The organism is Cupriavidus sp. IDO, assembly GCF_000812465.1.
GTDB lineage: Bacteria > Pseudomonadota > Gammaproteobacteria > Burkholderiales > Burkholderiaceae > Cupriavidus.
The window spans coordinates 1-55,781 of record NZ_JWMA01000016.1 but is presented as its reverse complement, the minus strand read 5'-3'; the positions used below and the strand labels follow the sequence as shown (position 1 = coordinate 55,781).

Below are 55,781 nucleotides of genomic sequence, written 5' to 3'. Positions count from 1 at the left end.
CAGGCGGGCATTTGCTTCTAGATTTCAACGCGCCACGTCAGCATCGATGCATCGGATCGAGAGCCTCGCGGCCGTGTTCGTTGTCCACCCCAGTCCCAGGAGCCCCAACATGAGCCAACGCAGCAACTACCAACAGCAGTCGTCGGATGCTTTCAAGAACCATGACCACCGATGCGTTGCTCGCGCCACGCTTCGGTTGACGGCCGCGCTTGCGATGGCCGTTGCAAGCATCGCAACCGCCACGGCACATCCACATCCGGTACAACCGGCGCAGTACACCGATCCGACCGACCGCGCCATGCCCGTTCCCACGATGACACTCGATCTGGAACGCACCGCCCTGGTCGTGATCGATCCCCAGATCGACTTCATGAGCCCGAAGGGCGCCGCCTGGTCCGCTGTGGGTGAAGCCGTCACCGAGCAACGGCTCGTGCCGAACCTGCTGCGCCTGTTCGAGTCCTCGAAGAGGGCGGGCATCGTCGTCGCGATCTCGCCTCACTACTACTACCCGCACGACCACCAATGGAAGTTCCAGGCCCCCGTCGAGCTCTTCCAGCACAAGATCAAGATCTTCGACAGGCCGAGCGCACTGAGCCTGGATGGGTTCCGCGGTTCGGGCGCGGACTTCATGCCCGAGTTCAAGCCCTACATCGAGGACGGCAAGACCATCGTCGCTTCGCCCCACAAGCTCTACAGCCCGCAGACCAACGATCTCACGTTCCAGCTTCGCAAGCAGGGCGTCACCAAGATCGTCCTCGCCGGGATGCTGGCCAACCTGTGCGTGGAGTCCCACTTGCGCGAGTTTGCGGAGCAAGGCTTCGAGGTGGCCATCGTGCGTGATGCGGTCGCGGCCCCCAAGCTGCCTGAGGGCGACGGCAATCTCAGCGCGCTGATCAACTTCCGCTACATCGCCAACGCGCTGTGGACGACCGACGAGGTCGTCGCCCGGCTCGCGAAGCCCGCTGCGCGGTGACCTGTGATTGCCTCGCCCTCCTGGGATCACCGATGTGCCATGCAGGCCGCATCGGCGGGCGAATTCGGTGGGGGCGGCCCAGTCCAGCGAAGAGTGGGGTCGACTCTCGTTCGTCTTGCCAAGTCTATTGACCCCGCAGGGGCACCAATGGCGCCAAGGCGACCTGTCGATCATCAGGCGTTGGTGAGAAAGCACCCGCGCATTGAAGGTCCAGCGCCCGGATCGCTGCCGTCATGTGGTCGACGAACACGCGGATACGCGACGGCAGATGCTGACGGCTCAGGTAGCAGATGTAGTGGCCCTGGTCATCGGGTGCGTACTGTGGCATGGAGTGAACCAGTTTCCCCTCGCGCAGCAGATCGCAGATCAGGTACCCGCCCAACTGAGCGATGCCTTTTCCCTGGAGGACGGCCTCAAGCACTAGTCCGTCATCGTTGAACATGATGCGCGATGGCGGAGTCAGCTTGCGCGATCCCCCCTCCACCTTGAACTCCCATTCGTAGACGCGGCCCGACGGCAGACGGACGTTGATGCAGTCGTGCTGCATCAACGCGTCCGGCGACTCGGGCATACCGCGCCTTACCGCATACTCGGGCGAGGCGCACACCAAAGTCTGCATCGGGACGATCCGTTTCGCGACGATCCGGGAGTCGGCCAGGCGTCCGTTGAGAAACGAGACGTCGATGCGGTCCGACGTGAAGTCGCTCGCGACGCAGCCCAGGTGCAGCTCGATCTCGATGTCGGGGTACTTCTCCTGGAAGCCCCACAGCAGCGGCGCAACCACCTTGCGGCCGAAGCCCACGGGAGCGGAGACCCGCAGGCGTCCTCGGGGCGGACCGTCGCGCAGATCACGCAGGTCGTCCATCGCCTCTGTGATGAGAGCGACGCTGGGCTGGCAGCGGGCATGGAGGATCTCGCCTTCGCGCGTGAGCGAAATGCTGCGCGTCGTCCGACTCAACAGACGCAAGCCGACCTGCGCCTCCAGCTTCTGGATGCAGCGGCTGACCGCGGAACGAGTGATCCCGAGCCGGTCAGCGGCCTTGGAAAAGCCGCCTTCGGCCACGACGGTGATGAAGGCGACGACTCCGGGATAGCTCGTCGCGAAACTCGATGCAAGCGCCTCCGAGTTGTCCGCACCGGCAGTCGCCAAAAGAGGGGACTGCACGGCGAAGCAGGACTGAGCCTGGTAGCGACCGAGCCAGTCCTCGAACCGGATCGCGCCGATGCGGGGGTTCTCCCCGGGTGTGAGCGTCCGATCGGAGAGGAGGCCACCAAAGTAGCGCGCGTGGACGTCCGGCACGACCTTGCGCGTATCCTGCGTCGCCCGCAGGAAGCGCCTGACCAGTTCGTCCATCGGCATCGCCTCCGGACCGGCGACTTCGACCGTGCCGTTGACCGGCGGCGCGACTGCAACCTCGGCGAGCGCCGCTGCCACGTCCGCTGACGCGATCGGCTGGATCAGCGCCGGCGACAAGCGAATCTCCTTGCCTAAGGTGGCCAACGGGGCAGCCGACTGGGCAATGTCGCCGACAAACTCGTAGAACTGCGTCGCACGCACGATGGTGTAGGGAATGCCGGACGCCTTGATGAGGCTCTCCTGCGCGACCTTCGCCCGGAAATAGCCGCAGTCGGGAAGCCGTTCGCTACCAACGATCGACAGGGCTACATGGTGGCGTACGCCGGCGGCAGCGCCCGCAGCCAGCAGGTTGCGGCCCGATCTCTCGAGAAACTCGAGGGCCGCCTCGTCTTCCCATACTGGCGCATTCGCCACATCGACGACGACCTCGGCGCCGTCGAGCGCTTTGGCCAAACCCTCGCGGGCGATGGTGTTGACGCCGGTGTCAGGAGCGGGTGCGAGCACGTCATGGCCGCGCTTGCGAAGGTCCTCCACAAGCCTCGCTCCGATGAGGCCGGTGCACCCGATGACGACAATCTTCATGTTTTCTCTCCGTTTCTCGACCGCAAACCATTGCAGTCGATGTGCGTGGAGATTGCCCGCGCGCTCCGGGGAGGTCCTTGCCTTTACCTTGAATTTCTCTGCAGGAGAGCTTGATTCTTCGTCCAAGCGTTGCCCGATCGGGATGAGATGCTCTCACCACGGGTTGCAGTATCATCCATGGACGGAATTCGCCAGTTGCCCCCACCTGGGAGCCGAATCGGCCAGGGGATGTCAAGTGCAGTTCGTGTTTGGAGACTACGTGATCGACCCGGAACGCCGGGAGCTTTCGCATCGCGCGAAAGTCGTACCTGTCGGGCCGCAGGTCTTCGATCTGCTGCTGCATCTCGTCAGGAACCGCGACCGTGTCGTCAGCAAGGACGACCTGCTGCAGGCGGTATGGTGCGGCCGAATCGTCTCGGAATCGACGATCACCAGTCACATCAATGCGGTTCGCAAGGCCATTGGCGACACCGGCGGGGAACAGCGCTTGGTCAGGACTGTCGCCCGCAAGGGTTTCCGCTTCGTCGGCGAGATCGGCGAACACATCTCCAGAGAATCGAGGGAGCCGCCGTCGGGGCTCCTCCTTCCGGATAAACCCTCCATTACCGTATTGCCCTTCCAGAACTTGAGCGGCGATCCCGAGCAGGAGTATTTCGCCGACGGCGTGGTGGAGGACATCATCGCTGCGTTGTCGCGCATACGCTGGCTGTTCGTCATCGCGAGCGACTCAAGCTTCACCTACAAGGGCCGCGCAGTCGAGGTGAAGGACGTCGGCCGCGAGCTTGGCGTGCGCTACGTGCTGGAAGGCAGCATGCGCAAGACCGGCAACAAGGTGCGCATCACAGGGCAGCTCATCGATGCCAGGACCGGGACACATCTCTGGGCGGAGCGCTTCGAAGGCACGCTGGACGACATCTTCGAACTGCAGGACCAGGTTGCGGAAAGCGTGGTCGGCGCCATCGCGCCGCAGCTCGAGCGGGCGGAAATCGAGCGTGCCAAGCGCAAGCCGACGGAGAACCTGTGCGCCTACGACTATTACCTTCGCGGCACCGCGCAGGTGCACAGCGGAGCGCGCGAATCAATCGAGGCGGCGCTGCCCTTGTTCTACAAGGCCACCGAGCTCGATCCGGATTTCGCATCGGCCTATGGCATGGCGGCCTGGTGTTATATCTGGCGCAAGATGAATGGCTGGATGACCGATCAGCCCCGGGAGATTGCCGAGGGCACTCGCCTGGCGCGACTGGCGGTGGAGCTCGGCCGGGACGATGCTGTGGCGCTCACGAGAGGAGCTCATGCACTTGGGCATCTGACCGGCGACCTCGACGGCGGTATCGCGCTGTTCGATAGAGCTTTGCTGCTTAATCCGAACCACGCCCCTGCATGGTCCCTGTGTGGGTGCCTGCACGCTTGTCGCGGTGAAACAGACGCTGCGATTAAGTATTTGGCGCGTGCCGTTCGCTTGAGTCCATTGGATCCGGAAATGTTCAGGATGCAGGCTGGGATGGCGCTGGCACATTTCTTCGCAGGGCGCTTCGACGACGCTTCGGATTGGGCCGAAAGGGCCAAATGCAATCTACCGAGTTTCCTTGCCCCGGTCGGCGTTCTGGCGGCGAGTCATGCGCTCGCTGGACGCATGGACAAAGCGAAGGAGGCGATGCAGCGCCTGCGCACGCTCGATCCGTCACTCCGCGTCTCCAGTCTCAAGGACTGGCTTCCGATCCGTCGCCCAGAAGACCTGACCCAGTTTGCGGAGGGGCTGCGGCTGGCCGGATTGCCCGAGTGACTACGGCACGATTGCTCCTCGCCGATGGCGCATACCGGGCCGAGCGGAGCGTGCTCTCGAACAGCCGCATAGATTGCATGGATGAGACCGCGAAGGCCTTCCCTGGCGAGCAGCGTGCCGCCTGGTGCGGCCGGTGCTGCGATCATGCAGACCCATGGATGAGTCGCTTCTCAATCTCACGTCAGTCATTGAGCTGAGCGAAGGCGTCGCAATTGGGCAAGGTCGAGTCCGTCCATCGAGGCCACGCAAGAGCGCGGTTGCGCGCTGATGCTCGTCACCCATGATCCCGATAGGAACATTGCGATGGGTGGACCTGGCGAGGCTCGACTCCCATCCTCGCTTGAACGACAGTAGTCAGGCCAGCTTCGGTCATCATGAGTCTGGAGCCAGCTCACTCAAACTGGCCGGTTCCGGCCATCCCTTCCGCCGCGCATCTGGATCGGCTGCGCGGCGTCCAGGCAACTCCGAATTTCTAGTCCAGCAAAAGCGCGCGTAGTCCGGCTAATTCCGGTTTCCTACAAGGTCACGATCCGTGTTGCGCGCGAAGCCGCGGAAACGATGGACCAGCCGGTGGACATCATCAACGCCACCATCGATGCGCTGATCCTGCACCAAGTCGAGTTGCCAGCGTTCTCCACCCTGGACAACATTGCTGAGCAGATCCACACCCGCACGCAGACCGCGCTGTTCCGACGCGTCGCAAGGCGCTTGTCGGATGAGGAACGGCAGCGGCTGGACCGGCTTCTCACCCGGGAATTCACCAACCGCCTGACCGCCTACAACAACATCAAGCGCCACGCACGCCGTCCATCACGCAAGCATCTCAACCTACTCATAGAACACCTGACCTTACTCGATGGTCTTGGCGATTTCTCTCGGCGGCATCCTAGCGCCGGCGCCCGAAGGCCTGCTCGAGCTGCCGACTCCGCTGCACCTCGTCGTCGTGCAGATAGCGTGAGGTAGTCGTGATGGAGGCGTGTCGCAGGTTGTCGCGAACCGTCGTCAGCGTCGCACCCTGCGCCAGGGCTTGGGTCGCATGGGTATGCCGCATCCAGTGCGGCGTCGCGCGGCGCAGCTTGTCGGCCAGGGGCGGATGATCGGTCTCGGTGGCGTCGGCCGCCAACCAGAAAAAGCGGCGCAGCACGTCGCGCAGGCGCGGCGTCGTGATCGGTGCCGCGCCCTCCAGATTGGCCAGCAGAGGCGTGTCCGGCTTCCAGTGCGCGGGCGTCACTGGCAGGCCGCGCTGCGCCAGGTACTGATCGAGCGCGTGACGGGCCAGCGGCGGCAGCGCGACCTTGCCGGGCTTGGCGCCCTTGCCGACTAGGTGCAGCCAGCGTTCGCCGCGCGGACCCATCTCGATGCCGCCGAGCGTCGCCCCCACCAGTTCGCCGGCGCGCAAGCCCGTCGCGTAGCCGAAATCGAGCAGGAAACGCAGGCGCTGCGCGGCCGGCGCCGTCCACCCGTAGGACCACTCGAGTCCGTCGGCAATTGTACGGATCAGCTCCCACTCGCCCGCGGTGAACGCCCGGGAGGCATCCAGCCCGGCCGCCCGCTGGGCGCCGCGCACCTTCACCCCGGCGAACGGGTTCGCCAGCACGTAGCGCTGCTGGATCAGCCAGCGGAACATCGCGCCCAGCACCGACAGCGCGTAGGCGATCGAGCGCGGAGACAAGCCGCCGGTGAAGGGGCGCCATTCCGACGATGCGCGCGGCCGTGCCGGCGCGACCCAGCGCTGGTGCGGCGTGGGCCGGCGCAGGAACGCGCGGTAGGCGGTGGCGTCCTCGGTTGCCAGCGAGGACAGCGCCTTGCCGCGCTCGACGATAGCCCACAAGAGCAGGCGCTCGGCTTCCCGGCGGTACGCGCGCGTGGTTTCGGCCGATTCGTGCAAGGCCAGCCAGGCGCCGATGGCCTCGTAATCGGTGCCGGCATCGAGCGTGCACATCTGGCGCGGCGCCCGGAAGCTTCCGCGTGCTCCGTCGAATTCATTTGGCAAGCGGATCTGCTCCCACGGGACGATCCGGCCCGGCGGCGGCGCCGCGACCAGGGCGCGCGCCCGTTCGGTGAGCCCGGGGTGCGCGGCAAAGAAGGCCTCGACCCGGCGCGCGCTGCCGGTGCCCAGTCCGGCAATGGCGGCCCACCAGCGCCGCCGGCGCGGCACCCGCACCGTCAGGTCGGCCAGCGTGCCGATCCCGTGGGCATGCAGCGCGGCGGCCGCGCGAGCGGGCAGCCACCAGGCGATCGGATCGCTGATCTGCGGTTCTGGGATGGGCAGCGACTGCAACGATTCCAGCGCACGCGTCACCGCCGTGCTGTGCTTCTCTCGCTCCGCTTCGCCGCAGCGGAACAGCGTGGCCAGGTCCTCGCGCCGGCGCTGCCGCGCGAATTCGGCAAGCTGACGGCGAATCGCTCCCAACACGCCGCGCGCCGACCTGCCCGCCCCCAGCGCGTCGGGGCAATACCGCTCGACCGCCTGCCGCGACGACGCGCCGGCGTACCAGGCGCGCAGTGCGACCAGCGTGGCGGCGTCGGGAAAGTCAACTGTGGCCAAGGAGTTCCGCATGGGAGGGACGCACAGCAAGTGATGAAAAGTTGGCTCGCCGCCCCGGACCCGGCTCAATTTCGCGGATAGCAGTTTGGCAAGAAACGGCGCTATATCGCTAACATAGATTATCGGTATGGCTCTCCTTTGCGACCGCTGCGTCGACCCAATGCATCGGGGAAGGCGGTCAATCCTGGCCCCTGTTCACGCGTGGCACACCACTATCAACGGGCAGCCGTCAAGGAAAGCACGCAAGCCCTTGAAATCGTCCTGCTCAAATACTATTTTAGTTTCGCTCAGGCAGTCGCGTCGTTGCGCGCTGCGTGTTTCTGTTTGTTTGCCAGCAGCTTGGCGGGTGGATGGGAGCGCGTAGGCCCCTTCGCCTCCTTGCTGCGTCCAAGGAGGATACGACCATGAGTGACCTTTTCTTGGGAACCGACCTCTTCAGCGAACTCGATCGCATGCAAAGGCAGATGGCGAGTTTGTTTGGCGGCTTCCCGTCCAGCCTTCGCTCCGGACGCTTCGGGGCCTTTCCGCCCGTCAATATCGGCTCCACGGACGACTCCATCGAGATCGTTGCGTTCGCACCGGGCATCAAGCAAGACAAGCTCGAGGTGTCGATCGACAAGGGCTTGCTGACCATCAGCGGTGAGCGCGAAGCGGCGTATCCCGAGGATGATCCGGAGGCACGGCTATACGCGCAAGAGCGGTTTGTCGGCACATTCCGGCGAGTGGTCGAACTGCCGCAAAGCGCTGACCCCGACAAGGTGCAGGCGCGGTATGCCAACGGCTGCTTGTCCATCACTGTTGGCAAGCGTGAGTCCTCAAAGCCGCGGGCGATCACGATCCAGTAATGCCAGGAGAATGCCATGACCGATAGCACCCAAGTCGCCAAGCGCGACCCGAACGCGGTGGCACAACGCGAGGAAGACCGGTCGACGCCTACCATGACACTGCTCCCTGCGGTCGACATTGTCGAGAACAGCAGCGGCGTCACCCTCTGGGCCGATCTGCCAGGTGTGACCAAGGACAAGCTCGAGGTGAATGTCCACGACGGCAACCTCCATATCGAGGCAGAGGCGGTCGTGCCGACGCCGGCCGGCCTGCGTGTGCAGCACGCGGAGATTCGTCAGCCGCACTTTGCGCGCGCGTTTTCGCTCAGTCCCGACCTTGATGCGTCGAAGATCGAGGCGAACCTGCAGGACGGGGTGTTGAAGCTGACGATTCCGCGTCGCGACGAAGCCCGTCCGCGCCGGATTGACGTCACCGTGGCGTGACGTCTCCAAGCAGGGCGTCTACGGGGCCGACAACGGTGGCGTCCATACGGACGCCCCCGCCATGCGGCCGGGACGGGCGAACAGCATTGGCAAGTCCAATGTCACACCCCGCCGCGCCGGATTGCCGGAAGCGTCCCGACATGGCATGGCGGGGGCATCGAAACGCAGAGGCGTCGATAGGAGGACAACATGAAAACGGAACTGGGCAAGTGGAACCCCTTCAAGTTCTTGCGCAAAACGTCCGCCGACAAGCCATCGGGGACAGAGGCTTCCCACGCTCCGGCACCCCGGCACTGGGCGCCAGACTGGCCGGATGTGTCGCGGTTCTTTTCCAGCGACCCCTGGCGAGCGATGGGCGAGTTCCTGCACGAACCGCTTGCGAGCTTCGGCGGCTTGGATCGCTGGTTCGGCGACTTCAGTTCGTCGCGCTTCCAGCCGCGGATCGATGTGGTCGACGATGGCGCGGCGCTGAGGATCACCGCCGAGTTGCCGGGGATGGACCGCGAGGAGGTGCAGACGACCATCGAAGATGGCGCACTGGTGCTGCGCGGTGAGAAGAAGCAGGATATTCGGAGCGAGGAAAATGGCTGCTATCGCCTGGAGCGGGCGTATGGCGCGTTCATGCGCAGCATTCCGCTGCCGGACGGTCTCGATCTGGACCACATCGAGGCCCGATTCGAACGCGGCCTGCTGACCTTGCGCCTACCCAAGTCCGGCTCGCCGCCATCTTCAGTCCGGAAGATCGAAGTCAAGTGAGCCGGTCGGCAATCACATGGACGGCGGGTCCCGGCTGGTTTGGTCATGGCTGAGCGGGCAATTATGAGCAAAACGACGAATGAAGGTAAGCGCGGTGAACCTGCAGGTTCCGGACCGGCATTCGGCCTTCGGCGATTTGCGTTGCGGATGGAGACATCGATGGACTTTGATTCTGATTGGCTCACGTTAGGCAAGCATCGGGTGCGGCTCAGGTGCGCACGCGGATTCCCTACCGAGAGAACGCGCAGCGTGGCGGAACTGGCCAAGATTGCCATCGAGAACAACTTGAGTGCAGGAGCCCGGTTGGTCGAGGTTATCGGGCAAGGCGAGAAATCCTACACGATCACCGTTGGCACGACTTTCGCGAAAGACAGGGAAGTGGCACCCCATCTTGAGTTCGCGCTGGCCACGATGTTCGGGCTGTCGGCCGACCAACTCAACATGGAGGTCGTGGTGGTCAGCCAGGCGGAAGTGGATACGCATTTTGGCGTGTATGAGCGGATGCTGGCAGAAAAGCTTGGTATCGTGCCGCCCATCCAGTGACGCGCCATGACGAGGCCTTTGGGCCATGCCGCTAACGATGCAAGCTTGACCTCTACGAGGTTAAGCTCGCACGTGGCAGCGGCGATCCGATGAGGAGCATCGCAATGAACATCCGTCCCTTACACGATCGCGAGTTCTGGATGACAGGCTGCTAGCCGCACAAGCTCGGCGCAGTCTACGGAAAGTCTTCACGGCGCTCCGCCCATGTCAGGATCGCATCCAGTGCCGGGCACAACGCCTGGCCCCAATCAGTCAGGCGGTAGTCCACCTTCGGCGGCACCTGATGGTAGACCGTACGCGTCACGATGCCGTCCGCTTCGAGGCAGCGTAGCTGCTGGGCAAGCATCTTCTGTGTGATGCCGGGGATCAGTCTCTCGAGGTCCGAAAAGCGCTGTACCTGACCACCGAAGAGGTGAAACAGGATCACCAGCTTCCAGCGGCCTTCCAGCAGCTTGAATGCGGCTTCGACATCGATTGCGGCAGTCGCAGGGGTGTAGTTTTTTCGGTTAGCCAAAGGTTACTTACTTTTTTGTGCGTTCTTGCGATACGGTAACTGTAGCGCCATGATTGGGGCATGCAAACCTTCACGTTGAGGTGAACCCCAATGAACTTGATGCTGCCTCCGCCACTGGATGCCTATCTGCTCGCGGAAACCGTCACCGACACCGCCCCTCTCTCGAACTGCTTTACCGCCGATGCCGTCGTGCGGGACGAAGGCCGCACGATCAAGGGGCTGGAAGCAATCCAGGCCTGGAAGAAAGACAGCAAAACCAGGTACCAGTACAGCATTGAGCCGTTGGACGTATCCCAGGACGGCGCCACTGTGACGATGCACGCACGACTCACGGGCACGTTCCCCGGTAGCCCAGTCGAGCTGACCTACACGTTCGTCCTGGCCGGCGGCAGGATTGCGTCGCTGGAGATTCGCTAATGAGCTCCGCACCCGAACTTCTGGGGCTTCGGGCGCTCGTTACAGGCGGAACCAAAGGCGTCGGCAAAGCCGTCGTCGCACGCCTTCGCGAGGCAGGTGCGAACGTTCTGACGACGGCGCGTTCCCGTCCCGATGAACTTGCCGAAGAACGGTTCATCGGGGCGGACATCACGACGGCCGAGGGCTGTAAAGCTATTGTCGACGCCGTGCTCGAGCGGTTCGGTGGCGTCGATATAGTCGTGCACGTCGTGGGCGGCTCATCTGCACCGGCCGGTGGCTTCAGCGTGCTAGATGACGATGAATGGAACAAGGCATTGAGCCTGAACCTATTCCCGGCAGTGCGCATCGATCGCGCGCTGTTGCCCTCGATGGTCGAGCAGCGTTCGGGCGTCATTATCCACGTCACGTCGATCCAGCGGCAATTACCGTTGCCGGAGGCGACGATTGCCTATGCCGCCGCCAAGGCTGCCCTGTCAAACTACAGCAAAGCCTTGTCCAAGGAGGTCAGTCCCAAGGGCGTTCGCGTCGTGCGTGTCTCCCCGGGCTGGGTCGAGACGGATGCCGCCGCGGGTCTCGTTGCCGAGGTCGCCCGACAAAGCGGCATCGACACGGAAGGCGCCCGCAAGATCATCATGGATTCGCTCGGCGGCATTCCTCTTGGCCGGCCCTGCTCACCCCGGGAAGTGGCAGAACTCATTGGTTTCCTCGTCTCTGGCCGCGCCAGCGCCATCACCGGCACTGAGTACGTCATCGACGGAGGAACTGTTCCGACTGCGTGATCTGAGCCGCTTGCCCGGCCGCCCTGGTGTCGAACGTGTCTGCCTACGGACAGGCAGCCACGACCAAGCCTCTTCTGCGAAACAGGGCTTCTGTTCGCGACCGCCGCAACGGTCGACGAGCCGAAGGTCACAGCATCATTGACGACCGTCTCTTCTCGGTCCGGGAGCGGGCAGTCGTAAATCTTCCTTGAGCGACTCAAGCTGGCCGCCTGCCGACATCCCTTCTTCCTCCGGACCGGCAATGACCGGAATCGACGGTGCAGAAGCCCCATCACCTCTGCCTCACCCCATCCCCACCACACTGCAAAGCAACATCTTCACCAGCACCGCCTGCCGCGTGGCCCCGGTCTTGGCAAAGATCCCCCGCAGATGCGCCCGTGCCGTATTCTTCTTGACCCCCAGCCGCACCGCTGCCTCATCCAGCGTCAGCCCATCGACCATCAGCAACGCCAGTTCGATCTCGGTCGGCGTCAGGTGGAACAGCTTGCGCAGGCTGGCGTGCGTGTTGCGCGGCGAGCCTTCCGGGTCGCGGATGAACACGGCGACCGCGGGCCGGCGCGCCTTGTCTTCGGTGCGATAGCTGAGCGGGATCGGCCGCACCAGCACGCTCAACGGGGTGGGCGCGGCGGGCCGGCTCAGCGTGGTGACTTCGCTGCGCGACGCGGCCAGTGCGTGCGCCTGGGCCGCGCCTTCCAGGATCTTGCGGAACCGGCGGTTTTCCACCGGGCAGTGCGCGTGCAGGGCGCCGTCCGACAAGTAGAGGCCGTCACGCGCCTGCAGCAGGCGGCCGGCCACGTCATTGGCGCGGATGGTCTTGCCGTGTTCGTCCAGGATGATGGTGCCGACCAGGAGGCGGTCGACTGCCTCTGCGTACAGGGAGCGCTCAGACGCCAGCACGTCGAGCGCGGCATGCAGGTCCACCGCGCGCTTCAGGTGCGGCAGCAGGCCATGCAGCAGCGCCTTCTCGGCCTCGCCGAAGTCCTGTCCCGCGTGGCCGCGGCTGATGAACAGCGCGCACTCCACCCCGTCCGGCGTGACCAGGTTGGCCGCCAGGATATAGCGCAGGCCAAGCGGCGCCAGGTACTGCGTATAGAACGGGTGCGCCAGCCAGCCGGCTTCGCCGAACAGTTCGTCGGCGCTGAAGAGGCGATCCGGGTGCAGGTCCAGGAAGGGGCACAGCGCGTAGTACTGCTCGCTGTAGGACGGCTCGCCGGGCAGGTGCGGGCCGAAGTCGGAGGCATTGACGATCAGCCCCGGCCGGTCGGTAGCCGGATGGCGCAGCACCAGGGTGGCGAACACGGCATCCAGGCGCTGGCGTGCGCTCTCCAGGAAAGCCGCCCACGGCACGGGTTCGGTCGGGCCCTGGTAGAGCTGGGCGAGCAGGGCGCTGAGTTCGGCGGCTGGTAAGGGGTCTGGCGGCATGATGGCGATCCCTCGGGTCGGGGCAACAGGAAAGGCGGGCAACCCGCCTTTCCCATCGTACCGGTCGAGGCGACAGCCTCATCGTCCGTTCGGCTTAGGCGCTTTCGCGCAGCCACGCCACGATCCGCTCCGCCGCCTGCTCCGCGGTATCGGCCGTGGTGTCGATGCGCAGCTCAGGCCGCTCGGGCGCCTCGTATGGCGAATCGATGCCGGTGAAGTTCTTCAGCTCCCCGCGGCGCGCCTTGCGGTACAGGCCCTTGGGGTCGCGTTCCTCGGCGACCGACAGCGGCGTATCGATGAAGACCTCGACGAATTCACCGTCGCCGGCCAGCGTACGGGCCATCTCGCGTTCCGAGCGGAAGGGCGAGATAAACGACACCAGCACGATCAGCCCGGCATCCAGCATCAGCCTTGCCACCTCCGCCACGCGCCGGATGTTCTCGACGCGGTCGGCTTCGGAGAAGCCCAGGTCCTTGTTCAGGCCGTGGCGCACGTTGTCGCCGTCGAGCAGGTAGGTGTGGTGGCCGAGCGCGTGCAGGCGCTTTTCCACCAGGTTGGCGATGGTGGACTTGCCCGCGCCCGAGAGCCCGGTGAACCAGACGATGCGCGGCGACTGGTGCTTGAGCGCGGCGTGGGCATGGCGGTCCACGTCGATGGCCTGCCAGTGCACGTTCTGCGCCCGGCGCAGGGCAAAGTGCAGCATGCCGGCGCCGACCGTGTTGTTGCTGAGGCGGTCGATGATGATGAAACCGCCCAGTTCGCGGTTGCGCGCGTAGGGATCGAATGCTACCGGCTGGTCCAGGTGCAGGTTGCAGACGCCGATTTCGTTCAGCTCCAAGGTGCGTGCGGCCAGGTGCTCGAGCGTGTTGACGTTGACCTTGTACTTGGGCTGCGCCAGGGTCACGCCCACCGTGCGCGTGCCGAGCTTGAGCAGGTAAGGGCGCCCGGGCAGCATGGCATCTTCGTTCATCCATACCAGCGTGGCTTCGAACTGGTCGGCCACGGCCGGCGGGTCTTCCGTGCACGCCAGCACGTCGCCGCGGCTGACGTCGATCTCGTCCTCCAGCGTCAGCGTCACCGCCTGGCCGCGCATGGCGTGCTCGCATGCGCCGGCGGCGCCGACGATATCGGCCACCCGGCTCTCCCGGCCGGAAGGCAGAGCGCGCACGCGGTCGCCGCGGCGGATCTCGCCCGCGCTGACGGTGCCGGCAAAGCCGCGAAAGTCCAGGTTGGGCCGGTTGACCCACTGCACCGGCAGCCGGAACGATTCGGCCTGCGCGGGCGTGCTGGCGATCGGTACGTTCTCCAGGTGGGCCATCAGGGTCGGGCCCTGGTACCACGGTGTATTGGCGCTGGGCTCGGTGATGTTGTCGCCGCGCAGCGCCGACATCGGGATGCAGACGATATCGGTCAGGCCGATCTGCCGGGCGAATTCGCGGTACTCGTTCTCGATGCGGGTATGGACCTCGCGCGAGTAATCCACCATGTCCAGCTTGTTGACGGCCAGCACCACGCGCCGGATGCCCAGCGTCGCCACCAGGTAGCTGTGCCGGCGCGTCTGCGTCTGTACGCCGCGGCGCGCATCCACCAGCAGGATGGCGAGGTCGGCGGTGGAGGCGCCGGTGACCATGTTGCGCGTGTATTGTTCATGCCCCGGCGTGTCGGCCACGATGAACTTGCGCTTGTCGGTGGCGAAGAAGCGGTAGGCCACATCGATGGTGATGCCCTGTTCGCGCTCGGCGGCCAGGCCGTCCACCAGCAGCGCGAAGTCGAGGTTATCGCCCTGCGTGCCCATCTTCTTCGAGTCGGCTTCAAGCTGGGCGAGCTGGTCTTCGAACAGCATCTTCGACTCATACAGCAGCCGGCCGATCAGCGTGCTCTTGCCGTCGTCGACGCTGCCGCAGGTGATGAAGCGGAGCAGGCTCTTGCTTTCCTGGGCACGCAGGTAATGCGCGATATCGTGCTGCGTGCCGGCGGGTTGCGCCATGGATGGCGCGGTTTCGATCAACGTTTCCATCAGAAGTATCCCTCCTGCTTCTTCTTCTCCATCGAACCGGCCGAGTCGCTGTCGATCAGCCGTCCCTGGCGCTCCGACGTGGTGGCCAGCAGCATTTCCTGGATGATGCCGCCGAGCGTGTCGGCCTCGCTATCGATCGCGCCGGTGAGCGGATAGCACCCCAGCGTGCGGAAGCGCACCTTGCGCATCTGTGGCGTTTCGCCCGGGCGCAGCGGCAGGCGTTCGTCGTCGACCATGATCAGCGCGCCATCGCGCTCGACCACGGGACGCTCCCTGGCGTAGTAGAGCGGAACGATGGGAATGTCGTTGAGGTAGATGTATTGCCAGATGTCCAGCTCGGTCCAGTTGGACAGCGGGAACACGCGCAGGCTTTCGCCCTTGCGCTTGCGGGTGTTGTACTGGCGCCAGAGTTCGGGGCGCTGCATCTTCGGGTCCCAGCGGTGCTGGGCGGTGCGTACCGAGAACATGCGCTCCTTGGCGCGCGACTTTTCCTCGTCGCGGCGCGCGCCACCGAAGGCGGCGTCAAAGCTATAGTGGTCCAGCGCCTGCTTCAGGCCCTGGGTTTTCCACACGTCGGTGTGGACGGCAGAGCCGTGCTCGTGCGGGCTGATGCGGCGCTCGAGCCCTTCGGGGTTGATATGCACGCGCAGGTCCAGGCCGAGCCGGTCGATGGTCTGGTCGCGGAACGCGATCATCTCGCGGAATTTCCATGTGGTATCGACGTGCAGCAGCGGGAACGGCGGCCGCGCGGGATGGAAGGCCTTCATCGCAAGGTGCAGCATCACGGAGCTGTCCTTGCCGATGGAATAGAGCATGACGGGGTTTTCGCATTCCGCCACCACCTCCCGCATGATGTGGATGCTCTCCGCCTCCAGTTGCTCCAGGTGGGTCAACATCGGGATCTCCTCTTGGTTTGCCGGCCCCGTTCAGGGATATCGCGGTGGCCTGGCATGGGCAAAAGGTAGCGAGCCGGGGCCCTGCGCCACTTCGTCCGGGCGGACTAAGAAATGACGGGCCGCGACACGCATTTCCTAGTCCGACCGGACGAGGAGGCGGTTGCCCTGCGCTGGGTATCGTTGCTCCGCAGACAAACAACGGGAGCAGGCAGATGGCGACCCCCGCCGAAGAACAGTTGCTGAGCGGCCAGACCTGGGCCGGGTTTTGCGAGGTACTCAAGCGCAGCGGGCAGCAGATCCTGCGCCCGGAGGCGCCGTCGGACGCGCTCACGCGTGCCGAGGGCTTCCGCTACCTGAGCCGCTTGCTGCGCATTGCGCTGGAGATGCACGTGGAATTCGCCGACCCGGCGTTTCCCGGCTTCTTCTCGCCGTCGCACGAAACCGCCAAGATCGGCGCGGATAACCCGGACAACCTCTATCGCTATGCGCGCCTGGATGGCAACGCTGCATACCGCATCCGCGGCCGGCGCGGCACGGTCGCGTACCTGAGCTTCGGCACGCAGAAGGGTGGCTACGAAACGGACGGGCGCATGATCCAGACCGGCTTTATCGACAGTAACAAGCTGGAGGTGGAGGCGGACGGCAGCTTCGAGATCATCCTCAGCGCGCGCCGGCACGACGGCAACTGGCTGCGCATGGAGCCGGACACCAATGCGCTGGTGGTGCGGCAGACCTTTATGGACCGCAAGGCGGAGACCCCTGCCGAGCTGCAGATCGAGCGCATCCACGGCGGCGACAAGCCGCCCGCGCTTGCCGCGGAACGCCTGCATGTCGGCCTGCAGCGCGCCGCGAACTTCGTCGAGAGCACCGCGCGCATCTTCGCCGACTGGGCCCAGGGCTATGGCGGCCATGTCAACGCCCTGCCGCCCGCGGACCAGGCCGTTTGCCAGGCGGCCGGCGGCGATCCCAATATCTTCTACTACCACTCATGCTGGGCGCTGGCGGACGACGAAGCGCTGGTGATCGAGGTCGACCAGGTGCCCGGGTGCGAATTCTGGAACTTCCAGGTCAACAACTACTGGATGGAGTCGCTCGACTACCGCTACCACGACATCTGCGTGAACAAGCACAGCGCCCGGCTCGATGCCCGCGGTGGCGTCACCGTCATCCTCAGCGCGCGCGATCCGGGCCTGCCCAACTGGCTGGAGACCGCCGGCCACGGCAACGGCACCATGTGCTGGCGCTGGGTCGGGGCGGCGCAGCCGGTGCATCCGCGCACGCGCGTGGTCAAGCTCGAGTCGCTCAGGGAGAACACATGAACACCATCGCATCCGATGACACCGCGGTGCTCGACGTTGAGCACCTGCTCGCGCGGGCCAGCGAGCAGGCCGGCGGACTGACCGACTTTGGCCCGGGCAACTACCGCGAGGCACTGGACGTATTGTCCGAGTCGCTCGCACGCGAGGCCGGCCTGTCGCCGCAGGGCATGCAGCTGCTCCAGGGAAAGCTGCAGGCGCAGCTGGTGAACCGGCTGGTGATCCAGGACTACTGCCGGCGCCATCCCGAGATCCTGGAAGAGCCCGTGGACGACCCGCTGGTGATCGTCGGCCTGCCGCGCACCGGCACCACGCTGCTGCAGCGCATGCTGGCCACGGACGCGCGCTTCTGCTCGGCGGCGTGGTGGGAAACCCGCTACCCGGCGCCGCTGCCCGGCGAGGACGTGCGCGACCCCGCCCGGCGCATCGCGCTGGCGCGCGATGAAGTCGCACAGATGATCCGCTTTATCCCGGACATCCTCGCCATCCATCCGCTCGACGCGATGGCCGCCGACGAGGAATTCATGCTGATGGAGCATGCCTTCCTGTGCGCAATGGACTCCTATGCCAATGTGCCCGGCTACACCGACTGGGTGGCGCGCCAGGACCGCACGGAGGTCTATGCCTACCTGAAGACCATGCTGCAGTTCCTGCAGTGGCAGAAGCGGCAGCGCGGCGAGGCGCCGGCGCAGCGGTGGGTGCTGAAGACGCCGCAGCACCTGCATACGCTCGAGATCCTGTTCCGGGTCTTCCCGAGCGCGCAGGTCGTGTTGACCCACCGCGATCCCGCGCAAACGATTCCGTCGATGGCGAGCATGGCGCATACGCTGTGGAAGATGTATGCCGAGACGCCCGATGCGGCCACGGTGGGGCGGCAATGGAGCGAACAGATGCGGCGCGGTACGGCGCATGCCATGGCGGTGCGCGACAGCCTGCCGGCCGATCGCTTCCTCGACGTGCGCTTCGAGGATACGGTCAGCGATCCCTTTGGCGTGGCGCAAGCGGTCTACCGCTTTGCCGGCATGCCGCTGACCGAGAGCGCCCGTGCCGGCATGTGGGCATGGATGGAAAGCAACCCGCGCAACCAGCGCGCGGCGCACGCTTATACGCTGGAGCAGTTTGGACTGAGCCAGGCACAACTGGAGCGCGATTTCGCCGGCTACCGTGAGCGGCATATCCTGAACCGCAACTAGAACACCGCACAGCGCACTGCGCATCGAGGAGACAACATCATGCTGTTGAAAGACAAGATCGTCATCGTGTCCGGCATCGGCCCCGGGCTGGGCATCAAGCTCGCAGTGGAAGCCGCGCGGGAAGGCGCCCGCGCCGTGGCGATCGCCGCGCGCACGGCGGCGAAGCTGGACGAGGCCCAGGCCCGCATCGATGCGCTCGGCGCCGACTGCGAAGTGCTCAAGGTGGTGACCGACATCACCGACCGCGCCCAGTCCCGGCACCTGGCCAGCGAAACCATGCGCCGCTTCGGCCGCATCGATGCGCTGGTCAACAGCGCCTTCCAGCACGGCAATTTTCCGGAGCCGGTGGAATCCGCCGACCTTGACGTCTGGCGCCAAGTGTTCGACACCAACGTGTTCGGCACCATGACGCTCACCCAGGAAGTGGCCGCGCTGATGAGGCCGCAGGGCGGCGGCGCCATCGTCATGATCAACACGCAGGCCACGCGCAAGCCGATGCCCGGGGAATCGGGCTATGCGGCGTCCAAGGGGGCGCTGGCGGTCGCGGTCAAATACCTGGCGCGCGAACTGGGTCCGCATGGCATCCGTGCCAACAGCATCTTCATGGGCTGGATGTGGGGCGCGCCGGTGCAGGGCTATGTGCGCCACGCGGCGGCAGAACAAGGCGTGAGCGAGGACGCTGTCATCGCACCGGTGACATCCCAGATTGCGCTGGGCCGCATGCCGACGGATGATGACTGTGCGCGCGCGGCGCTGTTCCTGGTGTCGGATTACGCCCGTGCGATTACCGGCGCCTCGCTGGATGCGAATGGCGGCGATTTCATGCCCTGACCCCTGACCAACTGCCATGACCCGCTACTTTGCCTTCAACGGTGACGCCGACGGTCTTTGCGCGCTGCAGCAACTGCGCCTGGCGCATCCCGGCGACGCGACCCTGGTCACCGGCGTCAAGCGTGATATCCGGCTGCTCGAGCGCATCGCCGCCGGGCCCGGCGATACCGTGACCGCGCTGGACATCTCGCTCGATCAGAACCGCGATGGCCTGTTGGGGCTGCTCGCGGCGGGTGCGCGGATTGAGTACTTCGACCACCACCATGCCGGGTCGCTGCCGGATCATGCCGGCCTGCGCGTGCATATCGACGAAGCGGCCGACGTCTGCACCAGCATCCTGGTCGACCGTCACCTGGACGGGCGCCACCGGCGCTGGGCGATCACCGCCGCGTTCGGCGACAACCTGGCCGGCGTGGCCCGCGCGATGGCGGCGCAGGCGGGACTCGGCGAGCGCGATAGCGCTGTGCTGGAACAGCTGGGCACCTGCCTGAACTACAACGCCTATGGCGAGTGCGTGGCGGACCTGCATTTTGATCCCGCCGAGCTGGCGCTGCATATGCTGCCATTCGAGGATCCGCTGGCGTTCGCGGCGCAATGCGCGGCCTTCGCGACGCTGCGCGACGGCTACGAGGACGACATGGCGCGTGCGCGCCGGCTGGGCCCGGCCCATGAAGTGCCGGGCGCCGCGCTGCTGGTGCTGCCCGACGCGCCGTGGGCGCGGCGCGCGATCGGCGTGCTGGCCAATGACCTGGTGCGCGGGCGTCCCGGCGACGCGATCGGCCTGCTGTCGCCGAAATCCGGCGGCGGCTTTACGGTCAGCGTAAGGGTGCCTGCCCACAGCGCCACCGGTGCCGCCGACTTCTGCCGCGGCTTCGAGACCGGCGGCGGCCGGCGCCTGGCTGGCGGCATCAACCACCTGCCAGACGCCGACGTGGAGCGCTTCACGCGCAGCTTTGCCGACTGTTTTCGCCGGCCTTAGCGCGTCTCAGCAAGGCGGGACAAACTCCGTCACCTCCAGGTCGAACCCGGTGACCGCGCGATACGGTACCGGATGGCTGAGCAGGCGCAGCTTGTGCGCCCCCACATCGCGCAGGATCTGCGCGCCCACACCCAGCGCGCGTTGCGCAAAGGCCGGCGCCGGCGCGGCCATCAGTTCCAGCCTGTCCAGCCGCTGCTGCGGCGATTCGCGCTCATCCAGCAGTACCAGCACGCCGCAGCCTTCGGCACCGATGCGGGCCAGCGAGCGTTCCAGATTCCAGGCGGGCTGGGCCGGCGTGCCGAAGCCCAGCACGTCGCGCTGCATTTCCACGGCCTGGACGCGCGTCAGCACGGGCCGCCGCGGGTCGGGCTGGCCCAGTACCAGCGCGAGATGGAGCGCATCGACCGGTGCGTCGTGGTAGGCGTGCACGGTGAAGCGTCCGAACGGCGTGGCCAGTTCGGTCGAGCGCGTGCGGCGCAGCGTGCCTTCGGTCAGCAAGCGGTGGTGGATGAGTCCGCTAATCGAAACCGCCGGCAGGCCGTGGCACTGCGCGAAGGCCAGCAGGGCAGGGCCGCGCAGCAGCTCGCCGTCGTCATCGAGCACCATGGCATAAGCGCCGGCCGCGACGCGCCCGGCCAGCGCCGGCAGGTCGGAGCAGGCCTCGGCAAAGCCCGCGCGGCGCAACACGCCGTCTGGCTGCGCCACCACCGGGAAGATGTGGCCGGGCTGGACCAGGTCACGCGGCTGCGCGCGCGGTGCCGCAGCCACGCGCAGCGTCAGCGCACGGTCAGCGGCGGAAATGCCGGTGCTGACGCCGCTGGCCGCCTCGATCGACACCGTGTAGCGCTCGCGCTGGCGATGGAGCGCCGCCATCGGCGGCAACTGCAGCAACTGGCGGCGCGCCTCGGTGATGGCCATGCAGACCAGGCCGCGTGCCTGCGCGGCCATGAAGTTGACATCGGCCTCGCCGGCACGCTCGGCGGCAACCAACACGCAGCCGGTGGCCTCGTCGGTCTCGTCTTCAATCACCACTACGCGCTGGCCCGCGGCCAGCGCCGCGAGCACGTCGGCCATCGGCGGCAGGACGGTGGCTGCGCTCATGCTGCCTCCTGCCGGCCGCCGGTGCCGAAGGCCTGGCGCAGCGCCGCGGCGGCCGCGTCCAGCGCGTGGCTGGCGGCATCCATCACGCCTTGCATGCTGATAAAGCCATGGAACTGGCCGGGCCAGCGGCGCACGGTGGCGCTGCCGCCCGCGCGCTGCAGCGCTTTGCCATAGCTCTCGCCCTGGTCGCGCAGCGGGTCGAACTCGGCGGTGATGATGGTGGCCGGCGGCAGGCCATGCAGGTCGCGCTGGTGCAGCGGGCTGGCGCGCACGTCGGCGGCGTCCGCGGGGTTGGCCAGGTACTGGCCGCGATACCAGTCCAGTTCGGCGGCACTGAGGAAGTAGCCCGTCGCGCATTCGCGATAGCTCGCGCTGGCGGCCGCGGCGTCGGTGCAGTCCAGGTAGGGGTAGAGCAGCAGCTGGTGCTGCAGCACGGTGCCGCTGCCGCGCAATTGCTGGCTGGCGACGGCGGCCAGGTTGCCGCCGGCACTGTCGCCGGCCACGGCCAGCCGGGCCGGGTCGGCGCCGAGTTGCGCCGCATGCGCGGCGGCCCAGCGCACGGCCGCGACCGCGTCGTCGGCCGCTGCGGGAAAGCGCGCCTCGGGTGCGAGCCGGTAGTCGACCGACAGCACCAGTGCACCGCTGCGGCGCGCCAGGCTGCGGCAGATATTGTCGTGCGAATCGAGGCCGCAGAGGACAAAGCCACCGCCGTGGAAATACACGACGAGCGGCAATCCCGTGCTGTCGTCGGGCCGGTACAGGCGCGCCTGCAGCGGGCCGGCTGCGCCGTCGATGATGAGGTCTTGCTGCGTGGCAATGGTATCGCCGGGTGCAAACGCAGGCATGGACGCCAGCGCGGCACGGTAGTCGGTGGCGCGCAGCGTGGCGAAATCGGGGCGGGGCATGGCGGCCATGGCATCAAGCATGGCGCGGGCCTGGGGATCGAGCGGCATGGTGTCTCCTGGATTGCGGTGAGGGAATCGGCGTCAGAGCGCGAATGCCGGCGGACTGCCGGCGGCAATGCCTTGCGCGCGGGCCAGTGCCGCGTGCGCGGCCTGCTCGTGCGGCAGGATCCAGAACCGGCCGGCAAGTACGCCATCGATGATGCAGCGCGCGACGGCCTCCGGCGTCATGCCGGCGGCAATGCCGCTGCGCAGCGCGCCGTTCATCTGGCTCACCTCCTGCGCGCCGCCACTGTCGAGGCCGGAGGCAATGCCGGTGGCCACCGGGCCGGGGCAGACCACCGACACCCCGATCGGCAGGCCCGCCGCCTGCAGTTCCAGCGCCAGCCCTTCGCTCAGTGCCACCACCCCCTGCTTGGACAGCGTATAGGGCGCCAGCCACGGCCCCACGGCCAGGCCGGCCATCGAGGCCACGTTGACGATATGGCCCGCGCCTTGCGCCACCATGCGCGGCACGAAGCAGCGCAGCGCGTGCAGCACGCTCCACAGGTTGACGCGCATCACGCTGTCGAACACTTCCGGTGGCAGTTCCCAGCAGCGGCCGGTGGCGAGAATGCCGGCGTTGTTGACCAGCAGGTCGACACGGCCGAGGCGCAGGAAGCTCTCCTCGCAAAGGTGCCCGATCTGCCGCATATCGGCGACATCCGTAGGCACCGCGACGACGGCCGCCCCCCGACCGGCAAGCGCCGCACGCGTCGCCTCGAGCGCACTGGCGTCGACATCCGCCAGTGCCAGCGCATATCCCCGCGCTGCCAGGGCTTGTGCGAGCGCGCGGCCGATGCCGCCGGCCGCTCCTGTGATCACTGCGGCCTGCTGCCGCGGGTTTGCCGCCATGGTCGTGGTTCTCCGTGAAAGAAGGCGGCGGGGATCGCCGCGCATGCCTGTCTTGTAGCGGCAGCGTGGCGGGGCGGCATCGTCTGTTTGGGTAGGGTGGGCGGCGTCACATGGCGGCTGGCCCACTGGCTAGGGGTTTGCCCTCGACCGCTTGGGCATGGGTCTGTCCTTAGTCTGTTTGGAGTATGTGTTTGCGCTGCCGGCGCGTGAGGATTGGCCTGTCCCGCAGGACTAGTCCGGCCGCACTCCCCTAGGGCAAACCATGAAGGCAAGGGGCCAGCCGCGACCCCTTCGCCGTCCCTATAATCGGGGCACAAAAAAGGGCCACAGAGCCCATCGCAGGCCAGCCGCCCCGGCACGTCCGATGCGCTGCGCACGCCACAATGGAGACAGAGGAAATGCTGATGGAGGTTAGCCACAACCAGGCAGCCGCACGCCTGTTCGAGCAGACGACGGTGTCGCTGTCGGACTTCAGCGCGTTGCTGGGGAATATCTACCAGGGACCGATGGAGCAGGTGCCGTGGGGCAAGGCGCTGGAACAGATCCGCCGGCAGCTCAACGCCAACTATGTCACGCTGATCCTGCGCTCGCCGGCCACAGACCGGCCCGGGCTCATGGTCAATGCGTCCGAGCATGGCTCGACCCTGCCGGGCGAGACCTCCTACAACAATTACTACTACGCGCTCGACCCCTTCATCGGCCTGCCCTCGGACCGGGTGGTGACCATCGACGAGCACCTCGGACCCGGCGTCTGGTGCCAGAGCGAGCTCTACCTGCAGTTCCTCAAGGACATCGGCATCCGCTACATCCTCGGCGCCGACCTGCGTACCGACGACGGCGTGGAATGCCGCTTCCGCGTGTGCCGCCAGCACGACGGGCGCGACTTCTCGGCCGCGGACAAGGCGCTGTGCACGGCGCTGCTGCCGCACCTGAAGCGCGCGGTGGACCTGCACTCGCGCCTCGACGTGGTGGAATCGGAACGCACGGTCTATGCCAGCGCCATCGACCGCATGCTGGTCGGCATGGTGATCCTTGATGAGTCGGGCGCCATCATCAAGACCAACGCGGCAGCCGACGAGATCCTTGGCGCCAGGGACGGCATCCGAATTTCCAAGGGCGGGCTGGACGTGGAATATGGCCAGGAAAACCGCAAGTTCCAGCGCTTGCTGCGCCAGGCGATGATGGGCCACCTCGGTACTACGCCGGCGCTGATGGAAGCGATGTCGATCACGCGCCCGTCCGGCAGTGCTAGGCTGGGCGTGCTGATCCGCACCATCCCGCTCAGCGAGTGGTCCGAGGACAACCGCAAGCGCCCGGCCTGCGTGGTGTTCATCCGCGACCCGGAGCGGCGCTCGCAGGCCTCGCACGAGGTGGTGCGGCAGCTGTTCGACCTCACGCCGGCCGAAACGCAACTGGCGCTGCAACTGGCCAACGGCCTCACGCTCGATGAAGCCGCGGACGAACTCGGCATCAGCAAGAACACGGCGCGCGCTCACCTGCGTGCCATCTTCTCCAAGACCGGCGTGACCCGGCAGGCCACGCTGGTCCGCATGCTGCTGAGCAGCGTGATTTCGCTGGGCTAGCCCAGGCGTCAGGGCTTTGCGCTGAGCACCAGCGCAAAGCCTTCCGGGGTTTGCAGCACCGCGCGCGTCTCGTGCGGCCCCTGCGCTGCGGGCTGGATCACGCTGGCACCCGCACCCACCAGCCGCGCGATCGCCGCGGCGATATCGTCACCTTCATCCACCTTGAACGCCAGCGCGGGCTGGTCCACCAGCCTTTCTTCGCCGGCCACCAGTGCCAGCGTCAGCGCCCCCGCGTCGAGCGCGCAATAGCGGTTTCCGTCGCGAAACTTCACTGGCAGTCCGAGTCCTTCCGTAAAGAACGGCAGCGCGGTGTTGATGTCCGCGACGGGGTAAAGCAGCAGCCTGGCTTGCATGATGTCCTGGTCCTCTCGATGAAAAAGGGGCGTGATGCCCGGGACCAATGATAGGGATGCGCCATGCACTGCTCATAATCCAATCAGACGATGTTGCAACGCCTTGCGCCGACCACACTGCAAGCACACAGGCCGCTTCCGGCTCGAGACGCGGCAACCGGCGGCGTCCCGGCGGCGGTCCTGAACCATCAATGCCAGGGAAGGGGACTGCAATGCGTTTTTCGCTGATCTATGAAGCACAGACCGTCGATGCCTCGCGCGCCGGCGACCACAAGGTGTTCGATGAAATCATGGAGCAGGTGGTGCTGGCCGAGGACATGGGGTTCGACGTGGTCTGGGCGGTCGAGCACACCGCGCTGACCAATTACGCGCACATGAGCGCGCCGGAAACATTCCTCGCCTTCGTCGCCGGGCGCACGCAGCGCATCGGCATCGGCCACGGCGTGGTGTGCCTGCCGCCGGCGATGAACCATCCGGTCAAGGTGGCAGAGCGCATCGCCACGCTGGATATCCTCTCCGGCGGCCGCGTGCACTTCGGCGTGGGCAAGGGCGGCACCCAGCAGGAGGCCGGCACTTTCGGCTACGACCTCAACAGCCTGCACCCGATGATCGACGAGTCGATGTACCTGATCCCGAAGATCATGACGCAGGACGAGATCGAGCACGACGGCGAGTTCATCAAGATCCCACGCCGCCCGATCCACCCCAAGCCGCGCCAGGACCCGCACCCGCTGATGTACCTGGCCTGCACCAATGCCGACACGCTGCAGCGTGCCGGCGCGCGCGGCATGGGTGCGCTGGTGCTCGGCTTTGGTGGTCCCGAGGATGTGGCCAAAAAGAATGAGATCTACCGCGCCGCGTGGGAGACCCGCAAGCCCGAGGACCAGGTGGGCTTCCGCCCGCACCAGCACCTGGCCGCGCTGTGCCCGACCATCGTGCTGGAAGACGGCATGGCCGCGCGCAAGATCGGCATCAAGGGACAGCGCTATTTCATGGAGTCGCTGTCGTACTGGTATGCCGGCGGCGAGCGCCCCGACCCGGCCTCCTGGGACGACGAGCATGTCACTGCCACGGACGCGCAGGGCAAGGCCGTCGTCAATACGAAGTTCGCCTCCGAGAAGGTCTCGGTCGACTTCAGCGACCCGTCGATGATGATGCTCAATCCCAACCACGCCTACGGCACGGTGGAGGACTGCATCGGCTACGTGCAGCGCCTGATCGATGCCGGCGCCGACGAGATCCTGTTTATCTGCCAGATGGGCACGGTGCCGCAGTGGGCGCAGCTCGAGACCATCCGCAATATCGGCGAGCACGTGATCCCGCACTTCCGCAAGCAGGGCCGCAAGCTGCGCGCGCTGGCCTGAGGGTTTGCTTCCCGAGTGTTTGCTCCCCTCTCCCGCTTGCGGGAGAGGGGTAGGGGTGAGGGCAGGCGGTGGCATACCGCAGGCCTGACTTCGCAGGACACGCCCGCCCTCACCCCAACCCTCTCCCGCAAGCGGGAGAGGGAGCACGCAATCGGGAGTTGGAGGGACCGTAGTGCTTTCGAGCGCTGCCGGTTTGCTCCCCTCTCCCGCTTGCGGGAGAGGGGCCGGGGGAGAGGGCCAGCGCATCCACGAAGTGCAGCCCACCAAATCGCACCATGGCTAGTCCCAACAGACGATGGCACCCCGCCCCGCCAGTGCAAACATCAACGCCAGCCACAAGACCAAGCCACAAGGAGACCGCGGTGCATCACGACAACAATCCCAAGGACCTGGCCGCCCGCCTGATCGCGCGCGCCGAGCAGATGATTCCCGTGCTGGCCCAGCGCGCCACCCAGGCCGAGGCCGAAGCGCGCATTCCCGCCGAGACCATCGCCGAGATGCAGGCCGCGGGCTTCTTCAAGGTCTTGCAGCCCCGCCGCCATGGCGGCTACGAGCTCGATCCGCAGACCTTCTTCCGCATCCAGATGGCACTGGCCAAAGGCTGCATGTCCACCGCCTGGGTCTACGGCGTGGTCGGCGTGCACAACTGGCAACTGGCCCTGTTCGACGAACGCGCGCAGCAGGAGGTATGGGGCAACGACCCCACCACGCTGATCGCCTCGACCTATATGCCGGTGGGCAAGGTCACGCCGGTCGAAGGCGGCTATCGCTTCTCCGGGCACTGGAAGTTCTCCAGCGGCAGCGAGCTGTGCGACTGGATCTTCCTGGGCGGGCTGGTGCCGCCGGCCGAACCGGGCGGCGCCTATGACTACCGCACCTTCCTGCTGCCGCGTTCGGACTACAAGATCGTGCGCAACTGGGATGTGCTGGGCCTGCGCGCGACCGGCAGCCACGATATCGTGGTCGACGACGTGTTCGTGCCCGACTACCGCACCCATCGCGCTGTCGATGGCGCCATGGGCACCAGCCCTGGGCTGGCCGTGAATGACCTGCCGCTGTACCGCCTGCCGTTCGCCCAGATCTTCGTGCGCGCCGTGTGCACGGCGTGCATCGGCGCGCTGGAAGGCACGCTGGATGACTTCGTCGCGTATGCCGATGGCCGCGTCAGCAGCAACGGCGGCAGCAAGACAGCCGAAGACGGCGGCGCGCAGATGGCCTGCGCCAACGCGCAGGTGGCGATCGACGAGATGCGGACCATCCTCGAGCGCAACTTCGACGAACTGCTGGCGGTTGCGCGCGAAGGCGGCCAGGTGCAGACACCGCGCCGGCTGCATTTCCGCTATCAGTCCTCGCAGGTGGCCGAGCGCTGCGCGCAGTTGGCCAACAGCCTGCTGCGCTATGCCGGCGGCAATGGCATCTACCGCAGCAACCCGATGGTGCGCCGCTTCCTCGACCTGCACGCGGCACGCGCCCACTACGCCAACAACCTGGACCGCTTCGGCCAGAACCTTGGCGGCGTGATGATGGGGCGCGCCAACACCGACTTCTTCATCTGAGCAGCGCAAGGGCACGGAGATCCATCATGAGCCAGAACACGGCGCACATGCAGACGAAGGAGTTTGACGTGGTGGTGGTCGGCTCGGGCGCAGGCGGCATGCTGGCTGCCTGCCGTGCCGCCGACCGCGGCCTGTCGGTGGTGGTGCTGGAGAAGAGCAGCCAGTACGGCGGCACCTCGGCGGTGTCCGGCGGTGGCATCTGGATTCCGCTCAACCACCATATCGCGCCGGCAGGCGGCAAGGACGACTACGCCACCGCGCTGGAGTACGTGCTCGCCTGCACCGGCGAACACGGCGATCCGCAGCGCATCCGCGCCTATCTTGAGCAGGCGCCGCGCATGCTGCAGTACCTGGAGCAGCAGGCCGGCGTGCGGTATTACACGCTGCCGCGCTACGCGGACTATTTCCAGAAGGTGCCGGGCGCGATGCCCGGCTACCGCGCGCTTGACCCGATGCCGTTCGACGGCGCGCGGCTGCGCGAGGAATTCGACCGGTTGCGGCCACCGTCGCCAGGCACGCTGGTGGGCGGGCGCGTGGCGGTGACCTCGGGCGAGGCGCATGCGCTGCTGTGCCGCTCGCCCGGCTGGCTTGGGCTGGCGGTGCGCCAGTTCGCGCGCTACTGGCTGGATTTCGGCTGGCGCCGCAAGACCCGGCGCGACCGCCGGCTCACGCTCGGCAACAGCCTCGCCGGCGGCCTGCGGCGCGCGATGATGGACCGCGCGATTCCGCTCTGGCTCGATACGGCGCTGCAGGACCTGATCATCGAAGACGGTGCGGTGCGCGGCGTGCGCGCCGTGCAGGACGGACGCGTGGTGGAGATCCGCGCCTTGCGCGGCGTGATCCTGGCCGCCGGCGGCTTCGAGCGCAACCAGGCCATGCGCGAGCAGTACCTGCCGCAACCGACGCAGGCCGCCTGGAGCGCCACGCCGCCCAACAACACCGGCGATGCCATCCGCGCCGGGCAGGCCGCCGGCGCCGGCGTGGCGCTGATGTCCCACGTCTGGGGCGCGCCCACCGTGCATGTGCAGGGCGAGGAAAAGCAGCGCGCGCTGTTTATCGAGCGGGCCATGCCGGGCTGCCTGGTGGTGAACGGGCAGGGCCGGCGCTTCGTCAACGAGGCCGCGCCGTATTCCGAGTTCGTGCCCGCGATGTACCGCGACCACGAAAAGACCGGCTGCACCGTGCCGGCCTGGATGGTGTTCGATGCCACCTTCCGCCACAAATACCCATGTGGCCCGATCCTGCCGGGCTCGGTCATGCCGGACCGCAGCATCCCGTCAAACCTGTCCGGCATCCTGGTGCGCGCCGATACCCTGCAGCAACTGGCGCAGCGGATCGGTGTGGACGCGGACGGCCTGGCCCACAGCGTCGCCCGCATGAACCGCTACGCCGCCACCGGCGTGGATGAGGAGTTCGGCAAGGGCGACAACCTGTTCGATACCTACTACAGCGACCCCGCGGTACGGCCCAATCCCTGCCTCGCGCCGATCGGCAAGGCGCCGTTCTACGCCGTGCGGCTCGATGCCGGCGACATCGGCACCAAGGGCGGGCTGGTGACGGACGCCAGCGCGCGCGTGCTGCGCGACGACGGCACCGCCATTGCGGGACTGTTCGCCATCGGCAATACCAGTGCCTCGATGATGGGCACCAGCTATCCCGGCGCGGGCTCCACCCTGGGCCCGGCCATGACCTTCGGCTTTATCGCTGCCGACCTGCTCTCGCAGCATGCACGGCAGCCTGCCGCCGCGCCCCACACTCAAACCGTACAGGAGGCCGTATGAGCGCCAGTCCCGACACCCGCGCCGAAGCCGGCACCGCGCTGCGCGACGACATGCTGATGGCGATGCGCCGCATGGCGCGCTCGGTGGCCGTCATTTCCTGCCGCCATGGCGAGCGCCGCTATTCAATGTCCGTGACCGCGGTCGATTCCTTGTCCGCGGATCCGCCCTCGCTGCTGATCTGCATTAACCGCAATGCGTCGATCTACCCGCCGCTCGATGCCGGCGCGGACTTCTGCATCAACCTGCTGGCAGCCGACCATCGCGACATCGCGGTGGATTGCAGCGGCCGGCTCAAGGGTGAAGAGCGCTTTACCAGTGGCGAGTGGGAGGACGACGTGCTCGGCGTGCCGTGCCTGCGCGATGCCCAGGCCAACCTGGTCTGCCGGCAGGACGGCCGTTTCGACTATGGCACCCATGCGGTCTTTATCGGGCGCCTGCGCGAGGTGCGGCTGGCGGGCGAGGTGTCGCCGCTGGTCTATGTCGATGGCGCCTACTCGACTTCCGCGCCGCTCGGCGCCATGTGTTCGGCATAAGCCGGGAGCGCAGGCATGGACCCTCGGCCCGATTCCGCCACGCCGATCTACGCACCGCTGCGGCTCGATGATCCGGACGCCCACCCGTGGCAGGCCGTCTGCGACGCCGTCGTGGTGGGCTTCGGCGCTGCCGGCGCCTGCGCCGCGCTGGAAGCGGCGCAGGGCGGCGCGCGCGTGATCGTTGCGGAGCGCTTCGAAGGCGGCGGCGCAAGCGCGAAGAGCGGCGGCGTGGTGTATGCCGGCGGCGGCACGGCCTACCAGTCCGCCGCGGGCTATGCCGATACGCCGCGGGCCATGGCGGACTACCTGCGCCAGGAGACCGGCGAAGTCGTCAGCGAGGCAACACTGCAGGCGTTCTGTGAGCGCAGCCGCGACATGATCGGCTGGCTGGAAGGCATCGGCGTGCGCTTTGCCGCGACCGTGCCGCCGCGCAAGACCTCCTATCCCGCGCAACCCTATTACCTCTACTACTCCGGCAACGAAGCGGTGGCCGCGTATGCGCAGCATGCCGCGCCGGCGCCGCGCGGGCACCGCGTGAAAGGCCCCGGCATGTCCGGCCGCACGCTGTACGGCGTGCTGCGCGGCGCCGTGCAGGCCCGGCCGGAGGTGACGGTGATGCGCCAGGCCGCGGCGCGGCGCCTGATCGTCGACAGGGATGGCGCGGTCATTGGCGTCGAGCTGTGGCAGGTGCCGGCGGGACGGCACCAGACGCGCCACGCCCGCCTCGCGCGGATGGCCGAGCGCCTGCACAACGCCATGCCGGGGCTGGCCGACCTGCTGCGCCAGCGCGTGCTGCAACTGGAGCTGCGCCATGCGCGCCCGGTGGCAGTGCGCACGCGTGCCGTGGTGCTGGCCACGGGAGGCTTTATCTTCAATCGCGCCATGGTGGCGCGCCACGCCGGCAAGTACCTGCAGACCTGGCGGCTCGGCGCGACCGGCTGCGACGGCAGCGGCATCCGGCTTGGCGAATCGGCCGGCGCGGCAACGCGTCACCTGGAGCGGGTCTCGGCATGGCGATTCATCAACCCGCCGTTCGACTGGGCGCGTGGCTGCGTGGTCGATGCGCGGGGCGCGCGTATCGGCAATGAAGAAACCTATGGCGCCACGCTTGGCCATGCCATGTGCGAACGGCACGGCGGGCGGGCGTGGCTGATCCTGAACCGCGAGCTGGCGCGCGCCGCCTTGCGCGAATGCTTGGGCGGCCGGCTGTGGGCATTCCAGGCCTTGCCTGCCGCGCTGCTCATGCTTGCCGGTGCGCGGCGCGCGTCCAGTCTCGAAGCGCTTGCCGACAAGCTGGGCATGCCCGGCGCTGCGCTGCGGACTTCGCTGGATGCCTGCAACGCAGCGGCTCGCGGCGAGATCGCGGACCCGACCGGCAAGTCGGCGCAGATGTGCGCTTCGCTGGAAACGGGGCCATGGCTCGCCATCGACATCTCGGCCGACAGCCGCGTCTTTCCCTGTCCGGCCATCACGCTCGGCGGCCTGTCGGTGGAAGAGTCCAGCGGCCGGGTGCTGGCCGCCGCCGGCGGCGCGCCGGTTGCGGGGCTCTATGCCGTCGGCCGGACTGCCGTGGGCATTGCTTCCAACCACTACGTAAGCGGCCTGTCGCTTGCCGACTGCATCTGGTCGGGGCGCAACGCAGGCCGCCATCTCGCACGACAGCCTGCCGGCGAGCGGCAGGCACACACCAACCAGGAGACCTCCCATGAGCCGACGTACTGAAGGAAAGATCGCCATTGTCACCGGGGCCGCCAGCGGCGTCGGCAAGGAAGACGCACTTCTGCTGGCGCGCGAAGGCGCACGCGTGGTGCTGACCGACCTCAACGAGGAAGCGGGCCATGCGCTGGCGCGCGAGATCGGCGACGCGGCGCTGTTCGTGCCGCACGACATCGCCAGCGAAGCCAGCTGGCAGCAAGTGATGGCCCGCACCGAGCAGCGCTTCGGCGCGCCCAACGTGCTGGTCAACAATGCGGCCATCCTGATGCTGGGCTCGGTCGAGGACGCCACGCTGGAGCAATGGCAGCGCGTGATGCGCATCAACGCCGACGGCTATTTCCTCGGCTGCAAGTACGGCGTGGCCGCGATGAAGGCGGGCGGCGGCAGCATCGTCAATATGTCGTCGGTGGCGGCGCTGGGCGGCATGGGCGCGTTCTGCGCCTACAGCGCCAGCAAAGGCGCGGTGACCGCGCTCACGCGCGCAGTGGCCGGCCACTGCAAGCAGAACGGCTATCGCGTGCGCTGCAACTCGATCCATCCCGACGGCATCCTTACGCCGATGACCGCGGCCTTCCTGCCAGGCGGCGTCACGGCCCTGCCGGAAGAGGTGGGCGGCGCCGAGCCGATGCAGCGCATGTGCCATCCGCACGATGTCGCCAACCTCGTGCTGTTCCTGGCCTCGGACGAATCGCGCTTTATCAATGGCGCCGAACTGCGCATCGACAATGCGCAGGCCATCATGGGCGTGGCCTGAAGCCACCCAGAGCTGAAGAAGGACATCATGGCGCCAGTGCAATTCCACCGGCTGCAGATCGCCGAAGTCGTCACGGAAACGGATCAGGCGCATTCGCTGGTATTCGCGCTGCCGGACGGCCTGCGCGATGCGTTTGCCTACCGTCCCGGGCAGTTCCTGACCCTGCGCGTGCCGGTGGACGGCGTGCCGCTGCAGCGCTGCTATTCGCTGTCGAGCACGCCGGAGGTGGACCACGCCTTGCGCGTGACGATCAAGCGCGTGCAGACCGGGCGCGTGTCCAACTGGATCTGCGACCATCTCGGCGCGGGCGATACGGTCGAGGTGATGCCGCCTGCCGGCGTCTTCACCCCGCCCACGCTGCATGGCGATTTCCTGCTGCTGGCCGGCGGCAGCGGCATCACGCCGGTGTTGTCGATCGCCAAGGCGGCGCTGCGCCATGGGCGCGGCACGGTGACGCTGGTCTATGCCAACCGCGACGAGCGCTCCATCATCTTTCGCGAGGCGATTGGGGAGCTGGCGCGGAACCACCCGGGCCGTCTGCGCGTGGTCCACTGGCTGGACAGCGTGCAGGGGCCGCCAACGCAGCGCCAGATCGAGGAACTGGTGCGGCCGTGGAGCCTGGCGGAATGCTTCGTCTGCGGTCCCGGCCCGTTCATGGACGCCGCCCAGGCCGCGCTGCAGGAACTTGGCGTGCCGCGCGGCAAGCTCCACGTGGAGCGTTTCGTGTCCTTGCCCGATGTGCCGGCGGCAAAGGCGCCGGCAAGCGCCGAGGTCACGGCACCGGCCCCGGCGCCCGCCATGCGCGGCGCGGCGCTGACCGTGCAGCTTGACGGCGAAACCCACCAGGTCGGCGTGGCACCCGACGAAACCGTGCTCGACGCGCTGCAGCGCGCCGGCGTGGCCGCGCCCAATTCCTGCCGCGCGGGGCTGTGCGGCGCCTGCATGTGCCAGGTGACGCAGGGCGACGTCACGCTCGGCGAGAACCACGTGCTCGACCGTGCCGACCTGGAGGCGGGCTGGACCCTGGCCTGCCAGGCCCGCCCGGCGAGCAGCGAGATCCACTTGAAGTTCCCGGATTGACATGACCCCATCTGACACCATCGACGCCATTGCGGCACCGGCCACCCTCGACGCCGCTGCACACGAGGAGATTGCCGCCACCATTCCAGAGCTGGTGAGGCGCGCGGCGAGGCGGCACGGCGAGCGCATCGCCATCCAGGAAGACGGGCTGCGCCTTAGCTACGCCTCGCTCGATGGCTGCCGGATCCAGGCGGCCCGTGCGCTGATGGCGCTCGGCGTGCAACCGGGCGACCGCGTTGCCGTGTGGGCGCCGAATTACTCCGAATGGATCATCGCGGCGCTGGCCACGCACAGCGTCGGCGCCGCGCTGGTGCCGCTCAACACGCGCATGAAGGGCGCCGAAGCCGGTGCCGTGCTGGCCGACAGCGGCGCGCGCCTGCTGTTCTGCGTCGATGACTTCCTCGGCGAAAGCTATCCGCAGATGCTGGCGCCGCACCGCCCCGCCACGCTGGAGCGGCTGGTGATCCTGCGGCCGGGACAGGGCAGGGCGCTGGCCGGGGGCGAGCTGGCATGGGATGCCTTCCTCGGGCTGGCACAGCAAGTGGACATGGCGGCCTTCGCACAGCGCGAGGGCGGCGTGCGCGGCGATACGCCGATGGACATCATGTTCACCTCCGGCACGACCGGGCGCCCCAAGGGCGTCATGACCGCCCACGCGCAGAACCTGCGCGCCATCGACGGCTGGGCCGACATCACGGGCGTGCGCGCAGGCGACCGCTACCTGATCGTCAATCCGTTCTTCCACACTTTCGGCTACAAGGCCGGATGGCTCGCCGCGCTGTCGCGCGGAGCCACGGTGCTGCCTCACCTGGTGTTCGACGCCGAGGCCGTGATGACGCGCGTGGAGAACGAACGCATCACGGTGCTGCCCGGCCCGCCGACGCTCTACCAGACGCTGCTCAACGCGCCGCGCCTGCGCGAGTTCGACCTGTCTTCGCTGCGCATCGCGGTGACGGGCGCCTCGGCGATCGCGCCCGTGCTGATCCAGCGCATGCGCGATGAACTGGGCTTCGATACGGTCATCACCGGCTACGGCCTGACCGAATCGTGCGGTTTCGCCACGCTGACCCGCGCCGGCGACGACGCCGAGACGGTCGCCGGCACCTCCGGCCGCGCCATGCCGGGCATCGAGCTGCGCTGCGTCGACGCGCAGGGGCAGCCGGTTGCCACCGGCGAGCCAGGTGAAGTGCTGGTGCGCGGCTATAACGTGATGCAAGGCTACTTCGGCCTGCCCGATGCGACCGCGGAAGCGGTCGACGCCGACGGCTGGCTGCACACCGGCGATGTCGGCACGCTCGACGCGCGCGGCTACCTGCGTATCACCGATCGCATCAAGGACATGTTTATCGTCGGCGGCTTCAACTGCTACCCGGCGGAGGTGGAAAAACTGCTGACGGCCCACCCGGCCGTGGCGCAGGTAGCGGTGGTGGGCATGCCGCACGAGCGGCTGGGCGAGGTGGGGCGGGCCTACGTGGTGCTGCGCCACGGCGCGCGCGTGGACGGCGAAGCCCTGATTGCCTGGGCGCGCCGGCATATGGCCAACTACAAAGTGCCGCGCGAGGTGCTGTTCGTGCCGGCGCTGCCGGTCAGCGCGGCGGGGAAGGTGCTGAAGTACCAGTTGCGCGAAGCCTGATGAACGAGGAATCGACCATGACCGATATCGCCGCCATTGCCGACCGCCTGGCGCGGCTGGAAGCCGCCGATGCGATCCGCGCGCTCAAGCTGCGCTACCTGCGCGCGTGCGACGACAAGGACCCGGAGGCGATGCGTGCCTGCTTCGTGCCGGACAACGCGCACATCCACTATGACCGGATCGGCAGCTTTGCCGGGCGTGATGCGCTGGTGCAGTGCTTTGCGGAGCTGGCGTGCCGGCCTACGCTGCGGGAGATGCATTTCGCGGGGCAGGGGGATATCTGCGTGCTGGATGTGGATACGGCGCGGGGTAGCTGGGATCTGGCTTACCTGGCGCTGGATGATGCGAGTGGCTCGCGGACGTTTCTGACGGGGCGCTATGCGGATGAGTATGTGCGGGTTGGCGAGGCTTGGCTGATCCGCTCGACGGTGTTTACGACGGGTTTGTTGTCGCAAGCTACGTAGGGGGCCGTGCTTGCGGCGATGGTTTGCTCCCCTCTCCCGCTTGCGGGAGAGGGGAGCGTATGCGTGGCGTGGTGGCCAGCTCAATCTGACCGGCGAGTGCCAGCGCATCCAGCCCCTATTCGACAATCGCCGGATGCACCGGCGGCGGACCGCCCAGCACCTGCCGGTAAGAAGGCGGCTGCACCCCGTCCGCATCCACAATCCCATACCCCAGCGCTGCCTCCGCCGCGATCAGTACCTGCCCCGATTTCTCCATCAAACCGGGATCCCGGTACAGCGCATGAATGACCTTGCCCGTGAACTCCGGCGTCTCCGCCACCGGGGCGAACGACGCGTACTTGTCGGGATGTTGCTCCCACACCCGCTGCGTACGCGCGGTGCGCAGCGGCCCCATCCACACCGACACCGCCGCCACGCCATGCGGACGCAAATCCACCGCCATGTCGTATGCGAACTTGTCGATGCCGGCCTTCTGCGCGCCATAGGCCGGGCCGTGCATATAGCAATTGGCACCAAACGACGACGTAAACACAATCAATCCACGCCCGCGCGCCGCCATCATCGGCGCCGCATGCCAGCTGGCCACATACCCCGAGCGCAAGCCGACATCGAGAATCCCGGCCATTTCCAGCGGCTTCTGCCAGAACGGGCCCGGCATGATGAGCTCGTCATGCAGGAAGGTCGCGTTATTGATCAGGATGTCGATCCGTCCGGCTTCCTCGCGCACGCGCTCGAACAGCCGCGCCACCTGCGCATCATCGCGATGGTCGCACGCGACCGCGATGCTGCGCCCGCCGAGCGCATCGATCTCGCGCGCCGTGGCGTGGATGGTGCCGGGCAGCGGCGCGCTGCCTTCGTGCTCCGTGCGCCCTGTCACGTACACCGTCGCGCCTGACGCGCCGAGTGCCAGCGCAATGCCCTTCCCGGCACCGCGCGAACCGCCCGTGACCACCGCGACGAGGGCCTGTTCCGCCTGCTTCATGTGTGTCTCCTGTGTCAGTGATGCGCAGGCCCCAGCCCGGGCCGCCCGCGCCAATCGAAGCTTGGAGCGGGAGTGGCCCCCGTACATCCTTCGTTCGGACTAAGCGGTACCCGGTCCGCTTACTCCACGTGGACGATGGCCCGCAGCGCGGCAGCACTGACGATAGTCGCCATCCCAACGACCGCCCGGGGCGTTCCATTGACGCCATCGCCGGTCACAACCAAGGAGTGAGCCTGGCCATGTCCGAACTGGAGCACAAGCAAGCCATTCACGCACTGACCTGCCGCTATGCGCAGGCAGTGGACCGGCGCGATTTCCCAAGCCTGGCGGAACTGTTCACGCCGGATGCGCGGCTGACCGGGCCCGGATTCAGCATGGACGGAGCGCAAGCCATCGCTGACGGCATGACAGCGCTCGGCCAGTACAGCGCCACGCAGCATCATGTGCACCAGCAACTGGTCGAGGTCGACGGCGATATCGCGACCGGCGAGACCTATTGCGTGGCCAATCATCTGTATGAACAGGACGGCGTGCCGCGCAAGCTGGACTGGGGCATCCGCTACCAGGACCGCTTCGTGCGGCGCGACGGCCGGTGGCGCATTGCCGCGCGCGAGCTGGTGGTCGACTGGACGCACGACCTGCCGCTGCGGGGGGCATGATGACGACGACTCGTGTACTGGAAGGCAAGACGGCCCTCGTCACCGGCGGCGCGGGCGGTATCGGCGCGGCCAGCGCGCTGGCGCTGCTGCGCGACGGCGCCGCGGTAGTGCTGATGGGGCGGCGGCGCGAAGCGCTCGAAGCGGCACGGCGCAGCCTGTGCGCGCAACTGCCCGGGGCCACGGTGGAAATCAGTGTCGGCGATGCCTGCCGTGAAGATGACGTGCGGGCCGCGCTGCAGCAGGCCTGGGAGTTGGAGCGGCGGCTCGATATCGTCGTCGCGACGGTCGGCGGCGGCGGTTTCCGTCCTCTGCTGATGCACGACGCCGCCTCGCTGACGGCGGAGCTGGAGCTGAACATCGCCAGCGCGTTCCTGGCGGTGCGCCACGCGTCGCCGCTGATGGCACCGCACGGCGGCGCGATCGTCTGCATCTCGTCGAACGCGGCGCGCATGACCTGCCGCTGGCTGTCGGCGTACTGCGCCGCCAAGGCGGGCCTGGAAGCATTCGTCCGCGCCGCGGCCGAGGAACTGGCGGGATGTGGCATCCGCGTCAATGCGGTGCGGCCGGGGCTGACCCGCTCGGGCGCAACCGGACCGATGTTCGACAACCCGGCCATCCTTGACAAGTTCGTCGCGCAGATGCCGCTGGGCCGGGCCGGCGAACCGGACGACATTGCCAGTGCGGTGCGCTACCTCGCCGGGCCGGAGTCGGGCTGGGTGACGGGCCAGAGCATCGCTGTGGATGGCGGCAGCGAGCTGCGCGGCAATCCCATCCTCGATGAAACCGTGGCGGCGGTGTATGGCGAAGCCGCGCTGCAGGCAGTGCTGGCCGGCAGGATTCCCGAAGCCGGCTGAAGCGGACCAACCAAGGAGAGAAACAATGCATCAGGTCAGGGACAAGGTCGCGCTGGTCACCGGCGCGGCCAGCGGGGTAGGGCGCGCCGACGCGCTGCTGCTGGCGGCCGAGGGCGCGCGCGTGGTCCTCAGCGATGTCAACGAGGAGGCCGGGCAGGCACTGGCCCGCGAGATCGGGGATGCGGCACTGTTCGTGCGCCACGATATTGCCAGCGAGGAGGACTGGCGCAAGGCCATGGCCGCCACGCAGCACCGCTTCGGCCGGCTCGACGTGCTGGTCAACAATGCGGCCATCTGTCCGCTCGGATCGATCGAGGAAACCTCGCTCGACGCCTGGCGGCAGGTCATGCGCGTCAATGCCGACGGCTATTTCCTCGGCTGCAAGTTCGGTGTGGAGGCGATGAAGGGCAACCCCGCCGGGGGCTCCATCGTGGTGATGTCGTCCGTGGCGGCGCTGGGCGGGCTGCCGATGATGTGCGCGTATAGCGGTGCCAAAGGTGCCGTCACCGCGCTGATGCGCAGCGTGGCCGTGCACTGCAAGCGCAATGGCTACCGCATCCGCTGCAACTCGATCCACCCCGATGGCGTCTGGACGCCGATGACGCAGGCGCTGGTGCCGGACCTGGATCCGGCCACGCTCGGTATCGGCACGGACCCGATGGCACGCATGTGCCAGCCGGAGGATGTGGCCAACCTGGTGCTGTTCCTGGCTTCCGATGCGTCGCGCTTCATCAATGGCGCGGAACTGCGCATCGATAACGCGCAGTTGATCTCGGGGCTGTAAAGGCCCGCTGCGGCGGCCGGCTTGCGCGGGCCGCCGCAGTGTCGGCTTAGCTGTACTGCGACACGATCTCGCTGACCGTGCGCAGGATGTCACGGCGGCGATAGCCGAGCAGGGCAGTCTCGGCCGCATCCGGCTCGTAGTAGAGCGTATTGCCCCGGCCGAAGCAGATGGCCGAGTCCGGCAGCAACGGATGTTCCTGGTCGATGACTGGCGGCGCCTGGCGGCCCGCGTCGCGGAAGAATGCGCCGAAGTAGTCCTGGAATGACAGGTTCTCGTCGCCCACCAGGTAGGCCTTGCCATTCTCGCCGCGCAGCAGTGCGCCTTCGATCGCTTCCGAGAGCGAAGTGGCCGAAATGAAATTGACGCCGCCAGGCGGCGCGAAATCCGGCATCGGCGCAAAGTTGCCGCGGGCGTAGTCGGTGTAGGCCTTGAACATCGGCACCGTCAGGCCCGGCACCGTGCCTACGACGAACGGCGCATTCACGCTGCTCACGCGGAAGGCGTCCGTGGCCAGCGCGCACACGCCTTCGTCAGCCAGCTTGCGCGAGCGGATGTAGGCGTTGTCCGCGACCAGCCGCGGCATTGCCTGCGGATAGAAGCTGCCGACATAAACCGCGATTCGGATCCCGGCATCGCGCGCGGCGCGGAAGAAGCGCGGTACGCCTTCGACATTGGCGCGTTCCCAGTGTGCCGCTTCGTCGCTGCCAGGCGGGACGTGGCGCACATCGTTGCCGGCGGCGAATACCAGCGCGTCGAAGGCGCCGAGCTGCGCGGCCGGCACGTCGCTGGCGATGTAGTCGCAGCGCAGGAAGTCCAGCTCGCCCAGCGCGGTGCCGGCCGCCGGGCGGTTGCGTCCCGCGATGGTGACATCGTGCCCGCGGCTGCGCAGGTGCAGGGCCGCGTGGCCCCCGATCATGCCGGTGCCGCCGACGATCAGTATCTTCATGCTTGTCTCCTTGGTGGTGTGGTGTGGTGTGGTGTGGCCGCGGCGCGGCCATCAGAGGTTCATGCCGTTGCCCGCGATGACCGGCATGTTGGTCCACGCGCCCTTCGGGTCGCGATACCAGCCGGCGGCGGCAAGCGCGCCCCCATTGACGTGCAGGGCCGTGCCGGTGATCCAGGCGGCGCGCGGGCTGGCCAGGAACAGGATGCCGTCGGCAATGTCGCGCGGCGTACCGAAGCGTCCCAGCGGAATCCAGCGTGGGATATGGTGCTGGTGTTCCGCGGCGACCATCTGCGACACCGGAACCTGCGGCGTTTCGGTGGTTTCGGGGGCGATCAGGTTGACGCGGATGCCCGCCGGCGCCAGCTCCAGCGCCAGGCTTTGCGTGAAGCCGGTGATGGCTGCCTTGAAGGCGCCGTAGACGCTGCAGTACGGAATGCCGCGGAAGGCCTCGATCGACGACACGCTGACGATGCTGCCGGCGGCACTGCGCCGCAGCAGCGGCAGCATCGCGCGCGTGACGGTGAAGACGTGGCCGAGGTTGGCCGCGTAGAGGCTGGCGATCTCGTCGTCGGCATAGTGCTCGAACGGCTTGGCAATGCGCAGGAAATCGCCGACGTTGTTGACCAGCACATCGAGCACGCCGAAACGCTGCGCGATCTGCGCAGCCAGTTCGCTCACGGTGCCGGGATCGGCCGCATCGCCTTGTACCACCAGCGCGTCTGCGCCCGTCTTGTCCAGCAGCGCCCGGGCTTGTTCGGCGCGCTGCGCGTCGATCTCGATCATGGCCACGCGCGCGCCCTGGTCGAGGAAGGCTTGCGCGGTGGCCAGCCCGATGCCGGCGCCGCCGCCGGTGACCAGCACAGTCTTGTCGGTGAAATCCATCTGAATTGCTCTCCTTCGGTTGCACTACGGGGATGCATGCATTGGATCGGTGGCAGGCGGGGCGGACATCGTCCGATTGCAGGTCAGGGAAAACACCGAGAAGGCGCAAACTGGGGCAAACACGAACGCCGCGTGCCGGACATCGGCAGGCAGCGTCCCTATAATCTGCGCTGCCCAGGTGCCGCAGAGCGCCGGTCAGCCCGTGCAAGTGATGTGGAAACAGGAGACAGAGAATGTTGATGGCGACCGTTGAGGCGCAAGAGATGGCGTCGCCCTGGTTTGCGCAGTCCGGACTGAGCCTGCCGCAGTTCGGCGAGCTGCTGGCGGCCGTCTACGAAGGACCGATGGAACCCGTGCCCTGGGGCCGCGCGCTGGAAATGCTGCGCAAGCAGGTGGACGCCAGCTACGTGAGCTTTATCCTGCGCTCGCCCGCGAGCGACCGTAGTGGCATCGCTGTGCACGCGTCGCAGGACGGCACTTCGCTGGAGGCGGAGGCGTCGTACAACACGTACTACTACGCCATCGATCCCTTCATCAACCTGCCAACCGACCGGGCCGTAACGGTCGATGAAGCGATGGGCGCCGGCAACTGGTGCCGCAGCGAGATCTACCGGCAGTTCCTGCAGCCGCTCGGCGTCCGCTACCTGCTGGGCGCGGACATCCGCACGGAGGACGGGGTCGAGTGCCGGCTGCGCATCTGCCGCCAGCACGACACGCAGGACTTCTCCGAGGCCGACAAGGCGGCGTGCGCCACGATCCTGCCGCACCTGAGGCGCGCGGTCCGGCTGCATTCCAGGCTGGATATGGTCGAATCGGAGCGCAGCCTCTACGCGGGCGCGATCGACCGCATGCTGGTGGGCATGGTGATCCTCGACGCGGCCGGTGCGATCCTGAAGAAGAATGCTGAAGCCGACGAAATCCTTGTGGAGAACGACGGCATCCGGCTCAACGGCGGCAACTTCGAGATCGCCTACCCGCAGGAAAGCCGCAAGTTCCAGTACCTGCTGCGCCGCGCCCAGATGGGGCACCACGGCAGCGCGCCGGCGCTGGCCGAAGCCATGTCGATCACCCGCCCCTCGGGGCGCGGCAAGCTTGGCGTGCTGATCCGCACCATTCCGCTCAGCGAATGGCCGGAAGACCACCGGCATCGCCCGGCCTGCGCGGTCTTTATCCGCGATCCCGAGCGCAAGTCGCGCGCCTCGCACGAGGTGGTGCGCAAGCTGTTCGACCTCACGCCCGCCGAAACCGCGCTGGCACTGGTGCTGGCTGACGGCATGACGCTCGACGAAGCTGCCGAGTCGCTGGGCACCAGCAAGAACACGGCACGCGCCCACCTGCGCGCGATCTTCTCCAAGACCGGGGTCACGCGCCAGGCGACGCTGGTGCGCATGCTGCTGAGCAGTGTCGTGACGCTCGGGTGAGCGCCCCCGGCGTCATCCTGCCTACGCGCTTCATTGCCATCGACCCTCCTAGTCCGAATGGAAGATGAGGGCCGCTTTCCGCACCCCTAGCCCACCAGCCAGTACATCATGCGTCCCGCGCCGGCCTGAAACGGGCCCCGGATCGGCTAGTCCCAGTGGACGATGTGCCGGGCCGCAGCGCACGGAAGAATAGGTCTCATCAGCCAGCAATGGCAACGAACCAGAGGAGACCGGCATGTTGGACATTCGTGCGCTTGGCTACATCGTGGTCGAGTCTACCGACATCGGGCAGTGGCGACACTATGCCGAACAGGTGCTCGGCATGGCCTGTTCCGGTGCGCCCGGCGGCGGGCTGTACGTGAAGATGGATGAACGCGACTACCGCTACCTGGTGGTGTCGGGCGCGCGCGACCGCTACCTGGCCTCCGGCTGGGAGCTGGCCGACGAACCGGCCTACCGCCATGCGCTGGACACGCTGCGCCAGGCCAATGTGGAAGTCGTGCAGGCCAGTGCCGCGGAACTGGCGCAACGCCGCGTGCAGGCCATGGCCTGGTTTGCCGATCCGTCGGGCAACCGCCACGAGATCTCGTGGGGCATGCGCTCGGATTTCCTGCGCTTTGTCTCGCCGGTGGGCGTGCCGCGCTTCATCACGGACCCGATGGGGGCGGGCCATGCGGTCCTGCCCGCGCCGGCCTTCGATGAGACCTATGCCTTCCTGTGCGAGGTGATGGGTTTCGGCCTGTCCGACATCTTCCGGGTGCGCTTCACCACTGACCCCGCCGAGCCGGAAAAGCGCATCCACTTCCTGCACTGCGGCAATGGCCGCCACCACAGCCTGGCGATCTTCGAGATGCCGTCGGAAGCCGGCTGCATCCACGTGATGGCCGAGGTGCCGGACATGGCCGAGGTGGGCCGCGCGCTCGACCGCGTGCAGCAGCACGGCGTGAAGCTTTCCGCCACGCTGGGCCAGCACTGCAATGACCGCATGACCTCCTTCTACATGAAGACCCCCGGCGGCTTCGACCTCGAGTACGGCCACGGCGGCATGGTGGTGGACTGGAGCCGCCATGCAGCTTACGAGGCGACGCGCGTCAGCCTGTGGGGACACGACTTCAGCATCGGATACCGCTAAACAATCCATGACCAAGACGATCGACAAGACCATGAGCGCGGCTGACGTGGCCGGCCAGCTCGCCGACGGCATGACCATCGGCATCGGCGGCTGGGGCCCGCGCCGCAAGCCGATGGCGCTGGTGCGCGAGATCCTGCGCTCGCCGCTGAAAGACCTGACCGTGGTCGCCTATGGCGGCCCCGAGGTGGGCATGCTGTGCGCGGCCGGCAAGGTGCGCCGGCTGGTGTTCGGCTTCGTCTCGCTCGACGTGATTCCGCTCGAGCCCTATTTCCGCCAGGCGCGCGAGCGTGGCTTGCTGGAGGTCACCGAACTGGACGAAGGCATGCTGCAGCTCGGCCTGCGCGCGGCTGCCGCACGGCTGCCATTCCTGCCCACGCGCGCCGCGCTCGGCACCGACGTGCTGGCGAAGAACCCGCAACTGAAGACGGTGCGTTCGCCCTATGCCGACGGCGAAGTGCTGGTGGCAATGCCGGCGATCGAGCTCGACGCGGCGCTGCTGCACGTGAACGAGAGCGACGTGCTGGGCAACACCCGCATCGACGGCCCTGATCCGTTCTTCGATGAATGGTTCGCACGCGCCGCGCGCCGCTGCTATGTGAGCTGCGAAACGCTGCACCCTCGCCTCGAAGACGAAGACCTGGCGCGCGCGCGCAACAACGCCTTCGAGCGCTCGCTGGTGACGGGCGTGGTGCACGTGCCCGGCGGCGCCCATCCCACTTCCTGCGCACCGGCCTATGGCTGGGACCTGCCCGCGCTGAAGGCGTACTGCGCCAGCGCCGAGGCCGAAAACGGCTTCCGCGCCTGGCGCGATGACGTGGTGGGCGCGAGCGAGGCGGTCTACCTGGCGCGCATTGGCGGCCTCGGCCACGTGCACGACCTGCCACTGCCGGTACTTTGAACCCGTCAACCCAAGGAGCGACCGTGAGCGCCACTTATGAATTCTCCCGCGCCGAGCTGATGATCGCCGCCGCCGCCCGCGCCTGGCACGACGACGGCGAGGTGCTGGCCACTGGCATCGGCACCGGCCCGCGCATTGCCGCCGGCCTGGCGCGGCTTGCGCACAACCCGGGCCTGCTGCTGACCGACGGCGAAGCCTATCTGGTGGAAACGCCGGTGCCGCTGGGCCCGCGCGAGCCCGGCTACAAGGTCCGCGCCAGCGGCTGGATGGGCTACTCGCGCGTGTTCGACTGCCTGTGGGGCGGCCGGCGCCACGCGCTGGTGATGCCGACGCAGATCGACCGCTTCGGCCAGGCCAATATCTCCTGCCTGGGCGGCACGCATGCGCAGCCGAAGACCCAGCTGCTGGGCGCGCGCGGCTTTCCCGGCAACAGCATCCATCACGCCAATTCCTTTTTCGTGCCGGCACACAGTACGCGCGCGTTTGTCGCGGGCGAAGTCGACATGGTCTGCAGCGCCGGCTACAACCCGGCGCGCCAGATCGAAGGCATGCGCAGCTTTGTCGACCTGCGCGTGATCGTGACCGACCTGTGCGTGATGGATTTCAGCGGCGCCGGCCATGCCATCCGTGTGCGCTCCCTGCATCCGGGCGTGAGCTTCGACCAGGTGCAGGCGGCCACCGGCTTTGCACTGGCGAACACGCCCGGCGAAGCCTTGCCGGAGACGGCGCCACCGACGCCGGAAGAGCTGCGGCTGATCGTCCAGCTCGATCCGCACAACCTGCGCGCGGCGATCGTGCGCGGCAATCCTTCCGGACGCGCGTGAGGCCGACATGACATCGCCAGCCAACGAACCCATCAGCCTGGGCCCGAACGCCGAGGTGCTCTACCAGGTCGCGGACGGCATCGCCACCGTGACCATGAACCGTCCGCAGTACCACAACGCGCAGAACTCGAAGATGACGTATGCGCTGGACGAGGCCTACCGGCGCGCCGCCGCGGACGATGCGGTCAAGGTGATCGTGCTGCGCGGCGCGGGCAAGCATTTCTCGGCCGGGCACGACATCGGCACGCCGGGGCGTGACATCAACGAGTCGTTCGAGCGCGCTTCGCTCTGGTATGACCACGTCAACAAGTCGGGCGGCGAATTCCTCTATGCGCGCGAGCAGGAGGTCTACCTGGGCATGTGCCGGCGCTGGCGCGAACTGCCCAAGCCGACCATCGCCATGGTGCACGGCGCCTGCGTTGCCGGCGGGCTGATGCTGGCCTGGGTGTGCGACCTGATCGTGGCATCGGACGACGCCTTCTTTGCCGATCCGGTGGTGCGCATGGGCATTCCTGGCGTGGAATACTTCGCGCACCCCTACGAGCTGCACCCGCGCATCGCCAAGGAATTCCTGTTCCTGGGCGAGCGCATGGGCGCTGAACGCGCCGAACGCATGGGCATGGTCAACCGCGTGGTGCCGCGCGACGCGCTGGAAGACACCGTCTACGGCATGGCCGCCAAGGTCGCGCAGATGCCGCGGCTGGGCCTGACGCTGACCAAGCAGGCGGTCAACCATGTGGAAGACCTGCAGGGCAAGCGCACGGCCATGGATGCCGTCTTCGCCTGGCACCACTTCGCCCATGCGCACAACGAACTGGTCAGCGGCGACAAGCTCGGCGGCTACGACGCGCGCGCCATGGCGGCGTCGCAACGCACCGGCAGCGAGGAAAAGGCATGAGCGCCGCGAGCCTGCACACCGTGTTGTGCGATCTGCTGGGCTGCCGCTATCCCATCGTGCAGACGGCGATGGGATGGGTGGCCGACGCGAAGCTGGTCGCGGCCAGCGGCAATGCCGGTGCGTTCGGCTTCCTGGCCGGCGCAACGATTCCGCCCGGCGAGGTCGAGCGCGAAATCCTGCGCGTCAAGGCACTCAGCGAACGGCCCTTCGGCATCAACTTCCACATGTTCCAGCCCAACGCGGACGAAGTCATCGAGATGGCGATCCGCCACCGGCTGCGCGCCGTCAGCTACGGACGTGGCCCGGACGCGAAGATGGTCGGCCGGCTCAAGGCGGCGGGGGTGGTCTGCATGCCGACGGTCGGCGCCGCAAAACACGCGGCCAAGGCTGTCGAAATGGGAGCGGACGTAGTTACCGTGCAGGGCGGCGAGGGCGGCGGCCATACCGGCGGCACCCCGACCACGCTGCTGCTGCCCCAGGTGCTGGACAGCGTCAGCGTGCCGGTGGTGGCGGCGGGCGGCTTCTTCGACGGCCGCGGACTCGCCGCGGCACTGGCGTACGGCGCGGCTGGCGTGGCCATGGGCACGCGCTTCCTGATGTCGGCCGAATCGCCGGTGCCGGCGCAGACGCTGGAGCGCTACGTCAAGGTGCGCGAGCCGGCCAGCATCCGCGTATCGCTGGCCATCGACGGGCTGCCGCAGCGGATGATCGACAACGCCTTGCTGCTGCAACTGGAGCAGGCCGGCCCGTGGCGGCGCACCTGGCTGGCGCTTTCCGCCGCGCGCAAATGGCGGGCGCGCACCGGCATGCGCGGCGCGCAGATGCTGGCCACCGCCTGGCGCGCGATGCGCGAGCAGGACTACAGCGCCGCCCAGACCCTGATGGCCGCCAACGCGCCGGTGCTGATCCAGCGCGCGATGGTGGAGGGGTGCCCGGATGAAGGCGTGCTGCCCAGCGGCCAGGCTGCCGCCGCGATCGGCGCGATCGAATCGTGCGAGCAGATCGTGGCCGGCATGGCCGCGCAGGCGCAGGCCCGGCTGGCGGCACTGGCGGGCACGGGGCTCGCCGCCACGGCCTGACCCACAGACAGAGGAAATCATGCAAACGAACCACAAGACCGGGTCATTCCGCATCGACACCGCCGACGGCATCGCCGAACTGGTGATCGACCAGCCGCCCGTCAACGCGCTCGACAACGCCGGCTGGCAGGCGCTGGCCACCGCGATCGACCGCCTTGGCACCGATCCCGCCGTGCGCGTGATCGTGCTGCGCGGCGAAGGCCGTGGCTTCTGCGCCGGTGTCGATATCAAGGAACTGGCCGCGCACCCGCAGCGCATCGTCGACGTCAATGCCGGCAACTACGCCACGTTCCGCGCCGTGCACCGCAATCCCAAGCCCGTCATCGTCGCCGTGCACGGCTTTGTGCTCGGTGGCGGCATCGGCATCTGCGGCGCCGCCGACATCATCGTCGCATCCGAGTGCGCGCGCTTTGGCGTGCCCGAGATCGACCGCGGCGCCATGGGCGGCGGCGCGCACCTGCAACGCATGTTCGGCGTGCAGAAGGTCAGGGCGATGTACTTCACCGGCGAGATGATCGATGCCGCCGAGGCGTACCGTCTTGGCGCGGTCGAGCGCGTGGTGCCGCGCGCCGGGCTGCGCGATGCCGCCATGGCGCTGGCGCGCCAGATCGCCGCCAAGAGCCCGGCCATGCTGCAACTGGCCAAGGAAGCGCTCAACGGCGTGGAGGACGGCAACCTCGAGGACAAGTACCGCTGGGAGCAGGGCTTCACGCTGCAAGCCTATATGAGCGCGGATTCCGGCGAGGCGCGGGCGGCCTTTGTCGAAGGCCGCGAAGCCAGCTTCGCTCAAGGGGCGCGCGATGCAGCTTGAGTACACCGACGCCCAGCGCGCCTTCCGCGCCGAGGTGCGCGACTGGATGGCCGCGCACGTGCCGCGCACGCCGCTGGCTAGCTTCGACACCGAGGAAGGCTTTGCCCGGCACCGCGCCTGGGAAGCCACGCTCAACCAGGGCCGCTGGAGCATGGTCACGTGGCCGGCCGAACTCGGCGGGCGCGGCTGCGACCTGATCGAGTGGCTGATTTTCGAGGAAGAGTACTGGCGCGCCGGCGCGCCGATGCGCGTCAACCAGAACGGCATCTTCCTGCTCGGGCCCACGCTGATGGAATTCGGCACCGAGGCGCAGAAGGCGCGCCTCCTGCCGCGCATGGCCTCGGGCGAGCATATCTGGGCGCAGGGCTGGTCCGAGCCGAACGCCGGCTCCGACATGGCCGCGATCCGCTGCAGCGCGATCCGCGACGGCGATGACTATGTGATCAATGGCCAGAAGATCTGGTCGACGCGGGCGGTGTGGGCGGACTGGCTGTTCGGGCTGTTCCGCACCGATCCGGCCTCGACGCGCCACCACGGGCTGACCTTCGTGCTGGTGCCGCTCGGTACGCCCGGCATCACCGTGCGCCCGATCCGCCAGCTCAACGGCCAGACCGGCTTTGCCGAGATCTTCTTCGACGACGTGCGCGTGCCGGTGGAGAACCGCCTGGCGGCTGAAGGCGCCGGCTGGCAGGTGGCGATGGCGACGGCCGGCTTCGAGCGTGGTCTGATGCTGCGCTCGCCGGCGCGTTTCCAGGAAACCGCCCGCGCGCTGGTCAGGCTGTACCAGGCCAACCGCGAAGCGGCGGACCGTGACCCCTCGCTGCGCGACGCGGTGCTGCGCGCGTGGATGGATGCGGAGGCCTACACGCTCTCCACCTATGCCACGGCGAGCCGGCTGGTGCGCGGCGGCCATATCGGCGCCGAGTCGAGCACGAACAAGGTGTTCTGGTCCGAGCTGGACATCCATATGCACGATACCGCGCTGGCCATCCTCGGCCAGGCCGCAGAGGTCGCACCCGACGGCCAGCCGCCGGGTTCGCTCGGCCACTGGCTGGACGGCTTCCTGTTCTCGCAGGCCGGCCCGATCTATGCCGGCACCAACGAGATCCAGCGCAATATCGTCGCCGAGCGCCTGCTCGGCATGCCGCGCGCATGACGGCACCCGGGGGAAACACGATGGATTTCGCATTGACCGAAGAGCAGGAACAGTTTGCCGAGGCGATCCGGCGCTTCCTGATGACAGAGATGACGCCCGAGCTGACGCGCGAGCTGCGGGCCACCGAGACCGGCCGCTCCGACGCGCTGTGGCGGCAGCTGGCCGACCAGGGACTGACGGCGGTGATGGTGCCGCAGGAGCAGGGCGGCCTGGGGCTGGGCGAGGTCGAGTGGGCGTCGCTGGCGCAGGCGTGCGGCTATTTCGCGCTGCCCGAGCCGCTGCTCGACACCGCGCTGGTGGCGGCGGGCCTGCTGCGCGATGCCCTGGCGGTAGCGCCGCACGCATCGGCGCGCGAGCGCTGCGCCGCCCTGCTGGAGCGGATCGCCAGCGGCGAAGCCCGCGTGGCGGTGGCGCATCCGCAGGAGCGGCTGGTGGCCGACGCCCACGTCGCCGACGCGATCCTGTGCGCCCACGAAGGTGCCGTGCACCTGCTGCGCCCGGACCAGGCCGTGCTGACTGCGCGCGCCGGGCTTGATCCTTCGCGACGGCTGTTCGAGCTGGCGTGGAGCCCGACCGCGGAGACCGAACTGATCCCTGCCGGCACGAGACTGTGGGAGATGGCGCTGAACCGCGGCGCGCTCGGCGTGGCCGCGCAGCATCTGGGGCTCACGCAGCGCATGCTGGACCTGGCCATCGACTACAGCGCGCAACGCAAGCAGTTCGGCAAGGCCATCGGCGCCTACCAGGCGGTCAAGCACCTGCTGGCCGACGTGGCGATCCAGCTCGAATTCGCCAAACCGGTGCTGCTGCGCGCCGCCGCCGCGCTGGCGCATGGCCTGCCGCACGCGGGGCTGCACGTCTCGCATGCCCGCGTCGCCGCTGCGCGCTGCGCGTGGAGCGCGGCACGCCAGGCGATCCAGGTGCACGGCGCGATGGGCTACACCTGGGAGCTGGACCTGCAGATCTTCACCAAGCGCGCCTGGGCCCTGGCGGGAAGCTGGGGCGACCGGGCCTTCCACAAGGCGCGCCTGGGCGCGCACATCCTGGACGGCGAGCATGACATCGGCGCCGGCGCCACGTTTGCCTGATTCCAAAGAGACCAATGACCATGAAAGACGCCTATATCGTTGATGCCCTGCGCACGCCCACCGGGCGGCGCAAGGGCGGACTGTCGCACATGCACGGCGCCGACCTGGGCAGCTTCGTGCTGGCCGAGCTGGTGCGCCGCAACGGCATCCCGGCCGAGGACTATGACGACGTGGTGTTCGGCTGCGTCGACACCATCGGGCCGCTGGCCGGCAATATCGCCCGCAGTGCGTGGCTGGCCGCCGGCCTGCCGCTGGCGGTGCCGGGCGTGACCGTGGACCGCCAGTGCGGCTCGTCGCAGCAGGCCGTGCACTTTGCCGCGCAGGCGGTGATGAGCGGCACGCAGGACGTGGTGATCGCCGGCGGCGTGCAGACCATGACGCAGATCCCGATCTCGTCGGCCATGCTGGCCGGGCAGGCGCTGGGGTTTGCCGACCCGTTCTCGGGCAGCAAGGGCTGGCAAGCGCGCTTCGGCGATGCGCCCGTCTCGCAGTTCCACGCCGCGCAGCGCATTGCCGACCACTGGAAGCTGTCGCGCGAGGCCATGGAAGCCTATGCGCTGGAAAGCCACCGGCGCGCCGCGGCGGCGATCGAAGACGGCCGCTTTGCCCGCGAGATCGTGCCGTGCGATGGCGTGAAGCATGACGAGACGCCACGCCCCGATACCACGCTGGCCAGGATGGCCGCGCTGGAGCCGCTGATGCCCGGGAGTTCGCTGACCGCGGCCGTATCCAGCCAGACCGCCGACGCCGCCGCCGCGCTGCTGATCGTCTCGGAAGACGCGCTCAGGCGCTACCAGCTCAAGCCGCGTGCGCGCATCGTGCATATGAGCGTGATGGGCGACGACCCGCTGTGGATGCTGACGGCGCCAATCCCCGCAACGAAGCGCGCCATGGAGCGCAGCGGCCTGCGCCTGGCCGATATCGACGTGGTCGAAATCAATGAAGCCTTCGCCTCGGTGGCAATGGCATGGCTGGCCGAGACCGGCTACGCGCCCGAGCGCACCAACCCCAACGGTGGCGCCATCGCGCTGGGCCATCCCCTGGGCGCCACCGGCGCGCGCCTCATGACCACGCTGCTGCACGAACTCGAACGCACCGGCGGCCGTTACGGCCTGCAGACCATGTGCGAAGGCGGCGGCCTGGCCAATGTCACCATCATCGAACGCCTGTAAGGAGACCGTCATGGGCATTTGCGACGGACGCACCGTCATCATCACCGGCGCCGGCGGCGGGCTGGGCCGCGCCTATGCGCTGGCCTTCGGCGCCGAGGGCGCCAACGTGGTCGTCAACGACATCCGGCGCGAGGCCGCCGAGGCGGTGTGCGAGGAGATCCGCGCGGCCGGCGGCAGCGCGCTGGCCAGCGATGACGACATCACGCAGCTCGCCACCGCGCAGCGCATCGTCGATGCCGCGGTAGCAGCCTTCGGCGAAGTGCACGTGCTGGTCAACAACGCCGGCATCTGCCGCGACCGCATGTTTGTCAGCCTGACCGAGGCAGACTGGGACGACGTGATGCGCGTGCACCTGCGCGGCCACTTCTGCCTGGCCAACCTGCTGGCCAAACGGTGGCGCGACGCCGCCAAGGCGGGCCGCGCGGTCGACGCGCGCATCATCAACACCAGCTCCGGCGCGGGCCTGCAGGGTTCGGTCGGGCAGTCCAACTACGCCGCCGCCAAGGCCGGCATTGCCGCGCTCACGCTGGTGCAGGCCGCCGAGCTGGGCCGCTACGGCATCACCGCCAACGCGCTGGCGCCGGCCGCGCGCACCGGCATGACCGAGCAGGTGTTCGCCGACATGATGCAGGCGCCGGAAGACGGCTTCGACTACTACGACCCCGCCAACGTCGCGCCGCTGGTGGTGTGGCTGGGCAGCGCCGCGTCGGCGCAGGTCAACGGGCGCCTGTTCGAGGCGGCCGGCGGCATGGTGTCGGTGGCGGACGGCTGGCGCACCGGGCCGAAGGCCGACAAGGGCGCGCGCTGGCAGCCGGCCGAACTGGGCGCGGCGGTGGGCGAACTGCTGGCGCACGCGCAGCCGCCGCAGGCCGTCTACGGCAGCTGAGCGCGACTGCCATGGACTTCTCCCTTTCCGTCGAGCACCAGATGATCCGCGACAGCGCGCGCGACTACCTCGCCGCGCACAGCGATTCGGCGGCGGTGCGGCGCGTGACCGAAGCGGGGCCGGCGCACGATGACGCGCTATGGCGCGCGATCGCGGGCGAACTCGGCTGGTGCGGCATCGCACTGCCCGAAGCCGTGGGCGGTGCCGGCCTGGGCGCGCCCGGGCTGGTGCTGCTGCAGGAGCAACTGGGCCAGCGCCTGGCGTGCGTGCCGTTCTGGTCCGCCGCCTGCGTGGCCGCGCCGTGGCTGCAGGCCAGCCTGGGTCCGCGTGACAGCGCGCAGTGGCTGGAGCGTCTCGCCTGCGGTGAGCGCCGGACCGCCGCGGTGTTGCCGGGCGATGGAGGCTGGCAGTACGACGGCGTCGCAATCGATGCGCGGGCGAGCGCGGACGGCTTCGTGCTGCGCGGAGGCGCGACGCAGGTGGCCGATGCCATCGGTGCGGACTGGCTGCTGGTGCCGGCACGGCTCGATGACGGCGCGCCCGCACTGTTCCTGCTGGAGCCAGCCGCGCTGGCTGACGATGAGCGATTCACGCTGGCGCTGCTCGATACGCTCGACCGCACGCGGCCGATGGCCTCGCTGCGACTGGACGGGTTGCCCGTGCCTGCCAGCACGTGCGTGGCGCGCGGGGGCGCCGCGGCGCTGGGACTGGCCCATGCCTGGTGGCACGGCAAGCTGATGCTGGCGGCGGAGCAGCTCGGCGCGGCCCGGCAATGCCTGGACCTGACCGTTGCCTATGTGGCGGAACGCATTCAGTTCGGCCGCGCCATTGCGTCGTTCCAGGCGGTCAAGCACCGCTGCGCGCAGATGATGGTGCTGGTGGAGGCGGCGCGCTCGGCCGTGTATGGCGCGGCACAGGCGTGGGAAACCAACGAAGTGGCCAGTGCTCGCCTCGAAATCGCCTCGGCTTCCGTCGCGGCCGACGACGCCCTGCGCTTCTGCGCGCAGGAGGCCATCCAGTTGCATGGCGGGGTCGGCTTCACCTGGGAATACGACCCCCAGCTCTATTTCAAGCGCGCGCAGGCTGCCAGCCAGTGGCTGGGTGGTGCCGGCGCGGCGCTTGCCTACATCGCCGCAAATGGCCCGCACAGCTGGAGGACAGCATGACAGCGCACGAAGAGTCGGCATTCCGCGCCGAGGTGGCCCAGTGGATGGCCGCCAACCTGGCCGGCGAGTTTGCCTGCCTGAAGCACCGCGGCGGCCCCGGCGACGAAGAGGCGTTTCCGGAGCTGCGCAAGGCGTGGGAGCGGCGGCTTGCCGAAGGCGGCTGGACCGGCCTCGGCTGGCCGCGCGCGCATGGCGGGCGCGAGCTGCCGGTGATGCAGCAGGTGATCTTCCACGAGGAGTATGCGCGTGCCGGCGGCCCGGGCCGCATGGGCCATATCGGCGAAGGGCTGATCGGCCCCACCCTGATTGCCTTTGGCACGGAGGACCAGAAGGCGCGCCTGCTGCCCGGCATCCGCAACGGCACCACGTTCTGGTGCCAGGGGTATTCGGAGCCCGGCGCGGGCTCGGACCTCGCCAATGTGCGCACGCGCGCGGTGCGCGATGCCAGTGGCGACTGGCTGGTGAGCGGACAGAAGGTGTGGACCTCGCTCGCGCACGAATCCGACTGGATCTTCGTGCTGGCGCGTTGCGAGCCCGGCTCGCGCGGCAGCAAGGGCCTGGTCTTCCTGATGCTGCCGCTGGACCAGCCCGGGATCGAGATCCGCCCGATCCGGCAGATGGGCGGCGGCGCGGAATTCAATGAGGTGTTCTTCGACGGCGCGCGCGCCGCGGCGGCCGATGTGCTGGGCGAGCCCGGCGACGGCTGGCGCATCGCCATGGCGCTGCTGGGTTTCGAGCGCGGCATCTCCACGCTCGGCCAGCAGATGCAGTTCACGCACGAGCTGGAGTGGGTGGCGCAGGCGGCGCGCGACAACGGCAGCAGCCGCGACGCGCTGGTGCGCCAGCGCATCGCGCGCGCCTGGGCGGGGCTGCGGGTGATGCGCGCCAACGCGCTGCGCATGCTGGCCGGCGCGGCGCAGGCCGAGCAGGACGGCGGCACCGCATTGCAACGCGAGGCGCTGATCTACAAGTACTACTGGTCCAACTGGCACCGCGACCTGGGCCAGCTGGCGCTGGACGTGCTGGGCCCGCTGGCCAACGTGCTGGACGCCGGCGACACGCGGCGCACGCGGCTGCAGCAGATGGCGCTGTTCTCGCGCGCCGACACCATCTACGCCGGTACCAACGAAATCCAGCTCAACATCATCGCGGAACGCGGCCTAGGCATGCCGCGCGAGGCACGAGGACAGTCATGACCCAGAACACCGAATTCCCCGCCGCACCGGCCTATGTGCCGGGCCACCAGCTGCTTGCCGGCAAGAGCGTGCTGATCACCGCCGCGGCGGGCGCCGGCATCGGCTTTGCCGCGGCGCGCCGCTGCGCGGAAGAAGGCTGCCGCGCGCTGATGATTTCCGACGTGCACCCAAGACGCCTGGACGAAGCGGTCGGGCGCCTGCGCGCGGAAACCGGCCTGCAGGCGATCCACGGCCAGCTCTGCGATGTGTCCGACGAAGCGCAGGTTCGCGCACTCGTGGCCGCCGCCGAAGAAGCGCTGGGCGGCACCGACGTGCTGATCAACAACGCCGGCCTGGGCGGCTCGCGCCGCCTAGTCGAGATGGACGATGCCGAGTGGTCGCGCGTGATCGATATTTCGCTCACCGGCACCTTCCGCATGACGCGCGCGATGCTGCCGCACATGCAGGCCCGGCGGCGCGGCGCCATCGTCAACAACGCCTCGGTGCTCGGCTGGCGTGCGCAGAAGGAGCAGTCGCACTACGCCGCGGCCAAGGCCGGGGTGATGGCGCTGACGCGCTGCAGCGCGATGGAAGCCGCCGAGTTTGGCGTGCGCATCAATGCGGTGGCCCCGAGCATCGCGCTGCACGACTTCCTGAAGAAGTCGGCGCCGGCGGACCTGCTGCGCCAGCTCAGCGAGCGCGAAGCCTTCGGGCGCGCGGCCGAGGTGTGGGAGGTGGCCAATGTGATGGTGTTCCTGGCCAGCGACTATGCCTCGTACATGACTGGCGAGGTGCTGCCGGTGAGTAGTCAGCGGGCGTGAAGCCGGCGGTTTGCGAGAACGTTGGTGCTTGCCACCACCCCTCGCGCAAGCTCCCCTCTCCCGCTTGCGGGACAGGGGAGCAAACCGGCGGTATGCGAAAGCGTTGGGTTAGGCCACCACCCCTCGCATACGCTCCCCTCTCCCGCTTGCGGGAGAGGGGTGGGGGAGAGGGCCGGAGCATCAACGAAGTGACGGGCGTCGGTATGCCAGCGCCTGCCCCCCCCCCCCGCCCCCCCCCCCCCGGGGGGGGGGGGGGGGG

At 67.9% G+C, this 55,781-nt stretch carries 51 protein-coding genes and 2 pseudogenes; 40 read left to right on the top strand and 13 right to left on the bottom strand.

Features of this window, described 5'->3' with window-relative positions:
- Nucleotides 1–109: 109 nt before the first annotated feature.
- Nucleotides 110–973: an isochorismatase family cysteine hydrolase gene (locus tag RM96_RS05960; RefSeq protein WP_039008753.1), complete on the top strand. Its 864-nt coding sequence runs from the start codon at nucleotides 110–112 to the stop codon at nucleotides 971–973.
- 124 nt (nucleotides 974–1,097) lie between these two features.
- Here RM96_RS05960 and RM96_RS40670 read toward each other — a convergent pair whose 3' ends face one another.
- Nucleotides 1,098–2,912 (bottom strand): LysR substrate-binding domain-containing protein, encoded by a 1,815-nt coding sequence (locus tag RM96_RS40670; RefSeq protein ID WP_082016434.1) that lies wholly within the window; start codon nucleotides 2,910–2,912, stop codon nucleotides 1,098–1,100.
- Between the two features lie 235 nt (nucleotides 2,913–3,147).
- On the opposite strand from RM96_RS40670, the gene RM96_RS05945 reads away from it, so the two are divergent.
- On the top strand, nucleotides 3,148–4,695 hold the full coding sequence (locus tag RM96_RS05945) for a winged helix-turn-helix domain-containing protein (RefSeq protein ID WP_039008752.1): 1,548 nt from the start codon (nucleotides 3,148–3,150) through the stop codon (nucleotides 4,693–4,695).
- Nucleotides 4,696–5,217: 522 nt separating this feature from the next.
- Nucleotides 5,218–5,571: pseudogene (locus RM96_RS36790) on the top strand (DUF4158 domain-containing protein); the annotation flags it as partial.
- Nucleotides 5,572–5,581: 10 nt separating this feature from the next.
- Here RM96_RS36790 and RM96_RS05935 read toward each other — a convergent pair.
- Entirely contained in the window at nucleotides 5,582–7,255 is a 1,674-nt protein-coding gene (locus RM96_RS05935; protein ID WP_039008748.1) for a phage integrase family protein, read from the bottom strand.
- Nucleotides 7,256–7,647: 392 nt separating this feature from the next.
- Between RM96_RS05935 and RM96_RS05930 the strand changes: the two genes are divergently transcribed.
- The 4 genes from RM96_RS05930 (at nucleotide 7,648) to RM96_RS05915 (ending at nucleotide 9,810) form a co-directional block, all read left to right on the top strand.
- A complete protein-coding gene (locus RM96_RS05930; protein WP_039008746.1) occupies nucleotides 7,648–8,088 on the top strand; it encodes an Hsp20/alpha crystallin family protein in 441 nt (146 codons plus the stop codon).
- 15 nt (nucleotides 8,089–8,103) lie between these two features.
- On the top strand, nucleotides 8,104–8,511 hold the full coding sequence (locus tag RM96_RS05925; protein WP_039008745.1) for an Hsp20/alpha crystallin family protein: 408 nt from the start codon (nucleotides 8,104–8,106) through the stop codon (nucleotides 8,509–8,511).
- A 189-nt stretch (nucleotides 8,512–8,700) separates the two neighbouring features.
- Nucleotides 8,701–9,267, top strand: coding sequence for an Hsp20/alpha crystallin family protein (locus tag RM96_RS05920; protein WP_039008743.1), 567 nt, complete (start codon nucleotides 8,701–8,703; stop codon nucleotides 9,265–9,267).
- 159 nt (nucleotides 9,268–9,426) lie between these two features.
- Nucleotides 9,427–9,810: a hypothetical protein gene (locus tag RM96_RS05915; RefSeq protein ID WP_039008742.1), complete on the top strand. Its 384-nt coding sequence runs from the start codon at nucleotides 9,427–9,429 to the stop codon at nucleotides 9,808–9,810.
- Between the two features lie 175 nt (nucleotides 9,811–9,985).
- Here the strand turns inward: RM96_RS05915 and RM96_RS05910 are convergent, their stop codons facing one another.
- Complete coding sequence (locus tag RM96_RS05910; protein WP_039008740.1) at nucleotides 9,986–10,324, bottom strand: winged helix-turn-helix transcriptional regulator; 339 nt, start codon at nucleotides 10,322–10,324, stop codon at nucleotides 9,986–9,988.
- A 90-nt stretch (nucleotides 10,325–10,414) separates the two neighbouring features.
- Between RM96_RS05910 and RM96_RS05905 the strand changes: the two genes are divergently transcribed.
- Complete coding sequence (locus RM96_RS05905; protein WP_039008738.1) at nucleotides 10,415–10,741, top strand: nuclear transport factor 2 family protein; 327 nt, start codon at nucleotides 10,415–10,417, stop codon at nucleotides 10,739–10,741.
- Nucleotides 10,741–11,520, top strand: a complete 780-nt coding sequence (locus RM96_RS05900) for an SDR family oxidoreductase (protein ID WP_039008734.1) — start codon at nucleotides 10,741–10,743, stop codon at nucleotides 11,518–11,520. The genes RM96_RS05905 and RM96_RS05900 overlap by 1 nt, the downstream gene beginning before the upstream one ends.
- Before the next feature lie 282 nt (nucleotides 11,521–11,802).
- Here RM96_RS05900 and RM96_RS05895 read toward each other — a convergent pair whose 3' ends face one another.
- The 3 genes and pseudogenes from RM96_RS05895 to cysD all read right to left on the bottom strand — a co-directional run.
- Nucleotides 11,803–12,942: a helix-turn-helix transcriptional regulator gene (locus tag RM96_RS05895; protein ID WP_039008768.1), complete on the bottom strand. Its 1,140-nt coding sequence runs from the start codon at nucleotides 12,940–12,942 to the stop codon at nucleotides 11,803–11,805.
- 94 nt (nucleotides 12,943–13,036) lie between these two features.
- Nucleotides 13,037–14,959, bottom strand: a complete 1,923-nt coding sequence (gene cysN / locus RM96_RS05890) for a sulfate adenylyltransferase subunit CysN (RefSeq protein ID WP_039008732.1) — start codon at nucleotides 14,957–14,959, stop codon at nucleotides 13,037–13,039.
- Nucleotides 14,959–15,864, bottom strand: a pseudogene (cysD, locus tag RM96_RS05885) (sulfate adenylyltransferase subunit CysD); the annotation flags it as partial. The gene cysN and the pseudogene cysD, both read right to left, overlap by 1 nt.
- A gap of 203 nt (nucleotides 15,865–16,067) precedes the next feature.
- Between cysD and RM96_RS05880 the strand changes: the two are divergent.
- The 4 genes from RM96_RS05880 to RM96_RS05865 are packed head-to-tail and all read left to right on the top strand — an operon-like array spanning nucleotide 16,068 to nucleotide 20,174.
- Entirely contained in the window at nucleotides 16,068–17,174 is a 1,107-nt protein-coding gene (locus RM96_RS05880; protein WP_039008728.1) for a DUF1214 domain-containing protein, read from the top strand.
- The gene (locus tag RM96_RS05875; RefSeq protein WP_039008726.1) at nucleotides 17,171–18,364 is read left to right on the top strand and encodes a sulfotransferase family protein; all 1,194 of its coding nucleotides are present in this window, start codon (nucleotides 17,171–17,173) and stop codon (nucleotides 18,362–18,364) included. Before RM96_RS05880 ends, RM96_RS05875 begins: the two co-directional genes overlap by 4 nt.
- Before the next feature lie 39 nt (nucleotides 18,365–18,403).
- Nucleotides 18,404–19,195, top strand: a complete 792-nt coding sequence (locus RM96_RS05870; protein WP_039008724.1) for an SDR family oxidoreductase — start codon at nucleotides 18,404–18,406, stop codon at nucleotides 19,193–19,195.
- A gap of 16 nt (nucleotides 19,196–19,211) precedes the next feature.
- Nucleotides 19,212–20,174, top strand: coding sequence for a hypothetical protein (locus RM96_RS05865; protein ID WP_039008722.1), 963 nt, complete (start codon nucleotides 19,212–19,214; stop codon nucleotides 20,172–20,174).
- A gap of 6 nt (nucleotides 20,175–20,180) precedes the next feature.
- Here RM96_RS05865 and RM96_RS05860 read toward each other — a convergent pair whose 3' ends face one another.
- The 3 genes from RM96_RS05860 to RM96_RS05850 are packed head-to-tail and all read right to left on the bottom strand — an operon-like array spanning nucleotide 20,181 to nucleotide 23,071.
- Nucleotides 20,181–21,275: a 3,4-dihydroxy-2-butanone-4-phosphate synthase gene (locus RM96_RS05860; protein WP_039008720.1), complete on the bottom strand. Its 1,095-nt coding sequence runs from the start codon at nucleotides 21,273–21,275 to the stop codon at nucleotides 20,181–20,183.
- Complete coding sequence (locus tag RM96_RS05855) at nucleotides 21,272–22,228, bottom strand: alpha/beta hydrolase (RefSeq protein ID WP_039008717.1); 957 nt, start codon at nucleotides 22,226–22,228, stop codon at nucleotides 21,272–21,274. Before RM96_RS05855 ends, RM96_RS05860 begins: the two co-directional genes overlap by 4 nt.
- A 33-nt stretch (nucleotides 22,229–22,261) precedes the next feature.
- Complete coding sequence (locus RM96_RS05850; RefSeq protein ID WP_039008715.1) at nucleotides 22,262–23,071, bottom strand: SDR family NAD(P)-dependent oxidoreductase; 810 nt, start codon at nucleotides 23,069–23,071, stop codon at nucleotides 22,262–22,264.
- Between the two features lie 398 nt (nucleotides 23,072–23,469).
- On the opposite strand from RM96_RS05850, the gene RM96_RS05845 reads away from it, so the two are divergent.
- Nucleotides 23,470–24,654: a helix-turn-helix transcriptional regulator gene (locus RM96_RS05845; protein WP_039008713.1), complete on the top strand. Its 1,185-nt coding sequence runs from the start codon at nucleotides 23,470–23,472 to the stop codon at nucleotides 24,652–24,654.
- Between the two features lie 8 nt (nucleotides 24,655–24,662).
- Here the strand turns inward: RM96_RS05845 and RM96_RS05840 are convergent, their stop codons facing one another.
- A complete protein-coding gene (locus RM96_RS05840; RefSeq protein WP_039008712.1) occupies nucleotides 24,663–25,007 on the bottom strand; it encodes a VOC family protein in 345 nt (114 codons plus the stop codon).
- A gap of 212 nt (nucleotides 25,008–25,219) precedes the next feature.
- Here RM96_RS05840 and RM96_RS05835 point away from each other — a divergent pair, with 212 nt between their 5' ends.
- The 9 genes from RM96_RS05835 to RM96_RS05795 all read left to right on the top strand — a co-directional run bounded on the left by RM96_RS05835 (nucleotide 25,220) and on the right by RM96_RS05795 (nucleotide 35,888).
- Nucleotides 25,220–26,371 carry an LLM class flavin-dependent oxidoreductase gene (locus RM96_RS05835; protein WP_039008708.1) on the top strand — a complete coding sequence of 384 codons (1,152 nt, stop codon included), beginning with the start codon at nucleotides 25,220–25,222 and terminating at the stop codon, nucleotides 26,369–26,371.
- A gap of 362 nt (nucleotides 26,372–26,733) precedes the next feature.
- Nucleotides 26,734–27,927: a flavin-dependent monooxygenase gene (locus tag RM96_RS05830; RefSeq protein ID WP_039008707.1), complete on the top strand. Its 1,194-nt coding sequence runs from the start codon at nucleotides 26,734–26,736 to the stop codon at nucleotides 27,925–27,927.
- A 26-nt stretch (nucleotides 27,928–27,953) separates the two neighbouring features.
- Entirely contained in the window at nucleotides 27,954–29,708 is a 1,755-nt protein-coding gene (locus tag RM96_RS05825) for an FAD-dependent oxidoreductase (RefSeq protein WP_039008705.1), read from the top strand.
- Nucleotides 29,705–30,241 (top strand): flavin reductase family protein, encoded by a 537-nt coding sequence (locus RM96_RS05820; RefSeq protein WP_039008703.1) that lies wholly within the window; start codon nucleotides 29,705–29,707, stop codon nucleotides 30,239–30,241. Before RM96_RS05825 ends, RM96_RS05820 begins: the two co-directional genes overlap by 4 nt.
- A gap of 15 nt (nucleotides 30,242–30,256) precedes the next feature.
- Nucleotides 30,257–31,963 (top strand): FAD-binding protein, encoded by a 1,707-nt coding sequence (locus RM96_RS05815; RefSeq protein WP_039008701.1) that lies wholly within the window; start codon nucleotides 30,257–30,259, stop codon nucleotides 31,961–31,963.
- Complete coding sequence (locus tag RM96_RS05810) at nucleotides 31,947–32,711, top strand: SDR family oxidoreductase (protein WP_039008699.1); 765 nt, start codon at nucleotides 31,947–31,949, stop codon at nucleotides 32,709–32,711. Before RM96_RS05815 ends, RM96_RS05810 begins: the two co-directional genes overlap by 17 nt.
- A 27-nt stretch (nucleotides 32,712–32,738) precedes the next feature.
- Nucleotides 32,739–33,791, top strand: coding sequence for a ferredoxin--NADP reductase (locus tag RM96_RS05805; RefSeq protein ID WP_039008697.1), 1,053 nt, complete (start codon nucleotides 32,739–32,741; stop codon nucleotides 33,789–33,791).
- A gap of 1 nt (nucleotide 33,792) precedes the next feature.
- Nucleotides 33,793–35,424: a FadD3 family acyl-CoA ligase gene (locus tag RM96_RS05800; protein WP_039008695.1), complete on the top strand. Its 1,632-nt coding sequence runs from the start codon at nucleotides 33,793–33,795 to the stop codon at nucleotides 35,422–35,424.
- Nucleotides 35,424–35,888 (top strand): nuclear transport factor 2 family protein, encoded by a 465-nt coding sequence (locus tag RM96_RS05795; protein ID WP_052279345.1) that lies wholly within the window; start codon nucleotides 35,424–35,426, stop codon nucleotides 35,886–35,888. The genes RM96_RS05800 and RM96_RS05795 overlap by 1 nt, the downstream gene beginning before the upstream one ends.
- 115 nt (nucleotides 35,889–36,003) lie before the next feature.
- Here the strand turns inward: RM96_RS05795 and RM96_RS05790 are convergent, their stop codons facing one another.
- Complete coding sequence (locus tag RM96_RS05790) at nucleotides 36,004–36,870, bottom strand: SDR family NAD(P)-dependent oxidoreductase (protein ID WP_039008693.1); 867 nt, start codon at nucleotides 36,868–36,870, stop codon at nucleotides 36,004–36,006.
- A 239-nt stretch (nucleotides 36,871–37,109) separates the two neighbouring features.
- Here RM96_RS05790 and RM96_RS05785 point away from each other — a divergent pair, with 239 nt between their 5' ends.
- Genes RM96_RS05785 through RM96_RS05775 form a run of 3 tightly spaced genes read left to right on the top strand, consistent with a single transcriptional unit; the run spans nucleotide 37,110 to nucleotide 39,167 of the window.
- A complete protein-coding gene (locus RM96_RS05785; RefSeq protein ID WP_039008691.1) occupies nucleotides 37,110–37,529 on the top strand; it encodes a nuclear transport factor 2 family protein in 420 nt (139 codons plus the stop codon).
- Complete coding sequence (locus RM96_RS05780) at nucleotides 37,526–38,383, top strand: SDR family NAD(P)-dependent oxidoreductase (protein WP_082016433.1); 858 nt, start codon at nucleotides 37,526–37,528, stop codon at nucleotides 38,381–38,383. Before RM96_RS05785 ends, RM96_RS05780 begins: the two co-directional genes overlap by 4 nt.
- Nucleotides 38,384–38,408: 25 nt before the next feature.
- Nucleotides 38,409–39,167 carry an SDR family oxidoreductase gene (locus RM96_RS05775; RefSeq protein WP_039008689.1) on the top strand — a complete coding sequence of 253 codons (759 nt, stop codon included), beginning with the start codon at nucleotides 38,409–38,411 and terminating at the stop codon, nucleotides 39,165–39,167.
- 46 nt (nucleotides 39,168–39,213) lie between these two features.
- Here RM96_RS05775 and RM96_RS05770 read toward each other — a convergent pair whose 3' ends face one another.
- Together RM96_RS05770 and RM96_RS05765 are read right to left on the bottom strand one after the other, a co-directional pair.
- A complete protein-coding gene (locus RM96_RS05770) occupies nucleotides 39,214–40,113 on the bottom strand; it encodes an NAD-dependent epimerase/dehydratase family protein (protein ID WP_039008687.1) in 900 nt (299 codons plus the stop codon).
- A 51-nt stretch (nucleotides 40,114–40,164) separates the two neighbouring features.
- On the bottom strand, nucleotides 40,165–40,995 hold the full coding sequence (locus tag RM96_RS05765; RefSeq protein ID WP_039008685.1) for an SDR family NAD(P)-dependent oxidoreductase: 831 nt from the start codon (nucleotides 40,993–40,995) through the stop codon (nucleotides 40,165–40,167).
- 233 nt (nucleotides 40,996–41,228) lie between these two features.
- Here RM96_RS05765 and RM96_RS05760 point away from each other — a divergent pair, with 233 nt between their 5' ends.
- From RM96_RS05760 to RM96_RS05695, 14 genes are all read left to right on the top strand, one after another.
- Nucleotides 41,229–42,416, top strand: coding sequence for a helix-turn-helix domain-containing protein (locus tag RM96_RS05760; protein WP_039008682.1), 1,188 nt, complete (start codon nucleotides 41,229–41,231; stop codon nucleotides 42,414–42,416).
- Between the two features lie 235 nt (nucleotides 42,417–42,651).
- A complete protein-coding gene (locus RM96_RS05755; RefSeq protein WP_039008680.1) occupies nucleotides 42,652–43,548 on the top strand; it encodes a VOC family protein in 897 nt (298 codons plus the stop codon).
- Nucleotides 43,549–43,555: 7 nt separating this feature from the next.
- A complete protein-coding gene (locus tag RM96_RS05750) occupies nucleotides 43,556–44,446 on the top strand; it encodes a CoA transferase subunit A (protein ID WP_039008676.1) in 891 nt (296 codons plus the stop codon).
- A 23-nt stretch (nucleotides 44,447–44,469) separates the two neighbouring features.
- On the top strand, nucleotides 44,470–45,270 hold the full coding sequence (locus RM96_RS05745; RefSeq protein WP_039008675.1) for a CoA-transferase subunit beta: 801 nt from the start codon (nucleotides 44,470–44,472) through the stop codon (nucleotides 45,268–45,270).
- A gap of 7 nt (nucleotides 45,271–45,277) precedes the next feature.
- A complete protein-coding gene (locus RM96_RS05740) occupies nucleotides 45,278–46,168 on the top strand; it encodes an enoyl-CoA hydratase (protein WP_039008673.1) in 891 nt (296 codons plus the stop codon).
- Nucleotides 46,165–47,247, top strand: coding sequence for a nitronate monooxygenase (locus RM96_RS05735; RefSeq protein ID WP_039008671.1), 1,083 nt, complete (start codon nucleotides 46,165–46,167; stop codon nucleotides 47,245–47,247). The genes RM96_RS05740 and RM96_RS05735 overlap by 4 nt, the downstream gene beginning before the upstream one ends.
- A 19-nt stretch (nucleotides 47,248–47,266) precedes the next feature.
- Entirely contained in the window at nucleotides 47,267–48,058 is a 792-nt protein-coding gene (locus RM96_RS05730) for an enoyl-CoA hydratase family protein (protein WP_039008670.1), read from the top strand.
- Nucleotides 48,048–49,214, top strand: coding sequence for an acyl-CoA dehydrogenase family protein (locus RM96_RS05725; protein WP_039008762.1), 1,167 nt, complete (start codon nucleotides 48,048–48,050; stop codon nucleotides 49,212–49,214). Before RM96_RS05730 ends, RM96_RS05725 begins: the two co-directional genes overlap by 11 nt.
- A 20-nt stretch (nucleotides 49,215–49,234) precedes the next feature.
- Nucleotides 49,235–50,302, top strand: a complete 1,068-nt coding sequence (locus RM96_RS05720) for an acyl-CoA dehydrogenase family protein (RefSeq protein WP_039008668.1) — start codon at nucleotides 49,235–49,237, stop codon at nucleotides 50,300–50,302.
- A 20-nt stretch (nucleotides 50,303–50,322) separates the two neighbouring features.
- Nucleotides 50,323–51,474 carry an acetyl-CoA C-acetyltransferase gene (locus RM96_RS05715; RefSeq protein ID WP_039008760.1) on the top strand — a complete coding sequence of 384 codons (1,152 nt, stop codon included), beginning with the start codon at nucleotides 50,323–50,325 and terminating at the stop codon, nucleotides 51,472–51,474.
- A 10-nt stretch (nucleotides 51,475–51,484) separates the two neighbouring features.
- Complete coding sequence (locus tag RM96_RS05710; RefSeq protein ID WP_039008665.1) at nucleotides 51,485–52,360, top strand: SDR family oxidoreductase; 876 nt, start codon at nucleotides 51,485–51,487, stop codon at nucleotides 52,358–52,360.
- Between the two features lie 11 nt (nucleotides 52,361–52,371).
- Entirely contained in the window at nucleotides 52,372–53,526 is a 1,155-nt protein-coding gene (locus RM96_RS05705) for an acyl-CoA dehydrogenase family protein (RefSeq protein ID WP_039008663.1), read from the top strand.
- A complete protein-coding gene (locus tag RM96_RS05700; RefSeq protein WP_039008656.1) occupies nucleotides 53,523–54,722 on the top strand; it encodes an acyl-CoA dehydrogenase family protein in 1,200 nt (399 codons plus the stop codon). Before RM96_RS05705 ends, RM96_RS05700 begins: the two co-directional genes overlap by 4 nt.
- Nucleotides 54,719–55,522, top strand: a complete 804-nt coding sequence (locus RM96_RS05695; protein WP_039008654.1) for an SDR family oxidoreductase — start codon at nucleotides 54,719–54,721, stop codon at nucleotides 55,520–55,522. Before RM96_RS05700 ends, RM96_RS05695 begins: the two co-directional genes overlap by 4 nt.
- Nucleotides 55,523–55,781: the final 259 nt, after the last annotated feature.

What these genes read in the sequence shown, in the direction of transcription:
- RM96_RS05735 (WP_039008671.1), top strand. Translation starts at nt 46,165, where the DNA reads ATGAGCGCCGCGAGCCTGCACACCGTGTTGTGCGATCTGCTGGGCTGC.
- RM96_RS05765 (WP_039008685.1), bottom strand. Translation starts at nt 40,995, where the DNA reads ATGGATTTCACCGACAAGACTGTGCTGGTCACCGGCGGCGGCGCCGGC.
- RM96_RS05850 (WP_039008715.1), bottom strand. Translation starts at nt 23,071, where the DNA reads ATGGCGGCAAACCCGCGGCAGCAGGCCGCAGTGATCACAGGAGCGGCC.
- RM96_RS05700 (WP_039008656.1), top strand. Translation starts at nt 53,523, where the DNA reads ATGACAGCGCACGAAGAGTCGGCATTCCGCGCCGAGGTGGCCCAGTGG.
- RM96_RS05835 (WP_039008708.1), top strand. Translation starts at nt 25,220, where the DNA reads ATGCGTTTTTCGCTGATCTATGAAGCACAGACCGTCGATGCCTCGCGC.
- RM96_RS05855 (WP_039008717.1), bottom strand. Translation starts at nt 22,228, where the DNA reads ATGCCGCTCGATCCCCAGGCCCGCGCCATGCTTGATGCCATGGCCGCC.
- RM96_RS05775 (WP_039008689.1), top strand. Translation starts at nt 38,409, where the DNA reads ATGCATCAGGTCAGGGACAAGGTCGCGCTGGTCACCGGCGCGGCCAGC.
- RM96_RS05930 (WP_039008746.1), top strand. Translation starts at nt 7,648, where the DNA reads ATGAGTGACCTTTTCTTGGGAACCGACCTCTTCAGCGAACTCGATCGC.
- RM96_RS05880 (WP_039008728.1), top strand. Translation starts at nt 16,068, where the DNA reads ATGGCGACCCCCGCCGAAGAACAGTTGCTGAGCGGCCAGACCTGGGCC.
- RM96_RS05780 (WP_082016433.1), top strand. Translation starts at nt 37,526, where the DNA reads ATGATGACGACGACTCGTGTACTGGAAGGCAAGACGGCCCTCGTCACC.
- RM96_RS05760 (WP_039008682.1), top strand. Translation starts at nt 41,229, where the DNA reads ATGTTGATGGCGACCGTTGAGGCGCAAGAGATGGCGTCGCCCTGGTTT.
- RM96_RS05960 (WP_039008753.1), top strand. Translation starts at nt 110, where the DNA reads ATGAGCCAACGCAGCAACTACCAACAGCAGTCGTCGGATGCTTTCAAG.
- RM96_RS05810 (WP_039008699.1), top strand. Translation starts at nt 31,947, where the DNA reads ATGAGCCGACGTACTGAAGGAAAGATCGCCATTGTCACCGGGGCCGCC.
- RM96_RS05750 (WP_039008676.1), top strand. Translation starts at nt 43,556, where the DNA reads ATGACCAAGACGATCGACAAGACCATGAGCGCGGCTGACGTGGCCGGC.
- RM96_RS05725 (WP_039008762.1), top strand. Translation starts at nt 48,048, where the DNA reads ATGCAGCTTGAGTACACCGACGCCCAGCGCGCCTTCCGCGCCGAGGTG.
- RM96_RS05845 (WP_039008713.1), top strand. Translation starts at nt 23,470, where the DNA reads ATGCTGATGGAGGTTAGCCACAACCAGGCAGCCGCACGCCTGTTCGAG.
- RM96_RS05915 (WP_039008742.1), top strand. Translation starts at nt 9,427, where the DNA reads ATGGACTTTGATTCTGATTGGCTCACGTTAGGCAAGCATCGGGTGCGG.
- RM96_RS05905 (WP_039008738.1), top strand. Translation starts at nt 10,415, where the DNA reads ATGAACTTGATGCTGCCTCCGCCACTGGATGCCTATCTGCTCGCGGAA.
- RM96_RS05920 (WP_039008743.1), top strand. Translation starts at nt 8,701, where the DNA reads ATGAAAACGGAACTGGGCAAGTGGAACCCCTTCAAGTTCTTGCGCAAA.
- RM96_RS40670 (WP_082016434.1), bottom strand. Translation starts at nt 2,912, where the DNA reads ATGAAGATTGTCGTCATCGGGTGCACCGGCCTCATCGGAGCGAGGCTT.
- RM96_RS05820 (WP_039008703.1), top strand. Translation starts at nt 29,705, where the DNA reads ATGAGCGCCAGTCCCGACACCCGCGCCGAAGCCGGCACCGCGCTGCGC.
- RM96_RS05730 (WP_039008670.1), top strand. Translation starts at nt 47,267, where the DNA reads ATGCAAACGAACCACAAGACCGGGTCATTCCGCATCGACACCGCCGAC.
- RM96_RS05805 (WP_039008697.1), top strand. Translation starts at nt 32,739, where the DNA reads ATGGCGCCAGTGCAATTCCACCGGCTGCAGATCGCCGAAGTCGTCACG.
- RM96_RS05715 (WP_039008760.1), top strand. Translation starts at nt 50,323, where the DNA reads ATGAAAGACGCCTATATCGTTGATGCCCTGCGCACGCCCACCGGGCGG.
- cysN (WP_039008732.1), bottom strand. Translation starts at nt 14,959, where the DNA reads ATGGAAACGTTGATCGAAACCGCGCCATCCATGGCGCAACCCGCCGGC.
- RM96_RS05755 (WP_039008680.1), top strand. Translation starts at nt 42,652, where the DNA reads ATGTTGGACATTCGTGCGCTTGGCTACATCGTGGTCGAGTCTACCGAC.
- RM96_RS05770 (WP_039008687.1), bottom strand. Translation starts at nt 40,113, where the DNA reads ATGAAGATACTGATCGTCGGCGGCACCGGCATGATCGGGGGCCACGCG.
- RM96_RS05860 (WP_039008720.1), bottom strand. Translation starts at nt 21,275, where the DNA reads ATGAGCGCAGCCACCGTCCTGCCGCCGATGGCCGACGTGCTCGCGGCG.
- RM96_RS05840 (WP_039008712.1), bottom strand. Translation starts at nt 25,007, where the DNA reads ATGCAAGCCAGGCTGCTGCTTTACCCCGTCGCGGACATCAACACCGCG.
- RM96_RS05895 (WP_039008768.1), bottom strand. Translation starts at nt 12,942, where the DNA reads ATGCCGCCAGACCCCTTACCAGCCGCCGAACTCAGCGCCCTGCTCGCC.
- RM96_RS05870 (WP_039008724.1), top strand. Translation starts at nt 18,404, where the DNA reads ATGCTGTTGAAAGACAAGATCGTCATCGTGTCCGGCATCGGCCCCGGG.
- RM96_RS05935 (WP_039008748.1), bottom strand. Translation starts at nt 7,255, where the DNA reads ATGCGGAACTCCTTGGCCACAGTTGACTTTCCCGACGCCGCCACGCTG.
- RM96_RS05865 (WP_039008722.1), top strand. Translation starts at nt 19,212, where the DNA reads ATGACCCGCTACTTTGCCTTCAACGGTGACGCCGACGGTCTTTGCGCG.
- RM96_RS05720 (WP_039008668.1), top strand. Translation starts at nt 49,235, where the DNA reads ATGGATTTCGCATTGACCGAAGAGCAGGAACAGTTTGCCGAGGCGATC.
- RM96_RS05695 (WP_039008654.1), top strand. Translation starts at nt 54,719, where the DNA reads ATGACCCAGAACACCGAATTCCCCGCCGCACCGGCCTATGTGCCGGGC.
- RM96_RS05710 (WP_039008665.1), top strand. Translation starts at nt 51,485, where the DNA reads ATGGGCATTTGCGACGGACGCACCGTCATCATCACCGGCGCCGGCGGC.
- RM96_RS05815 (WP_039008701.1), top strand. Translation starts at nt 30,257, where the DNA reads ATGGACCCTCGGCCCGATTCCGCCACGCCGATCTACGCACCGCTGCGG.
- RM96_RS05785 (WP_039008691.1), top strand. Translation starts at nt 37,110, where the DNA reads ATGTCCGAACTGGAGCACAAGCAAGCCATTCACGCACTGACCTGCCGC.
- RM96_RS05795 (WP_052279345.1), top strand. Translation starts at nt 35,424, where the DNA reads ATGAACGAGGAATCGACCATGACCGATATCGCCGCCATTGCCGACCGC.
- RM96_RS05925 (WP_039008745.1), top strand. Translation starts at nt 8,104, where the DNA reads ATGACCGATAGCACCCAAGTCGCCAAGCGCGACCCGAACGCGGTGGCA.
- RM96_RS05900 (WP_039008734.1), top strand. Translation starts at nt 10,741, where the DNA reads ATGAGCTCCGCACCCGAACTTCTGGGGCTTCGGGCGCTCGTTACAGGC.
- RM96_RS05790 (WP_039008693.1), bottom strand. Translation starts at nt 36,870, where the DNA reads ATGAAGCAGGCGGAACAGGCCCTCGTCGCGGTGGTCACGGGCGGTTCG.
- RM96_RS05705 (WP_039008663.1), top strand. Translation starts at nt 52,372, where the DNA reads ATGGACTTCTCCCTTTCCGTCGAGCACCAGATGATCCGCGACAGCGCG.
- RM96_RS05740 (WP_039008673.1), top strand. Translation starts at nt 45,278, where the DNA reads ATGACATCGCCAGCCAACGAACCCATCAGCCTGGGCCCGAACGCCGAG.
- RM96_RS05825 (WP_039008705.1), top strand. Translation starts at nt 27,954, where the DNA reads ATGAGCCAGAACACGGCGCACATGCAGACGAAGGAGTTTGACGTGGTG.
- RM96_RS05875 (WP_039008726.1), top strand. Translation starts at nt 17,171, where the DNA reads ATGAACACCATCGCATCCGATGACACCGCGGTGCTCGACGTTGAGCAC.
- RM96_RS05800 (WP_039008695.1), top strand. Translation starts at nt 33,793, where the DNA reads ATGACCCCATCTGACACCATCGACGCCATTGCGGCACCGGCCACCCTC.